At 65.3% G+C, this 57,671-nt stretch carries 48 protein-coding genes (2 of these 48 only partly in view); 26 read left to right on the forward strand and 22 right to left on the reverse strand.

The features are described 5' to 3' along the window. The 6 genes from AC1ROK_RS18705 to AC1ROK_RS18730 form a co-directional block, all read left to right on the forward strand. A protein-coding gene (locus AC1ROK_RS18705; RefSeq protein WP_492849663.1) for an outer membrane protein crosses the window boundary here: on the forward strand, positions 1–347 show its 3' portion. 325 nt of this gene lie to the left of the window's left edge; 347 of the gene's 672 nt are visible here — the last part of the coding sequence; its start codon lies off the left edge, out of view; it ends in the stop codon at positions 345–347. Between the two features lie 192 nt (positions 348–539). Beyond that, positions 540–1,151 (forward strand): outer membrane protein, encoded by a 612-nt coding sequence (locus AC1ROK_RS18710; RefSeq protein WP_492849665.1) that lies wholly within the window; start codon positions 540–542, stop codon positions 1,149–1,151. 171 nt (positions 1,152–1,322) lie between these two features. Further along, positions 1,323–2,918, forward strand: coding sequence for a peptide chain release factor 3 (locus tag AC1ROK_RS18715; RefSeq protein WP_492849667.1), 1,596 nt, complete (start codon positions 1,323–1,325; stop codon positions 2,916–2,918). 329 nt (positions 2,919–3,247) lie between these two features. Then, positions 3,248–4,948, forward strand: a complete 1,701-nt coding sequence (locus AC1ROK_RS18720; protein WP_492849669.1) for an ABC transporter ATP-binding protein — start codon at positions 3,248–3,250, stop codon at positions 4,946–4,948. 25 nt (positions 4,949–4,973) lie between these two features. Further along, entirely contained in the window at positions 4,974–5,954 is a 981-nt protein-coding gene (locus AC1ROK_RS18725; protein ID WP_492849671.1) for an aldo/keto reductase, read from the forward strand. A 240-nt stretch (positions 5,955–6,194) separates the two neighbouring features. Beyond that, the gene (locus tag AC1ROK_RS18730) at positions 6,195–9,113 is read left to right on the forward strand and encodes an insulinase family protein (protein ID WP_492849673.1); all 2,919 of its coding nucleotides are present in this window, start codon (positions 6,195–6,197) and stop codon (positions 9,111–9,113) included. 158 nt (positions 9,114–9,271) lie between these two features. Here the strand turns inward: AC1ROK_RS18730 and AC1ROK_RS18735 are convergent, their stop codons facing one another. Further along, a complete protein-coding gene (locus tag AC1ROK_RS18735; protein WP_492849675.1) occupies positions 9,272–9,781 on the reverse strand; it encodes a Crp/Fnr family transcriptional regulator in 510 nt (169 codons plus the stop codon). Positions 9,782–9,892: 111 nt separating this feature from the next. Between AC1ROK_RS18735 and AC1ROK_RS18740 the strand changes: the two genes are divergently transcribed. Genes AC1ROK_RS18740 through AC1ROK_RS18750 form a run of 3 tightly spaced genes read left to right on the forward strand, consistent with a single transcriptional unit; the run spans position 9,893 to position 12,758 of the window. Then, positions 9,893–10,918 carry a ligase-associated DNA damage response exonuclease gene (locus AC1ROK_RS18740; protein WP_492849677.1) on the forward strand — a complete coding sequence of 342 codons (1,026 nt, stop codon included), beginning with the start codon at positions 9,893–9,895 and terminating at the stop codon, positions 10,916–10,918. After that, the gene (locus tag AC1ROK_RS18745; RefSeq protein WP_492849679.1) at positions 10,915–12,492 is read left to right on the forward strand and encodes a cisplatin damage response ATP-dependent DNA ligase; all 1,578 of its coding nucleotides are present in this window, start codon (positions 10,915–10,917) and stop codon (positions 12,490–12,492) included. The genes AC1ROK_RS18740 and AC1ROK_RS18745 overlap by 4 nt, the downstream gene beginning before the upstream one ends. 8 nt (positions 12,493–12,500) lie before the next feature. Continuing rightward, entirely contained in the window at positions 12,501–12,758 is a 258-nt protein-coding gene (locus AC1ROK_RS18750; protein WP_492849681.1) for a UvrB/UvrC motif-containing protein, read from the forward strand. Here the strand turns inward: AC1ROK_RS18750 and AC1ROK_RS18755 are convergent, their stop codons facing one another. From AC1ROK_RS18755 to AC1ROK_RS18770, 4 genes are read right to left on the reverse strand one after another with little or no spacing between them, the layout of a single operon-like run. Further along, positions 12,759–13,019 (reverse strand): Txe/YoeB family addiction module toxin, encoded by a 261-nt coding sequence (locus AC1ROK_RS18755; RefSeq protein WP_492849683.1) that lies wholly within the window; start codon positions 13,017–13,019, stop codon positions 12,759–12,761. Continuing rightward, entirely contained in the window at positions 13,016–13,270 is a 255-nt protein-coding gene (locus AC1ROK_RS18760) for a type II toxin-antitoxin system Phd/YefM family antitoxin (protein ID WP_492849685.1), read from the reverse strand. Before AC1ROK_RS18760 ends, AC1ROK_RS18755 begins: the two co-directional genes overlap by 4 nt. Positions 13,271–13,306: 36 nt before the next feature. Further along, positions 13,307–13,696, reverse strand: coding sequence for a MerR family transcriptional regulator (locus AC1ROK_RS18765; RefSeq protein WP_055882993.1), 390 nt, complete (start codon positions 13,694–13,696; stop codon positions 13,307–13,309). After that, positions 13,683–15,398 carry a long-chain-fatty-acid--CoA ligase gene (locus tag AC1ROK_RS18770; RefSeq protein ID WP_492849687.1) on the reverse strand — a complete coding sequence of 572 codons (1,716 nt, stop codon included), beginning with the start codon at positions 15,396–15,398 and terminating at the stop codon, positions 13,683–13,685. Before AC1ROK_RS18770 ends, AC1ROK_RS18765 begins: the two co-directional genes overlap by 14 nt. Positions 15,399–15,705: 307 nt before the next feature. Between AC1ROK_RS18770 and AC1ROK_RS18775 the strand changes: the two genes are divergently transcribed. The 8 genes from AC1ROK_RS18775 (at position 15,706) to AC1ROK_RS18810 (ending at position 27,255) form a co-directional block, all read left to right on the forward strand. Continuing rightward, on the forward strand, positions 15,706–18,192 hold the full coding sequence (locus AC1ROK_RS18775; protein WP_492849689.1) for an acyl-CoA dehydrogenase: 2,487 nt from the start codon (positions 15,706–15,708) through the stop codon (positions 18,190–18,192). A 36-nt stretch (positions 18,193–18,228) separates the two neighbouring features. Further along, complete coding sequence (locus AC1ROK_RS18780) at positions 18,229–20,199, forward strand: 3-hydroxyacyl-CoA dehydrogenase NAD-binding domain-containing protein (RefSeq protein WP_492849691.1); 1,971 nt, start codon at positions 18,229–18,231, stop codon at positions 20,197–20,199. Between the two features lies 1 nt (position 20,200). Beyond that, a complete protein-coding gene (locus tag AC1ROK_RS18785; RefSeq protein WP_492849693.1) occupies positions 20,201–21,484 on the forward strand; it encodes an acetyl-CoA C-acetyltransferase in 1,284 nt (427 codons plus the stop codon). 207 nt (positions 21,485–21,691) lie between these two features. Next, on the forward strand, positions 21,692–23,302 hold the full coding sequence (locus AC1ROK_RS18790) for a peptide ABC transporter substrate-binding protein (RefSeq protein WP_492850018.1): 1,611 nt from the start codon (positions 21,692–21,694) through the stop codon (positions 23,300–23,302). A gap of 105 nt (positions 23,303–23,407) precedes the next feature. Next, positions 23,408–24,331 (forward strand): ABC transporter permease, encoded by a 924-nt coding sequence (locus AC1ROK_RS18795; protein ID WP_492849695.1) that lies wholly within the window; start codon positions 23,408–23,410, stop codon positions 24,329–24,331. Next, on the forward strand, positions 24,331–25,248 hold the full coding sequence (locus AC1ROK_RS18800) for an ABC transporter permease (RefSeq protein WP_492849697.1): 918 nt from the start codon (positions 24,331–24,333) through the stop codon (positions 25,246–25,248). The genes AC1ROK_RS18795 and AC1ROK_RS18800 overlap by 1 nt, the downstream gene beginning before the upstream one ends. A gap of 16 nt (positions 25,249–25,264) precedes the next feature. Then, positions 25,265–26,248, forward strand: coding sequence for an ABC transporter ATP-binding protein (locus AC1ROK_RS18805; protein WP_492849699.1), 984 nt, complete (start codon positions 25,265–25,267; stop codon positions 26,246–26,248). Continuing rightward, positions 26,248–27,255, forward strand: a complete 1,008-nt coding sequence (locus tag AC1ROK_RS18810; protein ID WP_492849701.1) for an ABC transporter ATP-binding protein — start codon at positions 26,248–26,250, stop codon at positions 27,253–27,255. Before AC1ROK_RS18805 ends, AC1ROK_RS18810 begins: the two co-directional genes overlap by 1 nt. A 12-nt stretch (positions 27,256–27,267) precedes the next feature. Here AC1ROK_RS18810 and AC1ROK_RS18815 read toward each other — a convergent pair whose 3' ends face one another. Continuing rightward, the gene (locus AC1ROK_RS18815) at positions 27,268–27,756 is read right to left on the reverse strand and encodes a response regulator (RefSeq protein WP_492849703.1); all 489 of its coding nucleotides are present in this window, start codon (positions 27,754–27,756) and stop codon (positions 27,268–27,270) included. 155 nt (positions 27,757–27,911) lie between these two features. Here AC1ROK_RS18815 and ykgO point away from each other — a divergent pair, with 155 nt between their 5' ends. Further along, on the forward strand, positions 27,912–28,037 hold the full coding sequence (gene ykgO / locus AC1ROK_RS18820) for a type B 50S ribosomal protein L36 (RefSeq protein ID WP_055046235.1): 126 nt from the start codon (positions 27,912–27,914) through the stop codon (positions 28,035–28,037). Positions 28,038–28,272: 235 nt separating this feature from the next. On the opposite strand, the gene AC1ROK_RS18825 is transcribed toward ykgO, so the two are convergent. The 3 genes from AC1ROK_RS18825 to AC1ROK_RS18835 all read right to left on the reverse strand — a co-directional run bounded on the left by AC1ROK_RS18825 (position 28,273) and on the right by AC1ROK_RS18835 (position 31,808). After that, entirely contained in the window at positions 28,273–29,661 is a 1,389-nt protein-coding gene (locus AC1ROK_RS18825; protein WP_492849706.1) for a M20/M25/M40 family metallo-hydrolase, read from the reverse strand. An 81-nt stretch (positions 29,662–29,742) separates the two neighbouring features. Next, positions 29,743–31,179, reverse strand: a complete 1,437-nt coding sequence (pyk, locus tag AC1ROK_RS18830) for a pyruvate kinase (RefSeq protein ID WP_492849708.1) — start codon at positions 31,177–31,179, stop codon at positions 29,743–29,745. Then, the gene (locus tag AC1ROK_RS18835) at positions 31,176–31,808 is read right to left on the reverse strand and encodes a DUF1036 domain-containing protein (protein WP_492849710.1); all 633 of its coding nucleotides are present in this window, start codon (positions 31,806–31,808) and stop codon (positions 31,176–31,178) included. The genes pyk and AC1ROK_RS18835 overlap by 4 nt, the downstream gene beginning before the upstream one ends. A gap of 206 nt (positions 31,809–32,014) precedes the next feature. Here AC1ROK_RS18835 and AC1ROK_RS18840 point away from each other — a divergent pair, with 206 nt between their 5' ends. Then, positions 32,015–32,287 (forward strand): DUF2312 domain-containing protein, encoded by a 273-nt coding sequence (locus AC1ROK_RS18840; protein ID WP_055883009.1) that lies wholly within the window; start codon positions 32,015–32,017, stop codon positions 32,285–32,287. 64 nt (positions 32,288–32,351) lie between these two features. On the opposite strand, the gene AC1ROK_RS18845 is transcribed toward AC1ROK_RS18840, so the two are convergent. Then, entirely contained in the window at positions 32,352–34,694 is a 2,343-nt protein-coding gene (locus AC1ROK_RS18845; protein ID WP_492849713.1) for a bifunctional diguanylate cyclase/phosphodiesterase, read from the reverse strand. A 247-nt stretch (positions 34,695–34,941) separates the two neighbouring features. Between AC1ROK_RS18845 and AC1ROK_RS18850 the strand changes: the two genes are divergently transcribed. Next, positions 34,942–35,190: a hypothetical protein gene (locus AC1ROK_RS18850; protein ID WP_492849715.1), complete on the forward strand. Its 249-nt coding sequence runs from the start codon at positions 34,942–34,944 to the stop codon at positions 35,188–35,190. A 133-nt stretch (positions 35,191–35,323) separates the two neighbouring features. Here AC1ROK_RS18850 and AC1ROK_RS18855 read toward each other — a convergent pair whose 3' ends face one another. The 12 genes from AC1ROK_RS18855 to AC1ROK_RS18910 form a co-directional block, all read right to left on the reverse strand. Then, positions 35,324–35,929: an alkylhydroperoxidase domain protein gene (locus tag AC1ROK_RS18855; RefSeq protein WP_492849717.1), complete on the reverse strand. Its 606-nt coding sequence runs from the start codon at positions 35,927–35,929 to the stop codon at positions 35,324–35,326. A gap of 8 nt (positions 35,930–35,937) precedes the next feature. After that, the gene (locus tag AC1ROK_RS18860) at positions 35,938–36,588 is read right to left on the reverse strand and encodes a CMD domain protein (protein ID WP_492849719.1); all 651 of its coding nucleotides are present in this window, start codon (positions 36,586–36,588) and stop codon (positions 35,938–35,940) included. A 22-nt stretch (positions 36,589–36,610) separates the two neighbouring features. Beyond that, positions 36,611–37,657 (reverse strand): putative FMN-dependent luciferase-like monooxygenase, encoded by a 1,047-nt coding sequence (locus AC1ROK_RS18865; RefSeq protein ID WP_492849721.1) that lies wholly within the window; start codon positions 37,655–37,657, stop codon positions 36,611–36,613. Beyond that, positions 37,650–39,347 carry a dipeptide ABC transporter ATP-binding protein gene (locus AC1ROK_RS18870; protein WP_492849723.1) on the reverse strand — a complete coding sequence of 566 codons (1,698 nt, stop codon included), beginning with the start codon at positions 39,345–39,347 and terminating at the stop codon, positions 37,650–37,652. The genes AC1ROK_RS18865 and AC1ROK_RS18870 overlap by 8 nt, the downstream gene beginning before the upstream one ends. Continuing rightward, positions 39,344–40,216: an ABC transporter permease gene (locus tag AC1ROK_RS18875; RefSeq protein WP_492849724.1), complete on the reverse strand. Its 873-nt coding sequence runs from the start codon at positions 40,214–40,216 to the stop codon at positions 39,344–39,346. The genes AC1ROK_RS18870 and AC1ROK_RS18875 overlap by 4 nt, the downstream gene beginning before the upstream one ends. Next, a complete protein-coding gene (locus AC1ROK_RS18880) occupies positions 40,213–41,157 on the reverse strand; it encodes an ABC transporter permease (RefSeq protein WP_492849726.1) in 945 nt (314 codons plus the stop codon). Before AC1ROK_RS18880 ends, AC1ROK_RS18875 begins: the two co-directional genes overlap by 4 nt. A gap of 57 nt (positions 41,158–41,214) precedes the next feature. After that, positions 41,215–42,837 carry a TIGR04028 family ABC transporter substrate-binding protein gene (locus tag AC1ROK_RS18885; protein WP_492850020.1) on the reverse strand — a complete coding sequence of 541 codons (1,623 nt, stop codon included), beginning with the start codon at positions 42,835–42,837 and terminating at the stop codon, positions 41,215–41,217. Between the two features lie 234 nt (positions 42,838–43,071). Further along, a complete protein-coding gene (locus tag AC1ROK_RS18890) occupies positions 43,072–44,565 on the reverse strand; it encodes a helicase HerA domain-containing protein (RefSeq protein WP_492849728.1) in 1,494 nt (497 codons plus the stop codon). A 253-nt stretch (positions 44,566–44,818) separates the two neighbouring features. Next, the gene (dxs, locus tag AC1ROK_RS18895; protein ID WP_492849730.1) at positions 44,819–46,741 is read right to left on the reverse strand and encodes a 1-deoxy-D-xylulose-5-phosphate synthase; all 1,923 of its coding nucleotides are present in this window, start codon (positions 46,739–46,741) and stop codon (positions 44,819–44,821) included. 91 nt (positions 46,742–46,832) lie between these two features. Further along, positions 46,833–48,419, reverse strand: a complete 1,587-nt coding sequence (locus AC1ROK_RS18900; protein WP_492849732.1) for a peptidoglycan L,D-endopeptidase MepK — start codon at positions 48,417–48,419, stop codon at positions 46,833–46,835. Between the two features lie 323 nt (positions 48,420–48,742). Continuing rightward, positions 48,743–50,431 (reverse strand): L,D-transpeptidase family protein, encoded by a 1,689-nt coding sequence (locus AC1ROK_RS18905; protein ID WP_492849734.1) that lies wholly within the window; start codon positions 50,429–50,431, stop codon positions 48,743–48,745. A 181-nt stretch (positions 50,432–50,612) separates the two neighbouring features. After that, a complete protein-coding gene (locus AC1ROK_RS18910) occupies positions 50,613–52,097 on the reverse strand; it encodes a sigma 54-interacting transcriptional regulator (protein WP_492849736.1) in 1,485 nt (494 codons plus the stop codon). A gap of 194 nt (positions 52,098–52,291) precedes the next feature. On the opposite strand from AC1ROK_RS18910, the gene AC1ROK_RS18915 reads away from it, so the two are divergent. From AC1ROK_RS18915 to AC1ROK_RS18940, 6 genes are all read left to right on the forward strand, one after another. Beyond that, a complete protein-coding gene (locus tag AC1ROK_RS18915) occupies positions 52,292–54,109 on the forward strand; it encodes a M3 family oligoendopeptidase (RefSeq protein WP_492850022.1) in 1,818 nt (605 codons plus the stop codon). A gap of 189 nt (positions 54,110–54,298) precedes the next feature. Further along, the gene (locus AC1ROK_RS18920) at positions 54,299–54,544 is read left to right on the forward strand and encodes an aa3-type cytochrome c oxidase subunit IV (protein ID WP_492849738.1); all 246 of its coding nucleotides are present in this window, start codon (positions 54,299–54,301) and stop codon (positions 54,542–54,544) included. 60 nt (positions 54,545–54,604) lie between these two features. Next, a complete protein-coding gene (locus tag AC1ROK_RS18925; protein WP_492849740.1) occupies positions 54,605–56,017 on the forward strand; it encodes a Re/Si-specific NAD(P)(+) transhydrogenase subunit alpha in 1,413 nt (470 codons plus the stop codon). Further along, the gene (locus AC1ROK_RS18930) at positions 56,018–56,407 is read left to right on the forward strand and encodes an NAD(P) transhydrogenase subunit alpha part 2 (protein ID WP_492849742.1); all 390 of its coding nucleotides are present in this window, start codon (positions 56,018–56,020) and stop codon (positions 56,405–56,407) included. Beyond that, positions 56,407–56,952, forward strand: a complete 546-nt coding sequence (locus tag AC1ROK_RS18935) for a hypothetical protein (protein ID WP_492849744.1) — start codon at positions 56,407–56,409, stop codon at positions 56,950–56,952. Before AC1ROK_RS18930 ends, AC1ROK_RS18935 begins: the two co-directional genes overlap by 1 nt. Continuing rightward, positions 56,949–57,671, forward strand: partial view of an NAD(P)(+) transhydrogenase (Re/Si-specific) subunit beta gene (locus AC1ROK_RS18940; RefSeq protein WP_492849746.1) — the 5' portion only. 684 nt of this gene lie beyond the right edge of the window; 723 of the gene's 1,407 nt are visible here — the first part of the coding sequence; it begins with the start codon at positions 56,949–56,951; its stop codon lies beyond the right edge, outside the window. Before AC1ROK_RS18935 ends, AC1ROK_RS18940 begins: the two co-directional genes overlap by 4 nt.

The raw sequence follows: 57,671 nt of genomic DNA on the forward strand, positions 1-57,671 counted from the left end.
GCATCGGCGGCTACGAGTCTGGCAACGGCGTCGATTTCGACGTCAACTGGACCGGCTCCTTCCGCGGCAAAGCGGGTTTCGATGGCGGCGCGTTCATGCCCTACCTGACCGCCGGCCTCGCTTTTGCGGGTGCCACCGGCAGCGACAACGGGGCCGATAGCACCCAGGTGCACTTCGGTTGGACCGCCGGCGCGGGTGTCGAGATTGCGGTTGCCGACCAGATCTCGCTGGACCTGCAGTACCGCTACAGCGACTACGGCACCGCCGAGTACGATCTGCCGGCTGACAATGCCGAACTCGACCTCAACACCCACGCCGTCACGGCCGGTGTGAACTTCAAGTTCTGAGCCAAAGCCGCCATACTCTGTTCGAAAGGGCCGCCTTGTGCGGCCCTTTCTCTATATCTGCCAATAGGTTCGGGTGCCGCATGTGTGGCGGCAAGGTGACACTCGCGGGTCTTCTGTGGGGCCGGACGCCTAATTCCTATCGCCTTGATCGTGATTTGGGGTTATCCGCCTCCGGACTTCTAGGAGACTCAGATGAATCGCTTTGTAATTGCTCTGCTTTCCGGCGTTGCCGGTCTCGCTCTCGTGTCGGGCGCCCAGGCGGCTGACCTGATCATCGACGAGCCCGCAGCGGGTGTGGTCGAAGTTGCCGGCGGCAACTGGGACGGCCTGTTCGTCGGCGCTTTCGTCGGCGGCCTCGGCGGCACCTTCGACATCGACGGCGCCCCGGTTGATTGGGATGTCAGCGGCTGGCTGGCCGGCGTGAACCTCGGCGCCAACTTCACCGTGGCCGATGGCATCGTGCTCGGCGTGGTGGGCGACGTTGCCTGGTCGAACGCTGAGAATGGCGATGATCCGTTCTCCATCGACTGGACCGGCTCGCTGCGCGGCCGTCTCGGCTTCGACGGCGGCTCGTTCCTGCCCTACCTGACCGCTGGTCTGGCGGTTGCTGGTGGCGAGATCGGCGACTTTAACGAGACCCATGTCGGATGGACCGTCGGTGCGGGCGTCGAGTTCGCCGTGGCCGATAACATCTCGGTCGACCTGCTGTACCGCTACTCGGACTACGGCACTGCCGATTACAACGGCGACGAGTTCGGCCTCACCGCTCACGCCGTCACCGTCGGCCTGAACTTCAAGTTCTAAGGCATTTGGGCTGGTCGCGCTTTTCGAACCGGAAAAGTCTGCAACTTTTCCTGAAAGCGCTCTAGGTCAATCAGCACAATCACGAACGGCCGTCCTTCGGGCGGCCGTTCTGTTTTTGCATTCGGGGCGCAACACGACTATGTAGCGGCCTTCCGCACCTTCGAGCCTCAAATGAACGCCCTGACCGCCACGGCGCCTGCCGCAAAACTGTTGCCCTACCAGTCGCGCCGGACTTTTGCGATCATCTCGCACCCGGACGCCGGTAAGACCACGCTCACCGAGAAGCTCCTGGCCTCGTCGGGCGCCATCCAGCAGGCGGGGCAGGTGCGGCACCGCGCCAACCAGCGCGCCACCCGCTCGGACTGGATGGACATCGAGCGGCAGCGCGGCATCTCGATCACCTCGTCGGTGATGACCTTCGAGCACCTGGGGCTGACCTTCAACCTGCTCGATACGCCCGGCCACTCGGATTTCTCCGAGGATACCTACCGCACGCTCACCGCGGTCGACGCAGCCATCATGGTGATCGACGTCGCCAAGGGCATCGAGGCGCAGACGCTGAAGCTGTTCGAGGTGTGCCGGCTGCGCGACATCCCGATCATCACCTTTGCCAACAAGGTGGATCGCGAGGGCAAGGACCCAGTCGAGATTCTCGATGAGATCGCCTCGACCCTGGCGCTCGATGTCTCGCCGGTGGTTTGGCCGCTCGGCGGCGGCGTCGACTTCAAGGGTATCGTCGATCTCACGGCGGGCGTGGTGAAGCGTCCGAACGGCGAGGTGTGGAAGACCTTTGCCGATGTCGAGGAGTTGAGCCGCGACAACGAGTTCGCCATGGATCCGGTGATCATGGCCAGCCTCGAGAATCTCGAGCTGGCGCGCGCCGGCTTCCCCGCCTTCGATCACGAGATCTATCTCGCCGGCCACCTGACGCCGGTGATCTTCGGTTCGGCGCTGAAGTCGGTCTCGGTGCCCGAGATGCTGGCGGCGCTCGGCGCCTGGGCGCCCGAGCCGCGGCCGCAGCCGGCCGAGCCCAAGCCGATCGAGCCGAATGATCCCAAGGTTTCGGGCTTCGTGTTCAAGGTGCAGGCCAACATGGACGCCAATCACCGCGACCGCATCGCCTTCGTGCGGCTGAGCTCGGGCACCTTCAAGCGCGGCATGCGGCTGAAGAATGTCCGCACCGGCAAGGACATGGCGGTATCGAACCCGATGTTCTTCTTCGGCCATGATCGTGAGCTGGCGGAAGAGGCGGTCGCCGGCGATATCGTCGGCATCCCCAACCACGGCGCGCTCAGCGTCGGCGACACCCTCACCGAGGGCGCCAACATCAAGGTGACGGGGATCCCGAACTTCGCGCCGGAAATCATCCGCCGCGTCCGCCTCACCGATCCGATGAAGGCCAAGCAACTGGCCAAGGCGTTGAGCGACCTGGCTGAAGAGGGCGTGGCGCAGATCTTCCGCCGCATGGTGGGCGCCGACTACATCGTCGGCGTGGTCGGCCAGCTGCAGCTCGAAGTGCTGCAGAGCCGCATCAATTCCGAATACAACGTGCCGATCAGCTTCGAGTCGATCAATTTCGAACTCGCCCGCTGGATCGTCTCCGAAGACAAGGCGGAGCTTGCCCGCTTCATCTCCACCAACAAGCTGGAGATGGCCGAGGACAAGTACGGCGACCCGGTCTACCTGGCACAATCCACCTGGTGGCTCGGCCGCGCCGAACGGGATTATCCGAAGGTGCAGTTCCTGACGACGAAGGAACGGCATTAGGGGCTTGGTCCGTCCCGTGCGGCGCCTCCGGGAAGCGAGAAGCACCGTGCCTCCGCGCACCCCCTCCGAGCTGCGCCAGGTCGCGTCGCTCCCAAGCTTCGCTTGCCTCCCCCGTCAAGGGGAAGGTGGCATCCAGTTCATGGCTGGATGGGATCACAAGCACCGGCGGGCACCCTCCCCTTGACGGGGAGGGATGGCGAGGGGTGTGCAGCGCGCGATGTCCGCGAGGGCCAACTATCTCGCCCACAGTCGCCACCGCCAAACCCTTCTGCCGCCTTGTGATCTCCATGATCGGACCCTATCTCCGCCGGGCGAGCGGGGAGGGGCTGATGAGGGGCGAGTGGGCATTGGTGGCGGCGCCGGTCCGCGCCATCTACGGCCGCTTCTGGCGGGAATCCCGGCTGGCGCTGGGCGGCATCGCGTTGATGGTGCTGCTCGCAGCGCTCGGCCAGGTGGCGACGCCGTACCTGTTTTCCCGGCTGATCGATTCGCTCAATACGAACCTGGTGCCGGCGGGCATCGTCATGGCGTTCGTCGTTTACGCGATCCTGCGCGGCGCTTCGAGCGCGGTGTCGCAGGCGACGCAGTACATGGCCTGGGGCGTGGCGCAGGGGCTCAACTTCATCGTCGGCACCAGCTTCTTCGAGCGCATTCTCAACAAGCGGGTGTCGTTCTTCATCGAGCACAATCCGGTGGAGATCCAGAAGGCGCGTTCCGAAGGCGAGCGTTCGTTGTTCATCTTCGTGCAACTGGGGATCATCGTCTTCCTGCCGGCGCTGCTCGGCATCGTCTTGGGCGTCGGCGTGCTCGGGGCAGCGATCAATCTCGAGATCGTCGTTATTGTTCTCGTTTATGGCGCGGCCTTCATCACCTTCACCTATTTCGCCAACCGCTGGACGCGGCCGTTCCTCGACAGGGCCATCGAGGCCGACCAGGAGAACGCGGCCTTTGTCGGCAACGCCATCAACGCCATGGAAACGCTGCGCTACTTCAACGGCGATAAGTGGATCGGCGATAATTTTGCGCGCAAAGCCGGCGAAGTGCGTGGCGCCTGGCGGCAATGGACCGTGCGCCACCTGAGCTATGCCTTCGGCTTCGGCGCGGCGCTCGCGGTGCAACTGGCGGTCACCTTCCTGCTGCTCATTCCGCGCTACGAGGCGGGCCAGCTCAGCGTCGGCGACATTGTCCTGATCAACACCCTGATGATCCAGCTGAACCAGCCATTCGAGATGATCGGCTCGGCCATCGACGACATCGTACGCGCCTATTCCGGATTTCTGCCCTTCGCCCGGATGTGGGCCGAACCCGAGGACCAGGACGCCACCGGCCGTCTGCCGGTCGGGCCGGGGCGGCTGGAGTTCGCTCATGTCGGCCATCGCTACGGCGAGACGCCGGTGGTCGAGGATGTGAGCTTCGTCGCCGAGCGCGGGCGGCTGACCTTCATCACCGGTCCGACCGGGGCCGGCAAGTCGACGCTGTTCAAGCTGGCGCTCAAAGCGCTGGAGCCGGAGCAGGGGAGCATCACGGTCGACGGCACTGATCTCTGCACCGTCGGCCGCGCCAGCTGGTATGCGGCGATCGGCGTGGTGCCGCAGGAGGTGATGCTGCTCAATGACACGCTGAGCGCCAACATCGTGCTCGGCCGCGAGCGCGATGCCGACAAGCTCGAACGCGCTACCCGGCTGGCCTCGATCCACAAGTTCATCACCGGCTTGCCCGAGGGGTTCGAGACTACGGTCGGCGAGCGCGGCCTTAAGCTTTCGGGGGGCGAGCGGCAGCGCATAGCCATTGCCCGAGCGCTCTACGACAACCCGGAGTTCCTGTTTCTCGACGAGGCCAGTTCCGCCCTCGACGAAGCGACCGAGGCGGCGATCATGGCGGAGCTGCGCGGCCTCAGCGGGGAGGCGACCATCATCGCCATCACCCACCGCAAGTCGGTCATCGCGGAGACCGACACCGTCATTCGCCTGAAAGCGAGGAAGCCGAGAGGCGAAAGAGCTTTGCAGGGCACACCCGGCCCGGCTATCTGAGGCACGTGAACAGGGGAGTGGACTCATGAACAGGCGCAAACTCGGCAAGACCGGCTACGAGGTTTCGGAGATCGGGCTCGGCACCTGGCAACTGGGCGAGAGCTTCGGTTCGCTCAACGACGAGACGGCGGCTGAAATCCTGAAGACGGCCCGCAGCGCCGAGGTGAATTTCTGGGACACCGCCGACGTCTATGGCGGTGGGCAGTCCGAGCGGCGGATCGGTGAGTTCAAGGACAAGAAGGGCGTGTTCCTCGCCACCAAGCTCGGGCGTAACGGCGAGATCTTCCCCAACAAGACCGGCTACACCAAGAAGAACATCAAGGAGAGCCTCGCCGGCTCCCTGAAGCGGCTCGACGTCGAGACGCTCGACCTGGCGCAGCTCCACACCATCCCCACCGAGGTGCTGCGTGACGGCGAAGTCTTCACCATCATGGATGATCTGCGCGATGCGGGGATGATGCGGCACTGGGGCGCCAGCGTCGAGAATGTCGAGGAAGCGCTGCTTGCGATGAAGTCGGATGGCTGCACGACGCTGCAGATCATCTTCAACCTGTTCCGGCAGGACTACATCACCGAGGTGTTCCCGACCGCTACAAAGCGCAATGTCGGTATCATCGTCCGTCTGCCGCTCGCCTCGGGCCTGCTCTCGGGCAAGTGGAACAGGGACACCAAGTTCGCCGCAACCGACCATCGCAACTTCAACGCCAATGGCGAGAAGTTCAACGTCGGGGAGACCTTCTCGGGCCTGCCCTTCGACAAGGGCGTCGGCTTCGCTGAGCAGTTGAAGCAGATGGTGCCCTCGGGCATCCCGCTCAGCCAGTTCGCGCTACGCTGGATTCTCGATCAACCCGCAGTGTCGACGATCATCGCCGGGGTGACGCGACCGGACCAGTTGCGCGCCAATGTCGATGCGACCAAGCGCGAGCCGGTGGAACCGGCTTTGGCCGAGGAACTGGCAGGCTGGTACCAGGAGAAGGTGCGGCCGGAGATCCGTGGGCGGATCTAGTAGCAAGGGCCGGAGCAGACGGCCCCCTCCCATCCTCCCCCATGAAGGGGGGGGGCCGCGCCGGCGTATCTGGCACGATCGAGCCACAAACTCGACTCTTCACCTCCCCCTTCATGGGGGAGGATGGGAGGGGGCCGTCTCTATCAGCCAACCAAGACCTCCCCATCCGCCTAGCCCCCCTTCCATCCACCGCCGCCGCTGCCTAAGTTAGCCGCACCCTCCCACCACCTGAGTACCCACATGTCCGAGCATCCCGCCTTCGAACTCGTCCGCGAGCAGCAGATCGGGGAGATCAGTTCGCTGGCCAGGCTCTATCGGCACAAGCAAACCGGGGCGGAGGTGCTGAGCCTCATCAACGACGATGAGAACAAGGTGTTCGGCGTGACGCTGAAGACCCCGCCGGAGGATTCGACCGGTGTGGCGCATATCCTCGAGCATTCGGTGCTGTGCGGTTCCCGCAAATATCCGGTGAAGAAGCCGTTCGTGGAACTGCTGAAGGGCTCGCTCCATACCTTCCTCAACGCCATGACCTTCTCCGACAAGACCGCCTATCCGGTGGCGTCGCAGAACCTCAAGGACTTCTACAACCTGGTCGATGTCTACCTCGACGCAGTGTACTTCCCGCTGATCAGCGAGGACACGTTCCGGCAGGAAGGCTGGCACTACGAGCTCGATTCCACCCAAGGGCCGATGGTCTACAAGGGCGTGGTGTTCAACGAGATGAAGGGCGCCTATTCCTCGGCCGCCGCGGTGCTGGGCAAGGTCAGCCAGCTGTCGCTCTATCCCGACACCACCTATGGGGTGAATTCGGGCGGCGACCCCAAGGCGATCCCCGACCTCACCTACGAATATTTCAAGAACTTCCATTCGAAGTACTATCACCCGTCCAACTCGCGCGTGGTGTTCTACGGCGATGACGATCCGGCGCAGCGCCTCGCCATCCTCGAGGGGTATTTCAGCCAGTTCGAGCGCATCGATCCCAAGGCCGAGATCGCTATCCAGCCACGCTGGAGCGCGCCGCGCTCGCTGCACGAGACTTACGCCGCCAGCGAAGCCGAGGCCGGCAAGAAGACCGCCATGGTGTCGGTCAACTGGATGCTCGACGAGATCACCGACCCCGAGCTGGCGCTGTCGCTCAACGTGCTCGAGTCCGTGCTGGTCGGCACGTCCGCAGCGCCGCTGCGGAAGGCGATGATCGATTCCGGGCTGGGCGAAGGGCTCACCGGTTCGGGCCTCGCCGATGGCATCCGCCAACCCTATTTTACCTTCGGGCTCAAGGGCATTGCGGATGATGCCGGCGACAAGGTCGAGCAGCTGATCATCTCGACGCTCGAGCAGCTCAGCGCTGAGGGGATCGACCCCAAGACCATCGAAGCAGCTGTCAACACCACCGAGTTCGGGCTCAGGGAAAACAACACCGGCTCGTTCCCGCGCGGCATCGCGCTGATGTTCCGCGCCATGGGCACCTGGCTCTATGGGGGCGACCCGCTGGAGCCGCTGAGCTTCGAAGCGCCGCTGGCGGCGCTCAAGGCCAAGTTGGCCGCCGGCGAGCCGGTGTTCGAAAGGCTGATCAAGACCCATATCCTCGACAACAAGCATCGTTCCACCGTGCTGCTCACCGCCGACCCGAACAAGGCGGCCGAGGAAGCCGCCGAGGAGCGGGCGCGGCTCGATGCGGCGCAGCAGGGGCTCGATGCGGCCGGCATCGCCGAGGTGGCCGAACAGACCCGCCACCTCAAGGCGTTGCAGAACGAGGTCGATCCACCCGAAGCGCTGGCCAGGATCCCCACGCTGACGCTCGAGGACCTGCCGCGCGCCAACAAGGCGATCCCCATCGCTAAGGAAGAGCTTGAAGGCGTCACACTGTTCAGCCACGACCTGCCCACCAGCGGCGTGGTCTATCTCGATCTCGGTTTCAACCTCACGGCGCTGCCGGGCCGGTTGTTGCCCTACCTGCCGCTGTTTACCCGCGCCCTGACCCAGACCGGCACCGGCAGCGAGGATTTCGTCTCGCTGACCCAGCGCATCGGCCGCACCACCGGCGGCGTCGGTGCCAGTCGCTGGACCTCGACCCGCCGCGATGGTTCGGGCACTGCCGCCTGGCTGTTCGTCCGCGGCAAGGCGACGCCCGATCATGTCGGCGACATGCTGTCGATCATGCACGACGTACTGACCGATGCGCGGCTCGATAACCGCGAGCGCATCCGCCAGATGGTGCTGGAATCGAAGGCCGGCTTCGAAAGCTCGCTGGCCGGCATGGGCAATGGCATCGTCTCGATGCGGGTACGCGCCGGGTTCAGCGAGGCCGACTGGCTCAACGAGAAGCTCGGCGGGGTCAGCCATTACTTCTTCCTCAAGGACCTCGCCGCTCAGATCGACGGCAACTGGCCGGCGGTGCAGGCGGCGCTCGAGGAAATCCGCACGCTGTTGATCGGCCGCACCGGGATGATCGTCAACGTCACCGCCGACAGCTTTGCCATTGCGGCGCTGAAGCCGGAGCTGGCGACGTTCATCGCGGCGCTGCCGACGGGCGCCGGTCCCTCAGCCGAAGGCTGGGGGTACGAGCCCGGTCCGCAGTCGGAGGGCCTCACCTTTCCGGGCCAGGTCAACTACGTGGCCAAGGGCGCCAACCTCAAGGCGCTCGGGTTCGAACCGACCGGCGGCACCGCCGTCGCCATCAAGCACCTCAACACCACGTATCTGTGGGACAAGGTGCGGGTGCAGGGCGGCGCCTATGGCGGCTCGTCGGGGCTCGATCCGTTCGCCGGTACCTTCGCCTTCACCTCGTATCGCGACCCCAACCTCGTCGACACCATCGATGTCTACGACAAGGCCTCGGCCTTCCTCAAAGACGGGGTAGGGGAGCAGGACCTGGTGCGCTCGGTGATCGGCGTCATCGGTTCGGTCGATACCTACCGGCTGCCCGACGCCAAGGGCTTCACCGCGCTGGTCTGGGAACTCACCGGCGACAGCGAGGATGCGCGGCAGAAGCGCCGCGACGAGATTCTCGGCGCCAGCAACCGCGACTTCAAGGCGCTGGCCGAGGCGCTGGATCAGGTCGCGCGCAGCGGCCAGGTGGTCGTGCTCGGCTCTGAGAAGGCGATCAAGGCCGCCAACGACGAGCGCGGGAATTTCCTCAAGGTGACGAAGGTTCTGTAGTCGTTCGGGGGAGTCAGTTTCTGACCCCAACTCCGATGTCATCCCAGCGAAAGCTGGGACCCAACTCGCCTCAGCGCAAGTGGATGCTTGGGTCCCTGCTTTCGCAGGGATGACATTCGGTGGTGGTGGCAAGCGGGTGCCTACGCAGGAGCAGCCGACTAGTCCTTGTACGCCCCACCCGGGTCGTCGGTCCCGAACATGTCGGTGCGGGCGACGGCAGCGTAATGATCGTCGTCGGTCTGCAGGTGCAGGGCGGAGAGGATCTTGCCGAGCATGTTCTGCTCGGCCTTGCCGGTATGCTGCTTGCTCAGTTCCACCAGGTAGGCGGAGGTCGCATCGAGCCGGCTCGCCATCAGCCAGGCGAGGCGAAACGTCATCGCCTGGTCCTGCTCGAGATACTTGCGCGCGTCCATGATGACACGGACAGTGGCATTGCCGTCGGCCCGCACCGTCGCACTGTTGCGTGTGCCGAGCACGACCGACATCTCGCCGACCACCGAGTTCGGCGACGAGATGCTGGCAATCGCTACCCCGTCGCGTTCAACCAGCAATTGCCCGCTTTCGAGCACAAATAGATCCCCGCCCTCACGGCCCTGCGCGATCAGTATTTCGCCGGGCGCCAGTACGCGCGTCGGCTGGGCTGCGGCCAGTTCGAGCAGGCTCTCCATTATCGGCTCCGTTGATTGTCAGCGCAGCCTATTCGGTCAAATGCAACCGGGATAGGGTTTCGCCGTTGATTTTCATACGTCGTTCCGGATTGGAGGAAGTACTTTAGTCCAATGGCTTCCCCGTTCCTCGATCGCGACCTCTACGTCCGACCCATCGGCGCCTATATCGATCCCCCGGTGCCCCGGGCCCGGGCGATCATCACCCATGGCCATGCCGATCACGCGCGCGCGGGTCACGGCGCCGTGCTGGCGACCCCCGACACCATCGCCATCATGAAGGCCCGCTACGGCGAGGACTCGGCGGGCCGGTTCCAGCCGCTCGAGTTCGATACGCCGCTGCTGGTGGATGACGTGACCATCACGCTGAAGCCGGCCGGCCACATCCTCGGCTCGGCACAGGTTCTGATGGAGCACCAGGGCCAGCGCATCGTCGTTACCGGCGACTACAAGCGATTGCCGGACCGGACGGCGCAGCCGTTCGAGCTCGCTGAGTGCGACCTGCTGGTGACCGAAGCGACGTTCGGCTTGCCAGTGTTCCAGCACCCCGATCCGCTCGACGAGATCGGCCGGCTGCTGCGCTCTGCTGCTGCCTTTCCAGATCGCGCCCATGTCATCGGCTGCTACGCGCTGGGCAAGGCGCAGCGGGTGATCGCGCTGTTGCGCGACGCCGGCTACGACGCGCCGATCTACCTGCACGGGGCGATGATCCGGCTCTGTGAACTCTACATCACCCGCGGCATCCCGCTCGGGGAACTGAAGCCGACGCTCGGCACCAGCAAGGCCGAGCTCGCCGGGCAGATCGTCATCGCGCCGCCCTCTGCCATCAAGGATCGCTGGAGCCGCCGGCTGCCCGATCCGGTGCTGGCCGTCGCCTCGGGCTGGATGAGCGTCAAGCAGCGGGCCCGGCAATCCGGCGTCGAGCTGCCGCTGGTGATCTCCGACCATGCCGACTGGAACGAGTTGCGCCAGACCATCGCCGAAACCCAGGCCGGCAAGGTCTGGGTGACGCATGGGCGCGAGGATGCGCTGGTCTATCACTGCCGGCAGCAGGGGCTCGAAGCCGAGCCGCTCAACATCCAGGCGTTCGAGGAGGGCGAAGAGGGCGAGCCCGATGCGCAGGGGGAGCTCGAAGAGTGAGGCGCTTCGCCCAACTGATGGAGCTCCTGGCGCTCACTCCGTCGCGCAACCGCAAGCTCGAGGCGCTGACGCAGTATTTTGCCGAGACGCCGGACCCGGATCGCGGCTTTGCGCTCGCCATCCTCACCGGCGCGCTCACCTTCAAGAACGTTAAGCCGGCGATCCTGCGCGATGTCGTGCTGGCCGAGGTCGATCCGCATCTGTTCGCGCTCAGCTACGATTATGTCGGCGATCTGGGAGAGACCATCGCGTTGATCTGGCCGCATCATGGCGGGATAGAGCCGCTGCCCTCGCTCTCGGACCTGGTCGAATTGTTCAACATGACCAGCAAGTCCGAGCTGCCGCGTCTTATCGGTTCGCTGCTGACGCGAGCCTCGATCAACGAGCGCTGGGCGCTGGTGAAGTTCGCCACCGGTGCGCTGCGCATCGGCGTCAATGCGCGATTGGCCAAGACCGCTTTGGCCGAAATGAGCGGCAAGGCGCTGCAGGAGATCGAGGAGGTGTGGAACGGCCTCACCGTGCCCTACACCGATCTGTTCGATTGGCTCAGCGGCAAGGCGGAGCGGCCGGATATCGATCACACCGCGCGCTTCCACCCGCTGATGCTCAGTAACCCGATCGATGAGGGCAAGGACCTCGAGAAGCTCGACCCCGCCGACTTCGTCGCCGAGTGGAAATGGGACGGCATCAGGGTGCAACTGATCGCGTCGAAGGGCAGGGTGTCGCTGTTCTCGCGCACCGGCGACGATATCGCCGCCGCCTTCCCTGACGTGACCGAAAGCGTCTTCGGCGATGCAGTGCTCGACGGCGAGCTGCTGGTCGGGGCGAAGTTCGAACCGCTGCCGTTCAACGACTTGCAGCAGCGGCTCAATCGCAAGGTCGCGACGGCCAGGCATCTTGCCGACTACCCCGGCTTCGTCCGCGTCTACGACATGCTGTTCGACGGCAACGAGGACATCCGGGCGCTCCCGTGGAGCGAGCGGCGGCAGCATCTCGAGAGGTGGTTCGAGGAGAACCCGCAGACCCGCCTCGACCTCTCCCCGGTGCTGAGCTATCGCGACTGGGACGATCTGGCCGAGATCCGCCGCCGCGGCGCTGCCGAGCAGGGGCACGAGGGGGTGATGGTGAAGCTGCGCAATGCGCCCTACGTGCCGGGACGTCCCAAGGGCCTGTGGTACAAGTGGAAGCGCGACCCGAACGTGGTGGACGCCATCCTGATGTACGCGCAGCGCGGCCACGGCAAGCGCTCGTCGTTCTATTCGGACTACACGTTCGGCGTCTGGAAGGGCAACGAGATCGTGCCGATCGGCAAAGCCTATTTCGGCTTTACCGACGAGGAACTGAAGCAGCTCGACAAATGGGTGCGCAACAATACCGTCGCCAGCTTCGGCCCGGTGCGGGAGGTCTCGAAGGAGCTGGTGTTCGAGGTGGCGTTCGACAGCGCGCAGCAATCGGGCCGGCACAAATCCGGCATCGCCCTTCGCTTCCCCCGCATCAACCGGATAAGGTGGGACAAGCCGGCCAGCGAGGCCGCAACGCTTGACGAAATGCAGGTCTTCTTGACCGCCACCTGAGGCTGGATATGTCGCTCGCCGCCATCGAGAGAAAGATCATCGCGCTCGAAGGCGAAATGCTCGCTGCGGTTACCCGCGAGGATTTCGAGACGGCGGCGCGGTTGCGCGATGAGATCGCGGCGATGAAGGGCGGCGCGGTCGTCCGCCAGCCGCCGCCAGGCGAGATGGGACTGGGCACGCAGGTCCCGGTGGTCGAGCCGCCGAAGGGCTGGAAGCGGCCGAAGAAGCCGGACTTGATGACCAATGTGAAGCCGCGGAAGCGGTAGCTACTTGTGGTAGTGGAAGCGGCACTGGGCGATCACGAGGTCGCCGTCGGTGACACGATAGACAAGTCGATGCTCCTCATCGATGCGGCGTGACCACCATCCCGAAAAGTCCTCGCGCAAGGCTTCCGGCTTGCCGATTCCGCTGTACGGCGAGCGAATGCAGTCCTCGATCAGGCGGTTGAGGCGTTTCAGAATGGCCCGGTCGTTCTGTGCCCAGTGCTGATAGTCCTCCCAGGCATCCTGGTCGAAGACGATCCTCACTCAATGAGCTTCCGGGCGGTACCGCCACCTGCGTCCAGCCGAGCGATCGCCTCTCGCAGCCGGCGCGCATTCTCGGGGCTCTTGAGCAAGTGCTGTGTCGCTTCCCAAGAGCCGAACTCCTCGAGCGACATCACGATCACTGCGGCCTTGCCGCCCGAGCGTGTGACGATCAGCGGTTCGCGATCGTTCTCGACGCGGTCGAGTTCGTTGGCGAGGTTTTTGCGGAAGTCGGTGGCATTGGTGGCACGCATGCGAATACTATACGCAATCACGTACAGAAATTCAACCTAAGCCCCGACCCGCTCGCCCGCCAGCTTCCGGATCTCCCTGAGCTCGCCGATCGTCGTTTCAAGATCGGCCTTCTGCCGCTCGAGCAGGTGCAGACGTTCATCCACCTTGGCGACCAGGAGCTTGGTCTGGGCGGTCTGCGATTGCGCGTCGTAGAGGCTCAGATAGTCCGAGATATCGCGCAGCGAGAAGCCCAGGCGCTTGCCGCGCAGGATCAGGATCAGCCGGGCGCGGTCGCGTCGGCGGAACACGCGGGTGCCGCCGACGCGCTCGGGGTTGAGCAGGCCCTTGGCCTCGTAGAAGCGGATGGCGCGGGTCGAGATGCCGAACTCCTGGCTGAGGTCGGCAATGGCGAACAGGTCGCGGTTTTCGGATTCAGGCCGGTTCATGCTTGTTCTTGCGCTGAGCGTATTCCTCGCGCAGCTCCTTCTTGCTCAGCTTGCCGATCAGGGTCTTGGGCAACTGGTCCTTGAAGATGATTTCCTTGGGCATCTCGATCTTGTTGAGCGTTTCGGCAAGGAATTTCTTGAGTTCAGCTTCGGTCGTCTGCTGCTCCGGTTTCAGTTTGACGAAGGCCACCGGCGCCTCGCCGCGATACTCGTCTGGCACGCCGATGACGTTGACCTCGTCTACCGCAGGGTGGTGCAGCATCGCTTCCTCGATGGTGCGCGGATAGACGTTGAAGCCGGAGCAGATGATCAGGTCCTTGATGCGATCGACGAGGAAGACGTAGCCATCGCTGTCGACATAACCGACGTCGCCGGTGCGCAGCCACCCGTCCATGAACGCATCTCTGGTCGCCTCGGGGTTGTTGTAATAGCCCAGCATCACCTGCGGGCCCTTCACCTGCAGCTCGCCGCGCTCGCCCAGCGGCACCGTTTCGCCGGTCTCGATATTGACGAAACGGATGTCGGTGCCGGGCAACGGCTGGCCGATCGACAACGGTTTGCTCGGCACACGCAGCGCCGCGCAGCACACCACCGGCGAGGCTTCAGTCAGCCCGTAGCCTTCGGCGAGCAGGGAGTTCGACACCTTGCTCCAGTTGTGGCGCACTTCGTCCGATAGCGGTGCGCCGCCCGAAACCGTCACCTCGACCGACACCAAGTGCGGTCTGGCCTTGTCGCCGGCCTTGGAGAGCGCCTGCACCAGGGTCGGCACTGCCGGCAGGATGTTGGCGCCGGTACGGCTCATCAGATCGAGGAAGGCCTTGAGCTCGAAGCGCGGCAGCATCACCACCTGGCCGCCCGCCGCCAGCGGCGTATTGAGGCAGGCCGTCATCGAGAAGATGTGGAAGAACGGCAGCACCGCGACGGTACGCGATGGCGACCTGAACAAGCCCAGCGCCCAGTGGTCGATCTGGCTGAGATTGGCCGCGATGTTGGCATGGCTCAGCATGGCGCCCTTGGGCAACCCGGTGGTGCCGCCGGTATATTGCTGCACGGCCACGTCCTTGGCGGCGTCGATCGGGACCGGAGCCGGGGTCAGCTTGCGGTCGATGAGCTTGTCGAAATGCACCACCTTGGCGGCGATGCGGCTTTTGTCCGGCTTGCTCAGGTCCTTGCCCTTGGCGACGCTGTAGAGCAGCTTCTTGAGGCCGGGCAGCGCATCGGGGAAATGGCAGACGATGAGCTTCTTGACGTGACCGGCGTCGACCAGTTCTTCGGCCTTCTCGAACAGGAGTTTCAGGTCGAGCGTCACCATCAGTTCGGCGCCGGAATTGCCGACGATGTGGCTCAGTTCCTTGACCGTGTAGAGCGGGTTGCAGTTGACCACGATGCCGCCGACCTTCAGCACGGCGTAATAAGCGATGACGTAGAACGGCGTATTGGGCAGCAGCAGCGCGACGCGCGTGCCTTTCCTGACCCCCAGTTCGCCCTGCAGCGCGCCGGCAAAGGCGTTGATCAGGCGGGCCAGTTCGCCGAAGCGGGTCTTCTTGCCTAGGAAATCCAGCGCATCGGCATCCGGGGTGCGCGCGCAGGTGGCGAGGACCGTCTCATGCACCGGTGTGGTGTCGATCGGCACATCCCAGGAAATGCCCGGGGGATAATGCTCGGTCCACGGGCGCGTGGCGCCCGCCGCGGTATTGGCCATCTTCTTCCTCCTCAGGCTTTTGGCGCCCGTTACCGTGAAATATCCCACCAATTGACGTTAGCGTCAAACCGGCGACGTAACCTTGTGAGCTATCCGGTTGCGGCGGGCAGGGAAGCGCGGTGGCCATTGCGACATGCAGTTAAGGTCCATTGGTTGACGTATACGTCAACCGTTGCTATTTTATGGTGATGGCGCCTGCCCGGGCAGTACAATCGGCAACAAGAATCGGACCGGGCGCGTTGTTGAGCGGGGGGCTCATCTCGCTTGTCGACGATGCGCCACGACCCTTGGTCGAGGAGAGATGTGCATGGTCTGGGCTCTGCTGATCCTGTCGATTGCCCTTTTCGCGGTGCTGGCGATGCGCCGTGCGCCGCTCTGGCAATGGGCGGTGGCGGCGCTGCTGATCGGGGTACTCACCCGCATCTCGACAGATAATGGTCTCTGGTTGATGACGGACCTGGTGGGCTGGGTCTTCGCCCTGCTGCCGGCAGTGATCCTCGGTCTGTTGTCCCTTGTGCCCGTCCGCAAGCTGGTCCTCTCCGGCCCGGCCTACGGCCTCGTCAAATCCATCCTGCCGCGCGTCAGCCGCACCGAGCAGGAGGCACTCGATGCCGGCACCGTCGGCTGGGACGCCGAGCTGTTCTCCGGGCGTCCGGACTGGAGCAAGCTGCTCGGGGTACGGAAGCCGACGCTTTCGACCGAAGAGCAGGCCTTCCTCGATGGGCCGTGCGAAAAAGTCTGCGCCATGATCGATGACTGGGACACGCGCAACAACCGCGCCGACATGCCTCCGGCGGTCTGGACCTATCTCAAGGAGCAGGGCTTTCTCGGCATGCTGATCGGCCGCGAGCACGGTGGCCTCGGCTTTTCGGCGCAGGCGCAGAGCCAGGTGGTTTCGAAAATCGCCTCGCGCTCGATCGCCGCCGGCATCACTGTGATGGTGCCCAACTCGCTCGGGCCGGGCGAGCTGCTCGAGAAATACGGCACCGAGGAACAGAAGAAGAAATATCTCAGCCGCCTCGCGAGGGGGCAGGAAGTCCCGTGCTTTGCGCTCACCGGCCCGCATGCGGGCTCCGATGCGGCGGGCATGCGCGATGTCGGCGTGGTCTGCTACGACATGTATGAGGGCAAGAAAACGCTGGGCGTGAAACTCAGCTGGGACAAGCGCTACATCACGCTGGCGCCGGTTGCGACGCTGCTCGGCCTCGCCTTCCACCTGCACGATCCCGAGCACCTGATCGGCGAGGTCGACAATATCGGCATTACGCTGGCGCTGGTCCCGGCCAAGCACAAGGGCGTCAAGATCGGCCGCCGCCATTATCCGGCGCGCTCGGCCTTCATGAACGGCCCGACGCAAGGCCGCAACGTCTTCATCCCGATGGATTTTCTGATCGGCGGCACCGAATATGCCGGGCAGGGCTGGCGCATGCTGATGGAGTGCCTCGCCACCGGCCGGGCCATCTCGCTGCCGGCCATCGGCACCGTCTCGATCAAGCACGCGCTGCGCGTCACCTCGGCCTATGCCCGCATCCGCCGGCAGTTCGGCATCCCGGTCGGCCTGATGGAGGGCGTGGCCGAGCCGCTGAGCCGTATGGTGCGCTTCGCCTACACTTACGAAGCGTCGCGCGGTCTCACCGCCTCAATGGTCGACGAGGGCCAGCGCCCTTCGGTGCTGTCGGCGCTGCTCAAGTACCGTACCACCGAGGCGATGCGGCTCGCCTTCAATGACGCCATGGACATCCATGGCGGCCGTGCCGTGCAGGATGGGCCCACCAACTACCTGTTCTCGGGTTACATGACGACGCCGGTGGCGATCACCGTCGAAGGCGCCAATATCCTGACCCGCACGCTGATCACCTTCGCGCAGGGGGCACTCCGGGCGCACCCGTATCTCTATGCCGAGATCTCGGCGGCGCAGAACAAGGACCGGAAGGCCGGCATCGCCGCTTTCGACAGCGCGTTCGCGGGCCATGCCAGCTTCATGCTGCGCAACATGGTCGGCAGTTTCCTCCACGCCATCAGCTTCGGGGCTTTCGCCTCGACCCCGGTCGATCACGAGATGGCGCGTTGGTACAAGCTGCTCAGCCGCTACAGCCAGAGCTTCGCGCTCTGCGGCGACTGGACGGTTGCCTTCCTCGGCGGCGACCTGAAGCGCAAGCAGCGGCTTTCGGGCCGCATGGCCGATATCCTCTCCGACCTTTACCTCTTCTCCTCGGTGCTGCGGCGCTATGAGGATGATGGGCGGCTCGCCGAGGATCGCCCGGTGGTCGAGGCGATCGCCCGCGACCTCTGCTATTCGCTCGAGCAGAGCTTTGCCGCGGTGTTCGCCAACTTCCCGAGCTTTGCGCTGAGGAACCTGATGCGGGTTCTGGTGTTCCCTCTCGGCCGCCACGCCAAGCCGGCTTCGGACCGCGAGACCTACCGGCTGGCCCGTTCGGTGATGCAGCCCGGCGCCTTCCGCGATCGGCTCACCAAGGGAACTTATGTCTCGATGGACCCCAAGGATCCGACCGGCGTACTGGAAGATGCACTGCTCAAGGTGACCGGTGCGGCCGAGATCGAAACCAAGTTCGTGCGCGCCATCAAGAAGGGCGTCGTCGAGCGCCGGCTCGATCGCGATGCGATCAGCGACGCGGTGGAGGCGGGCGTCCTGACCGAAGCCGAGGCCGCAACGCTCAGGCTCGCCGACCAGGCGACCGACCGGGTGATCAAGGTCGACGATTTCGATTTCGATGAACTCGGTTCCAAGCAATTGCGCCGCGAGCCGGCCGCCATCGACGCCGCAGCCGAGTAGAGACCCCGAAACGCTCTAGAGAACGAGGAGCCGGAAATGGCCCACCCGCAAATGCCGTCAAGCCGCGCCTGGAGCTTCGATCTCGATTTCGAGGGCATCGGCTGGCTCACCATCGATGTTCCCGATGCCCCGGTGAACACGCTGAGCCGCGAGACGCTGTCGGAGCTGGCGGGCATCGTCACGGCGCTCGAGCAACTGGCGGCATCGGGCGAACTCAAGGGCGTGGTGCTGCTGTCGGGCAAGGACTCCGGCTTCATCGCCGGCGCCGACGTCACCGAGTTCGACGACATGTCGGATCCCGGCGTGCTCAAGGCGGCGCTCGACCGGGCGCATGCGCTGTTCGACCGGATCGAAGCGCTGAAGGTGCCGGTGGTGGCTGGCATCCACGGCTTCTGCCTCGGTGGTGGGCTCGAGCTGGCGCTCAGCTGCCAATACCGGATCGCCGTCAATGACGACAAGACGCGCATCGGCTTCCCCGAGGTCGGTCTCGGCATCTTCCCGGGCTTCGGCGGTTCGGGCCGCTCGATCCGGCAGGCCGGACCGGTCGATGCGATGCAGATCATGCTGACCGGCAAGCTCCTGCGCGCCGGGCAGGCGCGGCGCATGGGGCTGGTCGACAAGCTTGTGCGCCACCGCGACACGCTGCGCTGGGAAGCGCGGAAGGCGGTGCTGCAGAACAAGAAGAGCAGCGAGGCGCCCTTCGCCAAGCGGGCCGCCGCTTTCGGTCCGGTGCGCGGCTATATCGCCAACAAGATGCGCGAAGAGGCCAGGAAGAAAGCCAACCCGGCGCACTTCCCGGCGCCCTATGCGCTGATCGACCTGTTCGAGGAACACGGCAACGACTGGCGCGCCATGATTGAGGGCGAGGCCGAGCGCTTCATCCCGCTGATGGAATCGCCGACCTCGAAGAACCTCCGCCGGGTGTTCTTCCTCTCCGAGGGCCTCAAGAAGCAGGGCGTGCGCGGCAACGACAAGCCGGTGTTCCGGCGCGTCCACGTGGTCGGCGCCGGCGTCATGGGTGGCGACATCGCCGCCTGGTGTGCGCTGCGCGGCATGGGCGTGACGCTGCAGGATCTCGACATGGAGCGCATCAAGCCGGCGCTCGAGCGGGCAAAGAAGCTGTTCAGCAAGCGCCTCCGTACCAAGACCGAGATCGACAACGCCGTCGCCCGGCTCGAGGCAGACGTCACCGGCAAGGGCATCGCCCGGGCCGACGTGATCATCGAGGCGGTGGTCGAAAAGCTCGAGATCAAACACAAGGTGTTCATCGACGCAGAGCTCAAAGCGAAGCCCGGAGCGATCCTCGCCACCAATACGTCCTCGATCGAGCTCGAGCGCATTGCCGAAGGGTTGACCAACCCGAGCCGGCTGGTCGGGCTGCACTTCTTCAACCCGGTGGCGCAGCTGCCGCTGGTCGAGGTGATCCGCTCGAGCTTCAACTCCGATGACGACATCGCCCGCGGCGCCAGCTTCGCGCTCGCCATCGGCAAATCACCGGTGGTGGTGAAATCGGCCCGCGGTTTCCTCGTCAACCGGGTGCTGATGCCCTACATGCTCGCCGCGGTGCAGCGGGTCGAGGGCGGGGCGAACAAGGAACAGATCGACGCTGCGGCCGTCGCCTTCGGCATGCCGATGGGTCCGATCGAGCTGATGGACACCGTCGGGCTCGATGTCGGCAAGTTCGTTGCCGAGGAGTTGGGCAGCCCGGTGTCGCCCGCCAGCGATTTCGCCCGGCTGATCGCCGAGAACAAGCTGGGCCGCAAGACCGGGCAGGGGTTCTACACCTGGACCAACGGCAAGGCAGTGAAGGGCGAGGTACCGCCGCATCCGGATCTGGCTGCGCTGGGCCGCGAGCTGGTGCAGCCGCTGGTCGATGCCACCGAAATCGCCGTGGCCGAGGGCGTCGTCGCCTCGGCCGACCTCGCCGATATCGGCGTCATCTATGGGACCGGTTTCGCGCCGTTCCTCGGAGGGCCGATGCAGGCCCGCAAGGACGGGAGAGCCTGAGATGGCCGAACTGCGCAAAGTCGCCATCGTGGGCTCGGCCCGCATTCCCTTCGCTCGTGCCTATACCGGCTATGCCGAGGAGGGAAACCTCTCGATGCTCGGGGCGGCGCTGGGTGGCCTCGTCGACAAGTACAACCTGAGGGGTGAGGCGATCGGCGAAGTCATGGCCGGCGCCGTGCTCAGCCACAGCCGCGATTTCAACCTTGCTCGCGAGGCGAGCCTCGATGCGGGCCTCTCACCCCGCACCCCCGGCACCAATGTGCAGATCGCCTGCGGCACCTCGCTGCAGGCGGCGCTGTCGCTGGGCGCCAAGATCGCTACCGGCGAGATCGACAGCGCCATCGCCGCCGGTTCCGACACGGTGTCTGACAGCCCGGTGGTGTTCGGGGACAAGTTCCAGCATCGCATGATCGAGCTCAGCCGGGCCCGCACCACCGGCGAGAAGTTCAAGGTGTTCAAAGGCTTCAACCTCGGCGAGCTGACCCCGATCGCGCCCTCGACGCAGGAGCCGCGTACCGGGTTGTCGATGGGCCAGCATTGCGAGCTGATGGCCCGGCAGTGGGAGATTTCGCGCGAGGAGCAGGATGCGCTGGCGCTGAAAAGCCACCAGAACGCTGCCCGCGCCTATGACGAAGGCTTCCACGACGACCTGATCGTGCCGTTCGCCGGGGTGCTGAAGGACAATAATGTCCGCGCCGACACCAGCCTCGAAAAGATGGCGACGATGAAGCCTGCCTTCGACAAGAGCTCCGGCAAGGGGACGCTCACTGCCGCCAATTCCACTCCGCTCACCGACGGCGCGGCTTCCGTGCTGCTGGCCAGCGAAGAGTGGGCTCGAGCCCGTGGGCTGCCGGTGCTCGCCTACCTCACCCTCGGCCAGGTGGCGGCCAACGACTTCGCCCATGGTGAGGGCCTGCTGATGGCGCCGACCATTGCCGCCTCGGAAATGCTGCGCCGCTCCAACCTCAGCTTTGCCGATATCGATCTGTTCGAAATCCACGAGGCCTTTGCCGCCCAGGTCCTGGCGACGCTCAAGGCGTGGCGCGACCCCGACTACAACCGCAATGTGCTCGGTCGCGAGATCCCGCTGGGCGAGATCGACCCCGACAAGATCAATACCAAGGGCTCGAGCCTCGCCTATGGCCACCCCTTCGCCGCCACCGGCGCCCGCATCCTCGGCCTTACCGCCAAGTTGCTCAACAGCTCCGAAAAGCAGCGCGCCCTGATCTCGGTCTGCACCGCCGGCGGCATGGGCGTCACCGCGCTGGTCGAGCGCGCGGCGTGAGAACTATCCACAGCCAAGTATAGTTTCGCACGCCTCGTGTAACACTTGACGCTTACGTCAATGTCCCGCTTGTCAGCGAAAACCTGATGCCATAGGGTCCGTACCCAATCCGGCGGTTCCGACCAGTCCGGCCAAAATGAGGCATGGCATGCTAATCGCCGGCCCACGTCAGGAAATGTCTTTCAAGGAGATGGGACAACAATGAAAATAACACAGGTCCTCAAAGCGGTGACGGCCGCCGGCGCGTTAGCGCTGATGATGTCGAGCGCGGCTCTCGCCGTGACGCTCAACCTGGGCAATGGCGGCGAGCCCGGCTCGCTCGACCCGCACAAGGTTTCGGGCGACTGGGAGAACCGCATCGTTTCCGAATATCTCGAAGGCCTCGTGACCGAGGATGCCCAGGCCAAGGCAGTCGCCGGCCAGGCGGAATCGTGGACCATCTCCGACGACGGCCTCGTCTATACCTTCAAGATCCGCGGCGATGCCGTGTGGTCGGACAACGTGCCGGTGACGGCGCAGAACTGGGTCGACGCCTTCCAGCGCCTGTTCGACCCCAAGACCGCGTCCGAGTACGCGTACCTGCAGTACCCGATCAAGAACTCGTCCAAGATCGCGGCCGGCGAGATCACCGATTTCAGCCAGCTCGGTGTGAAGGCCGTCGACGACAAGACGCTCGAGATCACGCTTGAAGCAGCAACGCCGTTCTTCCTCGATGCGCTCGCGCACTACACCGCCTTCCCGATCCGCAAGGACATCATCGAGAAGTTCGGCGACCAGTGGACGCAGCCCGAGAACATCGTCGGCAACGGCCCCTACAAGATCGTCGAGTGGGTTCCGGGCTCGTATCTGCGTGGCGTCAAGTCCGATACCTACTATGGCAAGGACAGCCTGAAGATCGATGAGATCCGCTGGGACAACACCGAGGACCTGACCGCGGCGCTGAACCGCTATCGCGCCGGTGAGCTCGATATCCTCACCGACTTCCCCGCCGACCAGTACAAGTTCCTGCAGGACAACTACCCGGGCCAGGCCCATGTGGCGCCGTTCCTGGGCATCTACTACTACGTGCTGAACCAGGAAAAGCCGCCGCTGGACAACATCAACATCCGCAAGGCCCTGTCGATCTCGGTGCTGCGTGATGTGATCGGTCCGGACGTGCTGGGCACCGGCGAACTGCCGGCCTATGGCTGGGTCCCGCCGGGTACCGGCAACTACGAAGGCACTCCCTATGCGCCGGATTGGGCCGAGATGCCCTATGACCAGCGCGTCGAGGAAGCCAAGAAGCTGATGGCCGAAGCCGGCTACGGCCCGGACAAGCCGCTGAAGCTGCAGCTGCGCTACAACACCAACGAGAACCACCAGCGCATCGCCGTGGCCATCTCCGACATGTGGAAGCAGATCGGCGTCGAAGTCGAACTGTTCAACGCCGAAACCGCCGTGCACTACGATGCGCTGCGTGCCGGTGACTACAATGTCGGCCGCGCCGGCTGGCTGCTCGACTATGATGATCCGTCCAACACCCTTGACCTGCTGAAGACCGGCACCAAGGGCAGCGACGGCACCATCAACTGGGGCAACAACTACGGCCGCTACTCGGATCCCAAGTTCGACGAGCTGATGACCGCAGCCTCGAGCGAGCTCGACCTGGTCAAGCGCGCCGGCCAGATGCACGAAGCCGAGCAGATCGCCATGGACGCCTTTGCGGCCATCCCGATCTACTGGTACGTGTCCAAGAACGTCGTCTCGCCCAAGATCACGGGCTTCGAAGACAACGCCAAGGACATTCACCGTGTCCGCTGGATGACTAAGTCGGAATAACCGGCTCAACAGGGACCGCGGGGCTTAACCCCGCGGTCCCAGATTGCATTTTGCCGCCGGCTTACGGCGTTGCCCCGCGGGCTGGCGGGAAAGGTCACACACAACATGTTCGGTTATGCGCTGAGGCGCGTGCTTACGGCTATTCCGATCGTGCTCATCACGATTACGGTTTGCTTCTTCATTTTGCGGCTGGCGCCCGGCGGTCCCTTCGACGGTGAACGCGCGCTGCCCCCCGACCAGCTGAAGAACCTGCGCGCCTACTACCATCTCGACGAACCGCTGATCATGCAGTTTTTCGGCTATATCGGCGGCGTGCTGCGCGGCGATTTCGGTCCTTCGATGGTGATGAAGGATTTCAACGTCTCGCGCCTCATCGGCATCGGGCTGCCTTTCACCCTGATGCTCGGCTTCTCAGCCTTCGTAGTGGGCACCATCGGCGGCATGGTCGCCGGCGCGGTTGCCGCGGTGAACCAGAACAAGTGGCCGGATTACCTGCTGGTCGCCATCGTTCTGGTCGGCATCATTATCCCGAACTTCCTGATGGCCAACCTGGTGCAGCTGTTCTTTGGCGTGTACCTCAAATGGCTGCCGGTCGGCGGCTACCAGCCCGGCTCGCTGATCCACCTGGTGCTGCCGATCTTCATCCTGGCGTTGCCGCATGGCGGGCGTGTCGCCCGGCTGGTGCGCGGCTCCATGATCGAGGTGTTGGGCACCAACTATGTGCGGACCGCCCGCTCCAAGGGCCTCGGCACGAGGCTGATCCTCGCCCGGCATGCGCTGAAGCCGGCGCTCCTGCCGGTGGTCTCCTATCTTGGCCCCGGCCTTTCCTACCTCCTCACCGGCTCGCTGGTGGTGGAGCAGGTGTTCTCGCTGCCGGGTATCGGCAAGTACTTCATTACCGCCGCGCTCAACCGTGATTACGGTCTCGTGCTCGGCACGACCATTCTCTACGTTTTCATCATCCTGGCGCTGAATCTGCTCGTCGATATCCTCTACGCCTGGCTCGATCCCAAGGTGAGGTACCGCTGATGGCCGGGATTACTGGCAAGGACGCGGCGCTGACCGCCTACGCCGACGCACTGGCGGCCGAAGCGCCCAAGGGGCGCTCGCTGACCCAGGATGCGCTCAGGCGCCTGTTCAACAACAAGGCCGCGCTGGTCTCGATCTTCGTCCTGATCGCCATCGTGCTGTTCGCACTGATCGGGCCGTATTTCCTGCCCTGGGCGTACGACAAGATCGACTGGGCCGGCATCCGCAAGCCACCCGACTGGGCCAAGGGCCACTATTTCGGCACCGACCAGAACGGCCGCGACATGCTGGCCCGCACGCTGCAGGGCACGCAGATGTCGCTGCTGGTGGCGGCCGTCGCCACCTTCGTTTCGGTGGTGATCGGCATCCTCTATGGCGCCATCGCCGGCTATTTCGGCGGCAAGGTCGACGCCATCATGATGCGCTTCGTCGATATCATGTACGCGCTGCCCTACATCCTGTTCGTGATTATCCTGGTGGTGATCTTCGGGCGCTCGCCGGTGCTGCTGTTCGTGGGCATCGGGTGCCTCGAATGGCTGACCATGGCGCGTATCGTCCGCGGGCAGACGCTGTCGATCAAGCAGCGCGAGTTCATCGAGGCGGCGAAGGCCGGTGGGGCAGGGCCCTTCACCATCATCTTCCGCCATATCGTACCCAACCTCACCGGTCCGGTGGTGATCTATGCGACGCTCACCATTCCCGAGATCATCATCACGGAGAGCTTCCTCTCCTATCTCGGCCTCGGTGTGCAGGAACCGCAGACCTCGCTCGGCACGCTGATCTCGTTCGGCGCTCCGGTTGCCGAGGCGCTGCCGTGGATGCTGTTCACCCCGGCCGCCATCCTCGTCACCATGCTGCTCTGCCTGTCGTATCTGGGCGACGGCCTGCGTGACGCGCTCGACCCCAAGGACCGATAGGCAAGGACCGATAGATATGGCCAATGTGCTTGTCGTCGACAATCTCGACGTAACCTTCGCGCTGCACCAATCCGAGGTGAAGGCGGTTTCCGACCTCGATTTCACCCTCGCCGAGGGTGAGACGCTCGCCGTGGTGGGCGAGAGCGGCTCCGGCAAGAGCCAAGCCTTCCTCTCCATCATGGGGCTGCTCGCCCGCAACGGCAAAGCCTCGGGCCGGGCCATGCTCGGCGATGTGAACCTCATCGGCATGGCGCCCGACCGGCTGGACAATTATCGCGGCAAGGATATCGCGATGATCTTCCAGGATCCGATGACCTCGCTGAACCCGACGCTCAGGGTCAAGACGCAACTCGCCGAAGTGCTGGTGCGCCACCAGGGCTATTCGGCCGAGAAAGCCCACCGCGCCGTCATCGAGATGCTCGAGCGGGTCGGCATTCCCGAACCGGTGAAGCGCGCCAATGCCTATCCGCACGAGCTCTCGGGCGGCATGCGGCAGCGCGTGATGATCGCCATGGCGCTGCTCTGCAAGCCCAAGGTGCTGATCGCGGACGAACCGACCACGGCGCTCGACGTGACCGTGCAGGCGCAGATGCTCGACCTGTTCAAGAACCTCACCAATGATTTCGGCACCGCGCTGGTGCTGATCACCCACGACCTGGGCGTGGTGGCCGGCGTCGCCGACCGGATGATGGTGATGTATGGCGGCCGCTGCATCGAGAAGGGGCCGACCGACACGCTGTTCTACGATCCGCGCCATCCCTACACGCTGGGGCTGCTGCATTCGACGCCGCATGTCGCCAAGCGCGCCAAGCGCCTCGATCCGATCCAGGGCTTGCCGCCCAGCCTCGAGCACCTGCCCAAGGGCTGCGCTTTCCACCCGCGCTGCGCTTTCCGCTTCGAGCGCTGCTTCGAAGAACGGCCGCCACTGCTGCCGGTCGAGGACGTGCGCGAAAAGGCCTGCTGGTACCAGGGCGAACTCAAGTATGAGGCGGTCGCATAATGCTCGATCGTACCGAAGACCTGTTGAAGATCGAGAACCTCTCGAAGAACTTCTCCATCTCCGCCGGACTGTTCGCCAAGCCCTTCCAGCTGCGCGCGCTGCAGGACATCAACTTCACCGTCAAGCGCGGCGAAACGCTCGGCATCGTGGGGGAGAGTGGTTGCGGCAAGTCGACCCTCGGCCGCTGCATCCTGCAGCTCCTTACCCCCGACGAGGGCCGCGTCCTGTGGCTGGGGCAAGACATCACCAAGCTGCCGGCCGAGGAAATGCGGAAGAAGCGCCGCGACCTGCAGATCATTTTCCAGGATCCGCTGGCCTCGCTCAACCCGCGTATGACGGTGGGCGAGATCATCGCCGATCCGCTCAGGACACTGATGCCCGAGATCGACGCCAAGGGCCGGCGCGAGCGGGTGCTGAGGACCATGGAGGCGGTGGGCCTCCTGCCGGAGATGATCAACCGCTATCCGCACGAATTCTCGGGCGGGCAGGCGCAGCGTATCGGCATCGCCCGGGCACTGATCAGCGAGCCCAAGCTGATCGTCTGCGACGAGCCGGTGTCGGCGCTCGATGTCTCGATTCAGGCGCAGATCCTCAACCTGCTCAGCGATCTCAAGGATGAGTTCGGGCTGACGCTGATCTTCATTTCGCACAACCTGAGCGTGGTGCGGCACGTTTCCGACCGCATTCTCGTGCTCTATCTCGGCCGGATCGTCGAACTCGCCGACGGCGACGACCTCTATGAGGATCCCAAGCACCCCTACACGCGGGCGCTGCTGACGGCGGTGCCGATCCCCGATCCGAAACGGGCGCGACAACGCACCATCGAGGGGCTGGTGGGGGAAATCCCCTCGCCGATCAACCAGCCCTCAGGCTGTACCTTCCGGACGCGGTGTCGCTATGCGGAAGAGCGTTGTGCCCAGGTCAGGCCGCCGCTCGAGACACTCGCCAACGGCCGGCGCGTCGCCTGCATCCGCTGGCAGGAGCTCGACCTCAAGCCGGGCGCTTGAACCGAAAGCGCCCTAGCCTCTCGAGCGGCGCTCGCCGCCCTTGTAGTCGGCGCGTTTGCGCCGGCGATCCGGCCCGACAAAGGCCTCGGCCTCGATGAAGGCGCGAGGGGCGGTCAGGATGGCGACGAGCCGGCTCTCGACGTGCTGGGTGGCGAAGGGCTTGCGCAGGAACTCGGTGACGCCGGCATCGCGCGCCGCGGCGATCTCGGTGGCATCGGGAGCGGCCGACATCATGATGACCGGGGTGTCGCGGTTCAGCCCTTCGGATGCGGCGCGCAGCGCCTTCACCATGGTGACGCCGTTCATCGGCGCCAGCACGTCGTTCATCATGATGGCGCCGAAGCGGTGGGTCTGCAGCAGCACGGCTGCGCCGTCGGAGCTCTGCACCTCATCGATGCGGCGTACCTTGAGGTGGCGCAGCATCTGGCCGATCAGCGCTCCCATGTGCGGCGAGGGATCGACCACGAGCACATCGAGCTTGGAAAAGCTGGGTTTCTGCATTCGGTGAGTGTCGCATTGGCGCCTTGCCGGCCGGTTAACCGCCATAGCCCGTAAAACCGGCGGAAGGGCGTTGACAGCAAGGGTTTTTGCCCTTAATCACGGCCCCAATTCGAGGGCGCGCGGCGCCTGTTTTTATTTCAGTTCCGAGGTTCGGCATGAAAGTCACCAATTCGCTCAAGGCTCTGATGGGTCGCCATCGCGCCAACAAGCTCGTGCGCCGCCGCGGCCGCGTGTACATCATCAACAAGGTGGACAAGCGCTACAAGGCCCGCCAGGGCTGAGCTGCTGCTCACGACTGATAGTTTGAAGGCCCGCGCAAGCGGGCCTTTTTGCTTTGGCCGTCCCTCCCTTTGGAGGGCACGTAACTCGCCTAACCACCAGCTGTCATCCCTGCGAAAGCAGGGACCCAACTCTCCACTGGCACGGGCTGAGAAATGGGTCCCTGCTTTCGCAGGGATGACACCGGGGAGGGGAGGTCTGCACCCCCCCGCCGATGTCTCTCTCGGTCGGCCCTGCCTACGCCGCAAACCCGGCGATGATCCTGAGCCACGAGCGGATGCCCTTGTGGAAGCTCGTGAGGTTGTACTTCTCGTTGGGCGAGTGGATGCGGTCGTCGTCGAGCGCGAAGCCGATCAGCAGCGTATCGAGCCCGAGAGTCTTCTTGAATTCGCCGGCTACCGGGATCGAGCCGCCCGAACCGATCAGCGCGGCCTCGTTGCCCCACTCGTCCTTCAGCGCGGCCGCGGCCTTGGCGACGAACGGACCGTCGGTCGGCACCGACACCGCCGGCGCGCCGCCGTGCTCGTGAAAGCTCGCCGTGGCGTCGGGCGGCAGCCGGTCGGTGACGTGCTTGCGGAACGCGGCCCGAATCTTCCTGGGGTCCATGCCGGAAACCAGCCGGAACGAAATCTTGGCGCTGGCCTTGGCCGGGATCACCGTCTTGAAGCCATCGCCGGTATAGCCGCCGGTGATGCCGTTGATCTCGCAGGTCGGGCGTGCGCGGGTCTGCTCGAGCACCGAGCGCCCCTGTTCGCCGGCCGGCGTGGTCAGCCCGGCCCCGCGCATGAAGGCCGCCTCGTCATAGGGCAGGCGCTTCCACTGCGCCGCGATCTCGGGCGGCAGCTCGGCGACATCGTCGTAAAAGCCTTCCAGCGCCACGCTGCCATCGGGGTTGCGCAGCGAGGCGATGATGTCGGCCAGCACCTGGATCGGATTGCGGGCAGCATTGCCGTACATGCCGGAATGGAGGTCATGGCTGGCACAGGTGATCACCACCTCTTCGCCGACCAGGCCGCGCAGCGAGGTGACGATGGCCGGCGTGTCGCGGTTCCACAGGTCGGTGTCGCAGACCAGTGCGATGTCGGCGCTGCCGAGCTCGGCCTTATTGGCCTCGAGGAAGCCTGGCAGGCTCTTGCCGCCCGACTCTTCCTCGCCCTCGAAGAACAGGGTCACCTTGATCGGCAGCGGCCCGTTCACCGCCTTCCAGGCGCGGCAGGCCTCGACGAAGGTCAGGAGTTGCCCCTTGTCGTCTGAGGTGCCGCGCCCGACGATGCGGGTCTCACCGTCCTCGCCCTTGACCAGCGTCGCGGTGAACGGGTCAGTGTGCCACAGATTGAGTGGGTCGACCGGCTGCACGTCGTAATGGGCGTAGAACAGCACATGCGGTCCATCAGCTGCCTGATCATGCGCCACCACCATCGGGTGTCCCGGCGTCGGGCGCACCGAAGCATCAAAGCCCAGCGCATTGAGGTCGGCCGCCAGCCAGTCCGCCGCCTTGTGCACCTCATCGGTATAGGCCGGGTCGGTGGAAATCGACTTGATGGCCACCAGCGTCTTCAGCCGCGCGACGCTGTCGTCGAGATGGGCGTCGGCATGGGCGAGGGCAGCGTCGAGGGCGGTGGACATCAGGGCAATCCGTTACTGAAAGCGAAAATCCCTCCCCCGGTCGGGGGAGGGATCGAGAAGGTACAGCCTAGGCAGTCAGGATCAAGAGGATCCAGCGCCGTCCTGGCGGACGAAGGCGATGCGCAGCATGTTGGTGGCGCCAGGCGTACCCAGCGGGATGCCGGCGGTGATGGCGATGCGGTCGCCCGGGCGCGCAAGGCCCTCGTTGTAGGCGATGACGCAGGCGCGATCGACCATGTCCTCAAGGTTCACCGCATCGGGCGATTCCACGCAGTGAATGCCCCAGACCACCGACAGGCGGCGGACTGTACGAAGGTTCGGCGACAGCGCGAGGATCGGCTTGCTGGGCCGCTCACGGGCCGCGCGGATAGCGGTCGAGCCGGACGAGGTGTAGGTGACGATGGCTGCCAGATCGAGCGTCTCGGCGACCTGGCGGGTCGCTGCGGAGATGGCGTCGGCGGCAGTCGCCTCGGGCTCGGCGGCCTGGGCACGGATGATGCCGCGATAGTTCGGATCGCCTTCGACCGCCACGGCGACCTTGTTCATCATGGCCACGGCTTCGACCGGGTACTGGCCCGAGGCGCTTTCGGCCGAGAGCATGACCGCGTCAGCACCTTCGAACACGGCGATCGACACGTCCGACACTTCGGCGCGGGTCGGCACCGGCGAGGTGATCATCGATTCCAGCATCTGGGTGGCGACCACCACGGGCTTGCCGTAGCGGCGGGCGATACGGATCATGCGCTTCTGCAGGCCAGGGACCTGCTCGAGCGGCATTTCCACCCCTAGGTCGCCGCGCGCCACCATGAAGGCATCGCAGAGCTTGATGATCTCTTCGAGCCGTTCCACCGCCTGCGGCTTCTCGATCTTGGCCATGACGCCGGCGCGGCCCTGGACGATCTTGCGGATGTCGATGATGTCTTCGGGGCGCTGCACGAAGCTGACGGCGATCCAGTCGGCTTCCGCCTCGAGCCCCTTCAGCAGATCGGCGTGGTCCTTCTCGGTCAGCGCGCCCATCGGCAGGAGCGTGTCGGGCAGGCTCACGCCCTTCTTGTCGCTTAGCTTGCCGCCGTAGATCACCTCGGTCTCGACCTGCCCGCCGCCGACCTTGGTGGCCCTCAGCTGGAGCTTGCCGTCATCGAGCAGCAGGCGATCGCCCACCGAGACGGACTCGAGGATTTCGGGGTGCGGCAGGAACACGCGCTCGGCAGTGCCCGGAGCTTCGGAACTGTCGAGGGTGAACCTGGCGCCTGCCACCAGTTGCACCGCGCCTTCGGCGAAGCGGCCGACGCGGAGCTTCGGCCCCTGCAGGTCGACCAGGATGCCGATCGGGTGGTGCAGCCGCGCCTCGACATTGCGGATATAGCCGACGGTCTGCTTCAGCAGCTCGTGGCTGGCGTGGCTCATGTTGATGCGGAAAACGTCCGCGCCGGCCCGCGCCAGCTTCTCGATCGTGGCTTCATCGTTGGACGCGGGGCCCAGGGTGGCGACGATCTTCACGCGTCTCAAGCGTCTCATTCGGAATCTGCACCTTCATCAGTAGGAGTGTCGCCGGCCGGCTGGTCGCCGCCGTCGCTAGGCAGGTCGCCCTCGAGTGGCACGGTTTCGCCGGTGGCGTCGGTGTCGCCGCCTACGACCTCGCCATCAGTCAGCTGCAACGTCCAGTCGCTGCGATTGTTGGTATCGACTTCGAAGAAGCCGGTGCGTTCGTAGCCGCGCGCCAGGCAATCCTCAACACCGAAGATGGTGAAGGTCTCGTCGCGGGTGCACATGAAGACGCTGCCGTCCCAGGCACCGCCGCTGACATCGTCGGCGGCGTACACATAGTAGTAGCGGCGGGCTTCGAGGTTGCCGCGGTAGATGGTGACGCAGTTATCGGGCTCGGCCACCCACCAGCCTTCGGATTGCCAGCCCTTCTCGGCGCGATAGCCGAAGGCCACGGATACCTTGTTGGCCGTCTCGTTGCAGACCCGGAAGCTGCCTTCGCCGGGTGCGGCGCTCTGGTCGGCCGGGGTTTGAGACTGCGCCTGCTGGGCCTGAGCTGAGGCAGCACTGAGCGGCGCGTCGGCACGCGGCAGGAAGATCCAGATGGTGATGGCTACGAACGCGGCGGCGAGCACACCAGCGATGGCCAGGATGTAGCGCAATGGACCGTCCGGGTTGGATTGCCTGAAATCGTTTGCAGCGCGCGAGGTGTTTGTGCTCAGCGCTCCGCCCGCTGTCAACCGGTAAACGCGGCTTTTGTCGGAATTACGAAACTGGCGGGCAAGCGATGTGGATTGATGTCCGAATAGGCTTGAACGGGCGTCGACGAACGGGTTGAACGGGGGCCGAAAGCAAAAGGAATTCGACTATGGCAACCGTCTCCCCCGATAGCGTCGCCCAGGACCAGATCAAGGCCTTCATCGAGCGCATCGAGCGGCTCGAGGAAGAGAAGGCCGCGATTGCCGGCGACATCAAGGAAGTCTACGCCGAGGCCAAGGGCAACGGCTTCGACACCAAGGTGCTGCGCAAGATCGTCTCGATCCGCAAACAGGACCATGCCGAGCGCATGGAGCAGGAAGCGCTGCTCGAGCTCTACCTCACCGCGCTGGGCATGGCGGCTGCACCGAGCGACGACGAGTAAGCGCCCGCGCCAGACGCAACGAGGGCCGCCCACCGGGCGGCCTTTGCTTTTTCCGGAGGCCGCCCTAGCTGGCCCTGCGGGTCTGTAACCCGACAAAGGTGGCGATCGGCGCCGGGTGGCCAAACAGGAAACCTTGGGCGGTCTCGCAGCCTTCGGAGCGGAGGAAGGTCAACTCCTCCTGCCGCTCGACCCCCTCGGCGACCACTGGGGTGCCGAGATAACGCCCGAGCTCGATGACTGCGTGGACGATCGCCGCCGATTGCGGGTTGCGATCGAAGGTCCGGACGAACGATTGGTCCAGCTTGATGCGCGAGAACGGGAACGCGCTGAGGTGGGTCAGCGACGAGTGGCCGGTGCCGAAGTCGTCGATCGCGACACCCACCCCCAGCGCGCGGACCTGCCGCAGCGTCGTCACCGCCCGCACCAGGTCTCGCACCAGCGCCGTCTCGGTCACCTCGATCTCCAGCCGAGCCGGCGACAGGCCCGTTTCGAGCAGCACCTCATGAATCTGCCGGGCGAAGGCCGGGTTGTGGATCTGCGCCGCCGAGACATTCACCGAAATGCCCAACGGCACTCGCCAGCCGGCGGCCTCCTCGCAGGCGGTCCGCAACACCCACTCGCCAATCCCGAGGATCAGCCCGTTCTCCTCGGCAATGGGGACGAAGACACCGGGCGGCACGTCGCCGCGCTCCGGATGGCGCCAGCGGATCAGCGCCTCGAACCCGGTGACGTCGCCCGAGGCGAGGTCGACCTGCGGCTGGTACGCCAGCTCTAATTGTCCCGCATCGGCCGCAGCCGCCAGGTCATTGGCGACCAGCCGCCGGTCGTGCAACTCATCGTTCATCGTCGCCTCGAACAGCCGGTAGGCGCCGCGCCCGTCCTGCTTGGCCCGGTAGAGCGCCATGTCGGCGGCCGACATCAGCTGCTCGGCGCTCTCGGCGTCACCGGGAAAGGAGGCAATGCCGATCGAAGCGGAGATCATGGCGTCCTCGGGGCTCTCGGCCACATCCAGCGCGAACGCCTGCAGCAGCCGCTGCGCCACACGATTGGCGGCTTCGAGGCTTTCGGTGGCGTTGAGGACCACGGCGAACTCGTCGCCGCTCAGCCGAGCGGGATAACCGATCTCTGCTACCTCCCGCTGCAGGATCAACCCGACCCGGCGCAGCAGCGCATCGCCCGCCGCATGGCCATAGAGGTCGTTCACCTCCTTGAACTTGTCGAGGTCGAGACACAGCACACTGCAGCTCCGCCCGTCGCCGCGGGCCCGCTCGATGGTCTCATTGAGCCGCTTGCCGAAGCTCACCCGGTTGGGCAGCCCGGTCAGCGCATCATGGTGGGCGAGGAAGCGGATGTGCTCCTCGGCCTGCTTGCGGACCGACACATCGCGGATGGCGATGGCGCGCTGCCGCACCCCCTGGAACTCGATCTCGTGGGCCACCGCCTCGACCGGGATGCTGCCGCCGGCAACCTTGAGCTCGGCGTCGATGGTGGCGTTGGGCGAGCGCTGGAGCGCCTCGCAAGCAGCGGCGTCGAGGAAGTCGAGCAGCGGCCGGCCGTTTGCGTCAGCATCCGAGCCCACGAGGTTCCTGAAGCTACGATTGGTCGCGGTGATAGCTCCTTGCCGCACGATGACGATGCCTTCGACGGCTGCGTCGGCCAGCTCGCGCATCCGTGCGCCTTCGGCACTGCGGCGCCGATCCCTGAGGTCGAGCAGGGTGCCGCCCATGGCGAGGCCGAGGATGATGGTCGAGGCGAGCGACAGCACCAGCCACAGCCAGGTCGGCGTGCCCTCGGCGACGATCGAATAACAATCGGCGAAGCCTGCGGCGCCCATGGCGGTGAAATGCATGGCGCAGATGGCGAGGGTGAGCAGAACCGGCGCACCCAGCCGGCCGCGCAGGGTCGAGGCTCGCGCCAGCCAGAGCGCCGCCGCGCCCAGCGCCATGCCGGTCAGGATCGACAGCGCGACGAGGTTGCCGTCCCAGACGATGGCGCCGCCGACAATCACTGCCGCCATGCCGGTGTAGTGCATGGCGGAAATACCGAGACCAACCACCGCGCCAGCGAGGATCGAGTCGCCGGCGGAGGTGCCGATGGCGGCAAACCAGAGCCCGCCGCCGACAATGGCGATGGCCAGCGATAGCGATGCCAGCGTCGTCGGCAGGTCGTAGCCGACGGCAACGCCGGGGTGAAACGCCAGCATGGCGACGAAGTGGGTGGCCCAGATGCCGAAGCCGACGGAAACCGCCGCGACGCCCAGCCACGCCAACTGCATCCCGCCGGCCGTCCGCCGGGCATGGTGCAGCAGCGATATTCCGGCGAATGACGACAGCGCGCACAGCAACGCCGCCACGACAACCAGTGCCATGTCGTGGTTGTTCAGCAATGTATTGACGACAGCCTGCAACAGGCGCCCCCGGAGACTTTAACGGCGGCGATAGTTCGCGCCGCCGATGAACAGACGATTACCCGCTACTGCGAACCAACATCGGGTTGTCGCATGGGTGAATCAGCCGTCTGGCGTGCTGCAGGTAGAACTGCGTAGGCGTGGCGGCCGTCCCCGTGCAGGGCTGGGCGGAACGGCCTGCTACCATAGACGTATGGAACGCCGGGGCGGCTCCGCTAGTTCTGCTGCGGGGCTTCTAGGAGCAGTTATGACGCAGCGCACGTTTGGGCCGGAGAAGCGCGACGGCCGATGGTATTTCTACGCCTATCTCGACGGACAGCAGGTCGAGTGGGGTCCGTATTCGAGTGAGGAATTTGCCAAGGGGGCCAAGGACGCGATCGAGCGTCGGCTCTCGGCGGAAGATCAGGCGCGTTCACCGCAACCGGCGGTGGCCCCAGCCAATGATGAGCCGAAAGAGCAGGGTGCTCCGGCCGAAGGTACCACTGCCGGTGGTTGACCGACCCCCACCCCTGTCCCTCCCCCTAGGAATGGGGAGGGAGACCAAGACACCAGCCTCGCAGTGAGCGTCTCCCTCCCCTTGTTTAGGGGGAGGGGACAGGGGGGCAGTCAACCACCGGCGTTGATGTTGCTTACGCCGCCGCCGGGGTCGGCTCGCCCAACGACAGCATCAGCCGGTTGGCCCAGTTGAAGAACGCCGCGCTCTGGATCAGGTCGGCGATCGCCAGGTCGTCGAGCCCGGCCTCCTTGAGGTCGGCGATCTGTTCGCCGCCGAAGGCCGAGGGCGTCTCCGTCAGGGCGACCGAGGCGGCGACCAGGGTGTTCCAGCGGTCGCCGAGATCGACTTCCACGCCGTCATCGAGCAGCCGCTGCACATCCTCGCCGCGCTTCGAATAGGTCGAGGCGAAACGGGCATGCACCGAAGCGCAGAAGATGCAGCCGTTGGAGCGCGAGGTCGCCGCGGCCGCGAGCTCGCGCTCGGCGCGGGGCAGGCCGGCGTCGGGGTTGTAGAAGATATCCTTGTCGGTGCGGGTGCGGGCGCCGAGGATGTCCGGATCGCGGGCAAGCAGCATGAAATAGGGCGACTTGGCGCGCGACGCCTCGGTCAGCCCTTCCCAGTGCCGGTCTGTCAACTCGGATTCGTCGAGCGGCTGCAGCCAGGGGGCCCAGCCGATCTGCTCCTGGGTGAAGACCACCGGGCGGTCGGCGAGGTCGTAGGTGATGGCTTTATCGGTCATTTCAGGCCTCAGGCTGCAGCGACGGGGCTGATCGGGGTGGTGGCGTAGGCGATGCTCGCGGCCTGCTGCGCTGCGGCGAGGGCCCTGAGCCCGATCACCACGCGGATCTGGAAGGCAAGGAACGCCACCAGTTGGCTCAGCGTCACGATATCGGTCGTCGACCAGCCGGCATTGAGCAGCTTCTGCAGCTTGTCGGGGCTCGCGTCGCGCGGGTGGAAGACGAGGAAGTGGGCGTGAGACAGCGCCGCGCCGAGCCGGCCGAGTACCTCGCGGTTTGCGGCGTCAGGCTGATATTCCAGGCCCGGCTTGTCTTCGGCGCTGAGGGGACCGGCGGGATAATGGCCATAGGGGCCGGCCGTCTCGCCGCGACGGATCTCAGCGCTGATGGCGCCGATCAGGCCGTTGCGGTCGTGGTGCCCCAATTGCTCCTTGTAGAATGCGGCGATCGCTTCGTCCCTGTGCAGCGCGGCGACGAAGTAGGCGATGGCGAACCGCTCTTCGAGCAGCACCGTGCCTGCATCAACGGGCGCAAACAGCGCCTCAAAACTCTTCTGCGCATTGTCGCGGGCGGTCGGCCGCCCATTGCGCACGGCATCCAGCGCGCTGCCGGGGAGCACGCCCACCAACTGGTCGATGACGTCCTTGCTCTTGTCACTCATGGTAATGTTCCTTTCGGGAGCTTCAGCGGACCACGCTCAGGCGCGGCGAATGCGGCTTGTCGGCCTTGGACCAGCCGAGGGAAGGCGCGACTTTTTCGGCGATCAGTTCGATCGAGCGCAGCACCAGCTCGTGCGGCGGATCGACCGAATGCACCTGGAAGACGATGTCGGTGACCCGCGGCAGCGTGGTGTCGCGGTGGAGGCTCTCCAGCACGTCGTCGACGGTGCCGACATGCGTGTCGGTGGTGGCGATCAGATCATTGAGATCGTCGCTTTCGAAGCGGTGGCCGCCCTTGGCGAGGCCGATGGCGGCTTTCTTCAGGCCAGCTGCGGCGTAGCGGCGCGCTTCCTCGCGGTTGTCGGCGACGAACAGGGTGCGCGAGGCGACGATGCGCGGCGCGATCTCGCGCGGCAGGTGCGCGAAATAGCCGTCGATGATCGGGTGCTGCAGGTCGGGTAGGCTCGCCTTAGGGTTGTCGGCCGGACGCGGCTGGGTGCGCGACAGCATCAGCCCGTCGCCGGCCTTGCCGGCTCGAATGCCGCCAGCCACCGAGAAGGTGGCCTGCCAGAAGCGCTCGAGCAGGTGCGGCGCCGCCGGGTAGAGCTTGACGTCGCCGGCGATGGGCGAACCGGAAAGCGCGGTGCGGAAGGTTGCGAGGTGCCGCTCATAGATGGCGGCCTTGTCCTTCACGTCATAGCCGAAGGCAGTGAACGAATCCGGGGTGCCGCCCGAGCCGGTGCCGAGCTCCAGCCGGCCACCCGACAACAGGTCGAGCACCGCCGCGTCTTCGGCGGCGCGGATGGCGTTCTCGAGCGGCAGAGTGATGATGCCGGTGCCGAGCCGGATGCGCGTGGTGCGCGACGCCACATAGGAAAGGAACACCAGCGGCGAGGGCAGGCCGCCCTCATCGCGGTGGAAATGGTGCTGGGCCACCCAGGCGCTGTCGAAGCCGTTGGCCTCCGCGTGGACGATCTGCGTCGCGGCATTGTGGTAACGCTCGCCGGCGCTGGTGTCGTCGAGCAAGCGGGTGAAGAAGCCGAGGCGCTTGGGGAGTGAAGTGTCAGACATTGGCGTGGCTCCGTTGGCCGGGAATGGCGTCGATCAGTTCGCGCGTGTAGGGGCTTTGCGGGTTGCGGAAGACCTCGGCGACCGGCCCCGTTTCCACCTGCCTGCCGTTCTGCAGCACCGACACGGTGTCGGAGATCTGCCGCACCACGGCGAGGTCATGCGAGACGAACAGGTAGGTGAGGCCGCGCTCGCGCTGCAGCTCGTCGAGGAGCTTGAGGATCTGTGCCTGGACCGTCACGTCGAGGGCGGACACCGCCTCGTCGAGCACCACCACCTCGGGGTCGAGCACCAGGGCCCGGGCGATGGCGACGCGCTGCCGTTGCCCGCCGGAGAGGGCGCGGGGCCGGCGTTGGCGCAGAGCTTCGGGCAATCCGACCCGTTCCAGCAGGACGTTGACCTTGTCGGCACGCGCCGTCGCGTCGAGGCGGCCGAAATTGCGCAGGGGTTCCTCGACGATCGAGAACACCGTCTGGCGCGGGTCGAGCGAGGAGAACGGGTTTTGGTAGACCAGTTGGATCTTCTGGCGGAACTGGCGCAGCGCATCGCCCTTCAGCGAGGCGATATCGGTGCCGGCAACGCTGATCCGCCCCGAGGTCGGTCGGCCGAAGCCGACGATGTCGCGCACGGTGGTGGTCTTGCCCGAGCCGGACTCGCCGACAATGGCGTGGGTGGTGCCACGGCGCACCGCGAACGAGATGTCGTCGACGGCGCGGAAATTCCTCCGTCCATTGATCTGGAAGTCGTGGACGAGGTTTTCGACCAGGATCGCATCCTCACTCGGTGTCATCTCGGCCGAAGAGCCGGGACCCAACTCTCCGCTGGCGCCTGTGGAGGCTTGGGTCCCTGCTTTCGCAGGGATGACAGCCGGTGGGTAAGGAGGCCTCGCAGCCCTGGTACCAGCCGACAGCGACGGAGCATCGGCGAGCAGCTGCCGGGCATAGGCGCTTTGCGGCGCCGCCAGCAGTTGGCGCGCCGCGCCGGCTTCCTGGATGCGGCCGCCCTGCAGCACGAAGATGCGGTCGGCCCGGTCGGCGGCGACGCCGAGATCGTGGGTGACCAGCAGCACCGCGGTGCCGGTGTCGCGGCGCAGCTCGTCGATCAGGTCGAGGATGCGGCGCTGCACGGTGACGTCGAGCGCGCTGGTCGGCTCGTCGGCAATGATCAGCTGCGGCTTCAGCGCAATGGCGATGGCGATCAGCACACGCTGCTTCATGCCGCCCGAGAGCTCGTGCGGGTACTGCCGGGCTCGGAGCTCGGGGTCGGACAGCCCGACGCGGGCCAAGAGTTCAATCACCCGCGCCGCGATCGCCTTGCTGTCGCGCTCGCCATGGATGCGGAGGATTTCGCCGACCTGTGCGCCAACCGTCTTCACTGGGTTCAGCGAACTGGTGGGGTCCTGCGGGATCAGGCTGATCTGGCGGCCGCGGATGGCGTCGAAGCGTTTGCCGGTCCAGTGGGCGATATCCTCGCCGTTGAGCCGGATGGCGCCATGCTCGATGCGGCCGTTCTCGGGCAACAGCCCGATCACCGCCTGGGCGGTGGTGGTCTTGCCCGAGCCGGATTCGCCGACCAGCGCCACGACCTCGCCCGGCTCGACCGTGAAGCTCACGTCGTGCGTCACGCGGGCATAGCGGTCGGCTTCCTTGTAGGCGACCGAGAGGTTCTCGACCGAGAGGAGGGGAGTGCTCATCGTCCGACCTTCCCCAGCGCCTGGCTGATGCGGTTGGCCGACAGCACCACCAGCACAACGACGAGGCCGGGGGCGGTGGTCAGCCACCAGGCGGTCGAGATGTAGTTGCGTCCCTCGGCGATCAGGAGGCCCCATTCCGGCGTCGGCGGCGGCGCGCCATAACCGAGAAAGCCGAGGGTGGAGATGGCGAGGATGGCGCCGCCGAACTGCAATGCAGCGAGGGCCAGTACCGAGGTCAGCGAGTTGGGCAGCACATGCCGCCACAGCACCGAGAGAAAGGTGCCGCCGCTGCCGAACGCCGCCTCGACATATTCCGAGCGCCGCACCCGCACCACTTCGGAGCGGGACAGGCGGGCGAAGCCGGCGACCGAGGTGATGCCTACGGCGATCGCGGCATTCACCGTGCCGAAGCCGAGGAGGATGATGATCGAGAGCATCAGCAACAGGCCCGGGATCGACAGCAGCACGTCGACGACGCGCATCACTGCCTCTTCGACCAACCCGCCGGTGGCACCGGCGAACAGCCCGAGCGTAGTGCCGACGACGAGGCCGACCAGCACGGCGACGAAGGCGCCGCTCAGCGAGTGCACCGCGCCGTAGACGATCCGGGCGAAGAGATCGCGGCCCAGCGCGTCGGTGCCGAGGATATGCAGCAGGGTCGGCGCCTTGAGCTTTTCGGCCGGCACGCCCTGCACCGGGTTGAAGCTGGTGAACAGCGACGGCGCGAGGGCGAACAGCACCACCAGCGCAACGATGCCCCAGGCCAGCACCAGGCTCGGCGAGACGCCACGCAGGCGCTGCAGCAGCGGGTTGCCCGAGGCGCGGCGCGGATTGGCGACGAGAATGTCTGTGGATCCGATGCTGGTCATGCTGGGGCACCCTTCAGGCGGCGGAGGCGAGGATCGAAAACCGGGTAGAGCAGGTCGACAGCGAGGTTCACCGCGACGAAGCAGAGGGCGGAGAACACCACGATCGCCTGGATCACCGAGGTGTCCTGGAAGCGCACCGAGCGTTCGGTCAGCCCGCCAATGCCGTTGAGGCCGAACACCGTCTCGGTGATCACCGCGCCGGCCAGCAGCTCGCCGAACAGGATGCCGGCAATGGTGAGGGTCGGCAGCAGCGCGTTCTTCACCACATGGCGCCACAGCACCCAGCTGGGCGAAGCACCCTTGGCGCGGGCGACGGCGACGAAGGGCTGGGTCGAGACCTCGTCGATATTGCGGATGAGGATTTGCGCCAGCGGCGCCGAGATCGGGATGGCGAGGGTGATCACCGGCAGGATCAGTCCTTCGAATTCGCCGGGGTTGATCACCGAGATCCACTTGAGCCGAAACGAGAAGATCTGGATCAGCATGATGCCGAGCCAGAACACCGGCAGCGACACGAACAGCGAGGGGATCGACTGGATGGCGGTGCGTAGCCAGGCAAAGGGCACCAGCGTTGCAAGGAAGGCGAGACCCAGCGCGATGATCACCGCGAGGGTGAAGCCGAGGCTGGCGAGCCGGGCCGTCGCCGGCAGGTTGGTCAGGAGCTCATGGGCCACCGGCACGCTGCCGACAACCGAGTAGCCGAAATTGCCGGTGAGGAAATTGCCCAAAGCCTGCAGGTATTGCTGCCAGAGCGGGCTATCGACGCCATAGGCGTCGCGGAGCGCGGCGATCTGTTCCGGGCCGAGGCCCAGTTCCGGGTTCTGGAACTTGATCAGGATCGCATCACCGGGCAGCGCCTGCAGTAAGAGGAACGAGGCGGTGAAGGCGATCCACAGGACGAGCAGCGCCTGCCCGATCCGGCCGATGATGTAGCGCGACATGGCGGCGCTCCAGAATGAGGGAAAGTCCCGGGCGTTGCCGCCCGGGAGCCAAATCGGTCAGCGGGTGAGCCAGACGTTGTAGAAGCTCGGGCGGCCCACCGCCTCGAAGCCTAGCCCGTGCACGTAGGGCGCAGTGGCGAAGGCCTGCGGCTCCTCGAAGAACGGGATGATGTAGGCTTGGTCGAGTACGTAGCCCTGGATCTCACCGGCAATGGCGAGGCGCTTGGCGCGGTCGGTCTCGGAGGCAAGACCCTCGAGCAGGCCGTTCAGCTTCTCGTCGACGAAGTTCTGGACCTTGTCGCTGGAGCCACCCTTCTGCAGCAGCCAGTCGCGGTTCTTGGGATAGAAGCCGGACTTGATCACATCAGGATCGGCGCGGCCGACCATCGCCACGGTGACCGGGGTCTTCAGCGGATCGAGCTGGTCGAGGGTGCGGCTGCCGGCGTCGCCGGCGAGCACGTTGAGCTTCACTCCGACCTGCGCCCATTGCTGGGCCACCAACTGCAGCACGCCTTCGTTCTGCGGCTGCGGCAGCGACACGTAGACGGTCAGGTCGAGCTTCTTGCCATCCTTTTCGAGGATGCCGTCGGCGCCGGGCGTCCAGCCGGCTTCGGCAAACAGCGCCTTGGCCTTCTCCTGGTCGAACACCAGCTTCGAGGATTCATCGACATAGCCGGCGGCATGCTGCGAGATCACCGAGGTCGCAACCGGATAGTTGGCCGAGAACAGCGTATCGACGATTTCCTGGCGATTGGTCGCCAGCGTCAGCGCCTGGCGGACCTTGAGGTCGGCGACCAACGGGTTGTCCGGACGGAAGGCGATCGAGTTGTTCACGCCGCGGGTATTGGGCGCAAAGATCTCGAAGCCGGCGTCATTCACCTGTGGCTCGTCATAGGCCTGGATCTGCCGGATGATGTCGGCCTGGCCGGAGAGCAGACCGCCGATGCGGACACTGTCTTCTGGAGTGATGAGGTACTTGATGCCGTCGAGCCAGGCGCGGCCCTGGTGCTCGAACTTCGCCGGACCCCAGTTGTAATCTTGGCGAACCTTGAGGTTCAGTTCCTTGCCGAGCGTTTCGCTCTCGACCACGAACGGGCCGGAGCCGACGATCTTGGTGGCGTCGCCGAGCTCGTCATAGGGCAAGGCCAGCGTCGCCGGCGAAACGATGCCGGAGCCGATCACCGAAGTGCCCTGCAGGAACCCCGGCGAGGGGGCCTTGAAGTGGAACTTGATGGTCAGGTCGTCGACGACCTCGGCGTGGTCGTAGTTGTTGATCACTTCCGACACCGGGTATTTCAGCTCTTTGTTGCCGAGCCCGAAGGTGTCGTAGTTCACCGCGACGGCTTTGGCGTCGAGCGGCGTGCCGTCCGAGAAGGTGATGCCGGGGCGGAGCTTGAAAGTGTACTCGGTGGCGGTGTCGTTGACCTCCCACGACTCGGCCAGCCACGGCTCGATCTCGAGCGTCTGGGGGTTCTGGTAGGTCAGCTTGTCGGTGATCTGGTTGAGCACGCCGCCGTTCGGATAAAACCCGCCGGCCGGGGGATAGAGGTTCGTATGGGCCTGTTGCTCGAGGTAGATCAGGGTGCCACCCTGAACCGGGGCATCCTGGGCAAAGCTGGGGGCGACGATGGTGCCGGCGAGCAGCAGGGCGGCGAGCGCTCCGAGCGTGCGGCGTCTGATTGATGTCACGGGTCCGATCCTTTCGGGTGCGAAACTGGGGTTCCGAGGCGTGCCCGGAAGGTGCCCAGATCGTAGCCCGATCGGCGGCTCACTCAATAATCCCTATGGGAATGATAGACTAAATAGGCGAAAGCCGGTGAGATTTGAATCACACGGTTTCGCCGGCGCGGAGAAAAGGCCCGCTAGCCCGCACTGAAACTGCCGTTCAACACACCAGTGAAGCAATCCAGCCGACTACTCGGCCGCAGCCCGATCGTCGTAGTCGGGCGCATCCGGATTGCCGGGGGCAGTCTCGGTGCCGAGATCGGGGAAGGCGACGATGCGCTGGTTGCGCAGGTCCATGCGCACCACCAGCAACCCACGTTCCTCGAAATAGGCGAGCAGGCGCCGGGCGCGGCCGGTGGAATGGGTGCCGTAGGCGCGGGCCAGCGCGGCATCGGAGGGGCAGGGCAGGGCTTCGAGCGCGGCCCGCGCCAGCACCAGGAAGACGCCCTGCACGTCATCGGCGAGCTGGGTCGAGAGCGACAGCGCCGTTTGCCAGGTCTCGGACTGCGCCGTCTCCTCGGCGACGCCGGCCCGCACCACGGCGAGCTTCCTCCGGAAGCCCGGCAGCGCCAGCGCTTCGCCGGGGACGCGCCGGATGCGGCAGCGGACAAGGAAATCCTGGTAGAGCACGGCGACCGAGCGATAGGCCGCATCGCGATCTTCGAGCAGTTCGCGGACCACGTCGTCGATGGCGCGGTCGCGCTCGGCGATGTCGACCGGCGGCTCGTCGGCACGTGGCTGCTGCGGCACCTGGGTGCGTACCAACTGGGCGAGGAGATCGTTGGTCGAGGGCGGTGGCGGCGGTGGGGGCCGGCGGACCGGGCGCACAGCTTCGGGAACCGGTGCAAAGATCAGGTCCCGAGCGTCGACGGAGGCTTCCGGCAGCGGCATCAGCTTGGGGCTCGAGGAGCGCGCCGAGGTTTCCACCGGTCCGATCACCATCGGCAGCGGGCGGCGTGACATGGCGGGGCCGAGCGCTACGAAATGGCCGCGGTTCAGGTCGCGGAACATCTCGGCCTGACGCCGCTCCATGCCGAGCAGGTCGGCGGCGCGGGCCATGTCGATATCGAGGAAGGTGCGGCCCATCAGGAAATTCGAGGCTTCGGCGGCGACGTTCTTGGCGAGCTTGGCCAGCCGCTGCGTGGCGATCACCCCGGCAAGGCCGCGTTTGCGGCCGCGGCACATCAGGTTGGTCATCGCACCGAGCGACAGCTTGCGCGCTTCGTCGGAGACTTCACCGGCAATGGCGGGGGCGAAGAGCTGCGCTTCATCGACCACCACCAGCATCGGGTACCAGTAATCGCGGTCGGCATCGAACAGGCCACCGAGGAAAGCGGCGGCGCAACGCATCTGCTGCTCGACATCCAGCCCCTCGAGGCTCAGCACCACCGAGACGCGGTGCTGGCGGACGCGGGCAGCTATGGTGGTGAGTTCGCTCTCGGACCGTGAGGCATCGACCACCAGGTGCCCGTACTTGTCGGCCAGGGTAACGAAATCGCCCTCGGGGTCGACGATGCATTGCTGCACCCAGGGGGCGCTCTGCTCGAGCAGGCGACGGAGCAGGTGAGACTTTCCGGAACCGGAATTGCCCTGCACCAGCAGGCGCGTGGCCAACAGTTCCTCGAGATCGAGCTTAGCCTCGGCGCCACCCTGCGCCACACCCATGTCGATCGCGACCTGCATGGGATGTGGTTAGCTGATTCTTGCGGGTAGGGTTGGTCCGCAACGAAGCTTAATCACCGGGCGTCATACCGGTGGCGCCGGTTTTGAGATGACCACGGTGCCCCCCTCACACACCGGATGTCATCCCTGCGAAAGCAGGGACCCAACTCTCAGCTGGCGCGGGCAGTGAAATGGGTCCCTGCTTTCGCAGGGATGACATCCGGTGGTTTGGCGATTCCGTGCCTTGGGCCAACGGCCAGCGGGTTCGAAAAGACTAAGCCTTCGTGGTCCGCGGCAAGGCGGCCGTGTCGATCCCCAGCGTGGTCAGCGCCGTCGCCACGATGCCGGCGCGGTCGAGCCCGGCTGCGGCATACATGTCGTTGACCCCGGCCTGTTCGGTGAACACGTCGGGGATCATCAGCGGGCGGAATTTCAACTTGCCGTCGAGCATGCCATGGTTGGCGAGGAAGGTTGCAACATGGCTGCCGAAGCCGCCAATGCCGCCTTCCTCGATGGTGATCAGCACCTCATGTTCCTTGGCCAGCCGGGCGAGCAGCGTCTCGTCCAAGGGCTTCAGGAACCGCATGTCGGCGATCGTCGGGTTCAGCCCATAGGCCATGAGCTTCTCACCGGCGGCGATCACTTCGCCGAGCCGGGTGCCGAAATTGACCAGCGCCACCGACTTGCCTTCGCGCAGGATCCGGCCCTTGCCGATTTCGAGCACCGTGCCGCGTGGCGGCAGCTCGACGCCGAGCCCATCGCCGCGCGGGTAGCGGAAGGCGATCGGGCCCTCGTCATAGGCGGCGGCGGTCGCCACCATGTGGCGCAGCTCGGCTTCGTCGCCGGCGGCCATCACCACCATGCCGGGGATGGCGCCGAGATAGGCGGCATCGTAGTTGCCGGCATGGGTCGGGCCGTCGGCGCCGACATAGCCGGCGCGATCGATGGCGAAACGGACCGGCAGGCCCTGCACCGCCACGTCATGGATCACCTGGTCGTAGGCGCGCTGCAGGAAGGTCGAGTAGATGGCGCAGAACGGCTTCAGCCCCTCGGTCGCCATGCCTGCGGCGAAGGTCACCGCGTGCTGCTCGGCAATGCCGACATCGAAGATACGGGTGGGGAACAGCTCGGCGAATTTATCGAGCCCGGTGCCGTTGGGCATCGCGGCAGTGATGGCGACGACGCGGTCGTCGGCCTTGGCCTCCTCGATCAGGCTCTGCGCGAACACCGAGGTATAGGACGGAGCGTTCGATTGCGGTTTGGTCTGCGCGCCGGTGATGACGTTGAACTTGTTGACGCCGTGGTACTTGTCGGCGGAACTCTCGGCCGGGCCGTAGCCCTTGCCCTTCTTGGTCACCACGTGAATGAGGATCGGACCGGACTCGGCGTCGCGCACGTTCTGCAGCACGTCGAGCAGGTCGTTGAGGTTATGGCCGTCGATCGGGCCGACATAAAAGAAGCCGAGTTCCTCGAACAGCGTGCCGCCGGTGAAGAACGAGCGGGCGAACTCCTCGGTCTTGCGCGCCGTCTCGTGGATGAGTTTGGGCATCTTCTCGGTGATCGACTTGGCGGTGTCGCGGAAGCCGCGATAGAACGGGCCGGAGACGAGCTTGGCGAGGTAGGAGCGCATCGCGCCGGTCGGCGGAGCGATCGACATGTCGTTATCGTTGAGGATGACGATCAGTCGGGCGTCCATGGCGCCGGCATTGTTCATCGCCTCATAGGCCATGCCGGCCGACATGGCGCCATCGCCGATCACCGCGATGACGTTGCGCTTCTCGCCCTTCAGCTCGGAGGCCACGGCCATGCCGAGGCCGGCGGAAATCGAGGTGGAGGAATGGCCGGCGCCGAACGGGTCGTATTTGCTCTCGGCGCGGCGGGTGAAGCCACTGAGCCCATCCTTCTGGCGCAGCGTGCGGATGCGGTCGCGGCGGCCGGTCAGCACCTTGTGCGGATAGGCCTGGTGGCCGACATCCCAGATCAGGCGGTCGTTGGGGGTATCGAAGGTGGCGTGGATGGCGACGGTCAGCTCGACCACGCCGAGCCCGGCGCCCAGGTGCCCACCGGTCACCGAGACGGCGTCGATCACTTCGGCGCGGAGTTCGTCGGCGACTTGGCGCAGCTCATCACGTGACAGGGATTTCAGGTCGGCTGGCGCCGATACGCGATCGAGCAGCGGTGTCTGCGGCTTGTCCAAAATACCGATCCTTCGCCGGAACGGGCCGGTCTCACACTGAGAGACTTAGAGGCTCGGGTTCGGCATTGCAACGCCTTGTGGGCGCGGCCTTTTAGCGTTCTGCGACGAGTTGCAAACCATCCGTCACGAAACGGTCATAGGCGGGAATTGCGGCGTTGTCGGGAAGGAAGCTGACGCGGCCGGTGAGCGGGCCGAGTTCGGTGCCCTTTTCGAGGTAACCCTCGGCTTCGGTCATCTCGGCCCAGAAGGCGGTGGTCATCGGCACCGGCTGCACCAGGGTGTCGTTGACGTGGTCAATCTCCGGCGCCACCAGGTCCATCGGCCTGAGCTCGATCGACTGGTTCGGCTGGCGGCTCAGCGCCAGATCGGCGAGGGCCTGCTGCATCGGTTCGGGAGCCGAGGTGTCGGTCAGCGAGTTGAAGGTCATGTCGAACATGCCCTTCAGCGTCGAGAAGGTCTCGGGGCCGCCGAGCGAGGCGGTCTGGACATTGCCCGAGCTCAGCAGCTGATCCCTGGTCGGCAGTTCCGGCACCACGGCGTTCTCGCGCTCGATGATCATCTTCAGCGCCTGTTCGGCGCCCGGATCGGGGCTGGTCGCGACATAGGCGGTGACCATCTCGTCGGCCTTGGGCGACATCAGCACGCGCGGTTTGGGCAGCGGCTGGTCGATGGCGGCGAGCGCCGCCACGGCGGTCTGGCCGTTCTCGCCGCCAAGCGGCGAACGGGTGGCGAGCTGGATGCGGGCGGATTTTGTGGCCGGGATCGGCGCGCCCACCGCTTCGAAGGCCTTGGTGTCGATACCAGGCGGCAGGGCGGCGACATTGATGCCGCCTTCGGATTTGGTGCGGAACACCGGCACCGGCGCCGCCACCTCGAAGGTCGGTACGACGCGCTGCGCCGGCTCTTCGGCGGAGGCCAGCATGATGGCGGCGCCGTCGCCGAGGGTGCGTGGGCGGAGCGCCGGGATCGGGGCAGCCTCGCCTGCATTGTCGGCCAGCATGATCGCCGGAGCGCTCTCGAAGATGGCGTCGCCATCGCAAGGCACGGTGCGGCATTTGGACCACTGGGCCTGAGCGTAGGCGCGGCCTTCGTTGGAAAGCGGCTTGCCGTCGGTGGGCAGATGCAGAGTCTTGCCGTCGGGGAAGACCTTCTTGAGCTGGGCGCGGGTCATGCGCGGCCAGGCGCGCACGTTGCCGGTATCCATGTGGACGAACGGGCTGCCCGAAGTGGGATAGAAGCCGACGCCGCCGACCTGGTGCTTCATCGCGGTTTCGCGCAGCTTGGACAGGTTCACCCCGGGGATGAACACGTCCATCGCCTTGCCACGCATGTGCTGGCTATTGTCGGCAACACCCGACGATTTCGCTGCCAGCATCTTGTTGGTCTTGGGCGACCGGTAGGACGAAACGATGTTGTAGGGCTGGCGGCCGCCGACTTCCTGGTACACTTCCCAAAGCAGATCGAAGAGGGCAGGGTCCATCTTCGTGGGTTCTTTGGTCCGCCAGTCGGCGAGGAAAATGTTGAGCTCGCGCAAGACCTTCTGGTCATACTGGCCGTTGCGCTTGAAGGTGAAGCTGCCGGTCTGGCCGGTATGGGTGTGGTGCAGGTAAAGCGTACGGTCGCCGCCGCCATTGGCAGCGCTCACCGGCGCGACGCTCGGCGGCAAAACGACGGTCAACGCCATCGTCGCGGCAAAAAACAGCCGCGGTAGAGTCCGCCATATCCCCAACAGTTTTCCCGACACGCCCCGAACGACCCGTTGCAACCCAATAGACGACAGAGCCTAGCGCCAGTTCGATGAGAATACATTAACGCTAACGCCCGGTAACCCAAGTGAGGCGGCTACCGTGCCGGTTTCTAGGCAGAAAATCCGGCTGAACCAAGGCCGAATTCCTAAGCACTCGTAAACGCTTGGCCTGTCACATTGCGGCGACGACATAACAGAAGGGCCGGCGCCTGGTGGCGCCGGCCCTCGTTTCTAGTCCCGAAACGCACCGATTGCTATTCGGCCAGCAGTTCTTTCAACCGCTGGTTCATGCCGTACACGTCGCCGTAGGAGCGGATGGTGCCGTCGGCATCGACGCGCAGGGTGAAGTAGGAGATGTGCACCGGGATCTTGGTGGTGAGGTTGAACCAGCGCTCGGTGTCGCCGAACGACGCGGTCAGCGTCTCGGCGCTGAGGCTCGGCTCGAGCTTCAAAAGCGCGTCAGCGAAATCCATCGGGTTCTCGACGCGCACGCAGCCGTGGCTATAGGCGCGGAACGAGCGCGAGAACAGCGACTTGGACGGCGTATCGTGCAGGTAGATGTCGTGCTGGTTGGGGAACAGGAACTTCACCCGCCCCAGCGCATTGCCGGCACCCGGGCGCTGCCGGATGTGGAACCTGTTGATGTTGGTCTGGGTCCAGTCGATGGCCGAGGCGTTGATCACCTTGCCGCCCGACAGCATTTCCATGTTCTGGCTGGCGAGGTAGCCCGGGTTGGCGATCAAATGCGGCTTGATCTCGTTGGTGGCGATCGAGGACGGCACGTTCCAGTACGGGTTGACGACGATATGCTCGATCTCGTCGTTGAACACCGCGGTCTGGTTCTTGGGCGTGCCCACCACGACGCGGGTGGTGTAGTGGACCTCGTCCTTGTTCATGATCCACAGGCGGAACTCGGGGATGTTCACCGTCACCTGGAAGTCGCCGTAGTCGTTCGGCTCCCAGCGCCAGCGCTCCATGTTGGCGACGATGTCTTCCTTGGTGGTGGCCGAGCCGCCATTCAGCGCCGCGATGGTCGCCGGCCCGATGACGCCGTCGCCATTGAGGCCGAGGCTTTCCTGGAAGGCCTGCACCGCCGCGACCAGCGGCTCGTCATAGTTGATGTCGACGGTCACCGCGGCGCCGGCGGTCTCCGGAATATCGGGCTCCGGCACATCGAGGCGCTGGCGCAGCAGCGTGACGCGCTCGTCCTGCATGCCGGGCTTCAGCAGCTTGCCCTCGGGAATGGTGATCGCGGCGTCCATCACGGCGCCGTCGTAGAACTTGGCGAGTGCCGCCTTCAGCCCGAGGAACTCCGGCTGGGTCGGCGACAGCGCCAGCAGCAGCTTGTCCGGCTCGCTGCTGTCGGCGAGCTTCACCAGCATCTCGGCTTCGTTGATGCGCTTGGGCGCGATGGTCCAGGTCTTGTTGACGTCGAGCGGCGAAATGCGGCCGCCGAAGGCATCCTGCGCGTAGCGGATCGCCGCTGTGGAGAAGGCAGTTTCGAGCGCGGCGAGCTTCATCGGATCAGTGCCGGCGGCGGCCACGTCGAGGTCGGCGGTCAGGTAGTCGGACGGGCGGAAGCCCTCGAGCTCGGAGTCCTTGAAAACCTGGATGATCTTTTCGGCATTGGGCGAGAAGGCGATGGAGCCATCATCCGCCTTGCTCAGCCACAGCGGCTCGAAATGGCGCGCGCCGTAGAAGAAATAGAGCTTCTGCGTCTGCTGGTAACTCCGGGTGCCCTTCTCTGCTGCCGCATAGGCGGAGGAGAGGCCGGCCTTGATGATCCGCGCCAGCTCGGTCTTGGGCGGCGCAATCACGATGCGGGTGGTTTCGATGCCGGCGACCGTGACGGTTTCCTGGGCAGAGGCTGCTTGCGTGAAGATCGCAAATGGCGATGCAAGCGCTACGGTGCCCGCCAACAACAAGGCCTTCAGCATAGTCATTAAGTACTCCGTGCCCGGCTCGGGGGCTGGCAAGGGGCGGCGCGACGGGGAGGATTCGGCACTCTTGCCCCAGATATGCATTTTGCTTAGCCCACAAATCTTAACGCTGACAATTCCTCGCGATTTTGTGAGTTCGGTCTGTGGACTTGGTGCAACTAACGCCTGCTCGCCCAAGGCAAATCTAGGCGGCGTCGCTCTCCAGGCCCTCGTCCAGACCGTACTCGCGGAGCTTGCGATAGAGCGTCGACCTGCCGATGCCGAGCGCCCGCGCCACCCGCGACATGCGGTAGCCGTAGTGGCGCAGCGCGAACACGATCAGTTCGCGCTCGACATCGGCGAGGGCGGCGACTTCGCCACTCTGGGCCATGAAGCGGTCGCTGACCGCTGTCCTGTCCACAACCTCGCGTAGAGAGGCGATAGCCTCATCGATGTGAACCGGGGCTGAAGGGCCAGGCGCCACCGAGGTCAGCCGCAGCGCCTCGGCGCGGCCGGTGCTCAAGGCGACGATCTGCGGGAAGTCGGCGCTTTCGAGGTAGGCCGCGTCGCTGAGCACCACGGCGCGGTACACCGCATTCTCCAACTGCCGGATGTTGCCCGGCCAATCGTAGTCGCGCAGCAGCTTGAGCGCCGGCTCGGAGATGCCGACGATGCGCTTGCCGGCTTCGGCGGCAAGGCGGGCGATGAAGTGGTTCACGAGGGTGGGCAGGTCTTCCATCCGGTCGCGCAGCGGCGGCACATAGAGCGGGAAGACATTGAGCCGGTAATAGAGATCTTCGCGGAAGGCGCCGGCCTTGGTCAGGTTGAGCAGCCGCCGGTTGGTCGCCGAGATGAGCCGCACATTGACCCGCACCGGCTTGTCGGCGCCCATGGGCTCGAACTCGCCGTCCTGGATCACCCGCAGCAGCTTGACCTGCGTTTCCATCGGCAACTCGCCGACCTCATCGAGGAAGATGGTGCCGCCATGCGCCTCGAGGAACTTGCCGGGGTGGTCGGCGACAGCGCCGCTGAAGGCGCCCTTCCGATGCCCGAACAGTGTCGACTCGATCAGGTTGGCGGGGATTGCCCCACAGTTGACGATGACGAAGGGCTTGCCGGCTCGATCACCCGAACCCTGGATCACCCGGGCGACGAGTTCCTTGCCGACGCCGGTCTCGCCTTCGATCAGCACCGGGATGGTGGATTTCGCCGCCTTGGCCGAGAGCGACAACACGCGATCCATGCTGGGCGCGCGGGTGACGATGTCGGTGAGGCTCATGCTGCCGCTCAGCCGGCTGCGATCGGTGCGCACCATGCTCTCGAGTTCGCCGAGCTTCAGGGCGTTCCTGAGCGACATGATGAGCCGCTCCGGGGCGACCGGCTTGACGAAGAAGTCAGCGGCGCCCTGGCGCATCGCGGTGACGACAGTATCGAGCGAGGAGTGGCCGGTCTGGACGATCACCGGGGTGGCAAGGCCATCGCGGCGCATTGCTTCCATCACCGCCATGCCATCGAGATCGGGCATTACCAGATCGAGGACCATGGCTCCGATGCCGGGATCGGCGTGGAGCAGTTCGAGGGCCTGTCTACCGCTGGTGGCCGTAACGGCAGAGAACCCGGCCCGGTTGGCGACCTCGGAAGTGAGCCTGAGCTGCACCAGGTCGTCATCGACTATCAGAACGCGCGTCATGGTCCTCCAAGGACTTTGTAGTTGCACGCTTCGCCCGCATGCGAATCGCGCTGTGCCGTTTTGGAGCAGCATGTGAGGGGTGGGTTAAGAGGCGATTAAGCCCGAGCAAACCGCCTTCGGCTTCCCATCCGCAGGCCCTCTGGATAAGGTCGCGCCCGCTTTGAGACTGAGGTGATGAATTGCTAAAGATCGAAATGACGCGCGCGCCGGAAGCCACAGCCCAGCGGGGGCACAACCAGCTCGGCAACATGCCGACCTGGAACCTCGACGATCTCTATGCCGGCAACGACTCGCCCGCGCTGAAGGCGGATCTCGCCGCGGCGCAGGCCGATGCCAAGAGTTTTGAGGCCGACTACAAGGGCAAGCTCGAGGGGCTGGCGAAGGCCGGTAAGCTCATCGATGCGATCAAGCGCTACGAAGCGCTTGGCGATCTCAGCGGCAAGCTCGGCTCCTACGCGTTCCTGCAATATGTGCGGAACACCCAGGACCCGGACAAGGTGAAGTTCCTCGGCGATCTCAGCCAGGCGCTCACCGATCTCTCCACCGGGCTCATCTTCTTCGGGCTCGAGCTCAACCGCATCGATGAAGCCGTGCTCGAGGCAGCGCTCGAGGGCAACCCCGAGCTCGGCCGCTACCGCCCCTGGTTCACTGAGTTGAGGAAAGCCAAGCCCTACCAGCTCGAGGACAAGATCGAAGAGCTGTTCCACGAGAAATCGGTGACCGGCGCCAGCGCCTGGAACCGGCTGTTCGACGAGACCATGGCCGCCCTCAAGTTCAATGTCGACGGCGAGGAGCTGAACCTCGAATCGACGCTCAACTACCTCTCCGACAAGGACGAGCTGAAGCGCGAAGCGGCGTTCAATGGCCTGTCGAAGACGCTGCACGGCAACGAGAAGCTGTTCACCCACATCACCAACGTGCTCGCCAAGGACAAGGAAATCGCCGACCGCTGGCACGGCTTCAAGGATATCGCCGACAGCCGCCACCTCGAGAACTCGGTGGAACGCGAAGTGGTCGACGCGCTGCAGACCGCGGTGCGCGCCGCCTATCCGCGGCTCAGCCACCGCTACTACGCCATGAAGGCGAAGTGGTTCGGCAAGACACAGCTCAATGCCTGGGACCGCAACGCGCCGCTGCCGACCAGCGACGACCGCATCTACGACTGGCCGACCGCGAGGGACACGGTGATGGAGGCCTACAGCGCCTTCTCGCCGAAGCTGGCCGAGATCGCCGAGCCGTTTTTCGAGAAGGGCTGGATCGATGCGCCGACCAAGGACGGCAAATCACCGGGCGCCTTCGCGCACCCGACCGTGCCCTCGGCGCATCCCTACCTGATGCTCAACTACCTCGGTAAATCACGCGACGTGATGACGCTGGCGCATGAGCTGGGTCATGGCGTGCACCAGGTGCTGGCCGGCCCGCAGGGGGCGCTGATGGCGCCGACGCCGCTGACGCTGGCCGAAACCGCCTCGGTGTTCGGCGAGATGCTGACCTTCCGCTCGATGCTGAAGAAAACCACCGACCCGACGCAGCGCTTTGCGATGCTGTCGAGCAAGGTCGAGGACATGCTCAACACCGTGGTCCGGCAGATCGCCTTCTACACCTTCGAGCGCGAGGTCCACACCCGGCGCAAACAGGGTGAGCTGACTACGGCCGATCTCAATCAGATCTGGCTCGATGTCGGCGCCGAGAGCCTCGGGCCGGCGATCAAGCTCAACGAAGGCTACGACATCTTCTGGGCCTATATCCCGCACTTCATCCATTCGCCGTTCTATGTCTACGCCTATGCCTTCGGCGATTGCCTGGTGAACTCGCTCTACGCGCAGTACGAGAAATCCAGCGACGGGTTTGCCGAGCGCTATTTCGAGTTGCTGAAAGCCGGTGGCTCCAAGCATCACTCCGAACTGCTGGCGCCGTTCGGCCTCGACGCCCGCGACCCGGGCTTCTGGTCGCTGGGGTTGGGGATGATCGAACGGCTGATCAACGAGCTGGAAGCGACGCAGCCAGCCTGAGGCTGCTACGGCGGGCGGCTTGGCAATTGGTCCAGCGTGGCGAACCGCCGCGCTGTGCTTGTGCGGCACTGCCGCGCGAAGTATGAGAGGCTGAGTGGGGCGGTCTGATCTTCGGCGTTCGCGGTGCTGTCGCGGCGTGATGGTCCGGGGGTCGGTGTCCCGAGAGACGATCAATGGACTGAGGACCTGATGGCCAAGAAACCCGCCGCCGCTGCTACGCACGAACTGCCGCCCGCCATGGACTACGCCCAGCATGAGGCGACCTATGCCGGCTTCATCACTTTTGTGAAGTGGGGCATCGTGGCGATGGTGTTCGTCGTCCTGTCGCTCTACGCCTTCATCGAGGCGCACCAGCCGATCATCGGGGCGTTGCTGCTGCTGGCCATTCCAGTGCTCATCATCGGTGTGATGGTGATGGGATCCCGCCGCAGCTGACGGCGGGATTTTTCTATGCGGTGACCGACACGGTCGGCGACTGACGCTCTGGAGACTTCCATGAAGATTGCAGTGTTGCGGGAACGCGCCGAAGGGGAGACGCGTGTCGCGGCGACGCCCGAGACGGTCACCAAGCTGATCGGGCTGGGCGCCGATGTCGCCATCGAGGCGGGGGCAGGTGAACTGGCCCGCTTCCCCGACAAGGACTATGCCGCCGCGGGCGCCAGCGTCGGCTCGGCCGCTGCGGCGATCAAGGGCGCCGACATCGTCCTTACCGTGCGCCGTCCGGCCGCCGCCAGCCTTGCCGGCGCAGCCGTCGGCGCGCTGGTGATCGGCGCGATGGATCCATACGGCAACGAGGCCGAGATTGCCGGGCTGGCCAAGGCCGGCGTCACTGCTGTCGCCATGGAGTTCATGCCGCGCATCACCCGCGCCCAGGTGATGGATATCCTCTCGAGCCAGGCCAACCTTGCCGGCTACCAGGCGGTGATCGATGCCGCCGGCGCGTTCGACCGCGCCATGCCGATGATGATGACCGCCGCCGGCACGGTTCGCCCGGCCAAGGTGTTCGTCATGGGCGCCGGCGTTGCCGGGCTGCAGGCCATCGCTACCGCCAAGCGCCTCGGTGCAGTGGTCACCGCCACCGACGTGCGCGCCGCTGCCGGCGAGCAGGTGGAATCGCTCGGCGCCAAGTTCATCATGACCGATGCGCTGAAGGATGCCTCGGGCACCGGCGGCTATGCGCGCGAGCTGACCAAGGACGAGCAGGCGGCCCAGGCCGAGCTGGTCGCCGGCCACATCGCCAAGCAGGATATCGTCATCACCACGGCGCTGATCCCCGGCCGCCCGGCACCCAAGCTGGTGACCAAGGCGATGGTCGAATCGATGGCGCCGGGTTCGGTGCTGGTCGATCTCGCGGCCGAGCGCGGCGGCAATATCGAACTGACGCAGCCCGGCAAGACCATCACCACGGCTAACGGCGCGACCATCATCGGCTTCACCAATGTCGCCGGCCGGCTCGCCACCTCGGCCAGCCAGCTCTACTCCCGCAACCTCGTCTCGTTCCTCGAAACGCTGGTCGACAAGAAAGAGAAGGTGCTGGCGGTGAACTGGGACGACGAGCTGGTGAAAGCCACCGTGCTCACCCGCGACGGCGCCATTGTGCATCCCAACATCAAGGTCGACGCCGCCCCGGTCGCGGCAACGCCCGCGGCTGCAAAGGCAGCCGAGCCCAAGAAGGCTGCGGCTCCGAAGGCCGAGGCCGCACCCGCAAAGGCCGCTGCTGTGGCCAAACCGGTCGGCGGCAAGGTGAAGAAGGCTGCACCGATCGTCGCTCCGGTCGCCAAGGCTGCCGCGCCCGAGAAGGCAGCTGCACCCAAGAAGGCTGCGGCCAAGCCCGTGGCCACCAAGCCTGCGACCGCCAAGGCGGCCAAGCCTGCCGCAAAGCCCTCGACCGCCAAGGGGAAGAAGTAAATGGAACAGACCGCTGCCCATACCGCGGATGCCATCACCGCGGCGGTCAGCGCCGCCACCGGTGGCGCCATCGACCCGTTCGTCTTCCGCCTGTCGATCTTCGTTCTCGCCATCGCGGTGGGGTACTACGTGGTGTGGAGCGTCACCCCGGCGCTGCATACGCCGCTGATGAGCGTCACCAACGCCATTTCCTCGGTGATCGTGGTGGGGGCGCTGCTCGCAGTTGGCGTACCGCTCGCCGCCGACAGCAACTGGGTGTCGAAACTCTTCGGCTTCCTCGCGCTGGTGCTCGCCAGCGTCAACATCTTCGGCGGCTTCCTTGTCACCCAGCGCATGCTGGCAATGTACAAGAAGAAGGAAGCGCCGGCCGGCAAGGCGGGTAAACACTGATGTTCAAGCGTCTCTTCGCCGCCATAGCGGTCTTCGCCGTTCTTGCCACGCCGATCTTTGCCGCCGAGTTCACCGACGAGCAGCTCGAAGGCCTCGCGGCCCGCATCGAGAGCTTCGACGCGGCAATGAAGGCCAGCGACATGTCCCAGGTGATGGACGTCGTGCCGCCCAAGGTGCTCGACAAGATCGCCGCCAATTTCAACGTCACCACCGAGCAGCTGATCGAAGCGACGCAGCAGCAGATGGACCAGGTGATGAAGGACGTAGAGATCGTTTCCTTCGGCATGGACCTCGACGCGGCCGAGTTTCTCGAAACCGCCGACGGCACCCCCTATGCGCTGATCCCGACCGAGACCGTGATGGATCTGGGCGAGGCCGGCGGCAAGGTGAAGGCGAGCTCGTCGACGCTCGGCCTGTTCGACGAAGAGGCCTGGTACCTGGTGCGCGTCGAAGATGCGCAGCAGGTCGCGATCCTCAAGGAAGTCTACCCCGCCTTTGCCGATGTGGAGTTCCCCGCCGGCAGCATGGAGCCCGTCACGGAATGATCGACGCCAGTTTCGCCGCCGTTCTCTATCTCGTCTCGGGCGTCCTCTTCATCCTGGCGCTGCGCGGGCTCTCGAGCCCGGCCACGTCACGGCAGGGCAATACCTTCGGCATGGTCGGCATGGCCATCGCCATCGTCACCACGCTGCTGGTGGCCGGTGTTTCCGACTGGCTGAGCTGGGTGCTGATCATCGGCGGCCTTGCCATCGGTGGCGGTATCGGCGCCGTGCTGGCGCGCAAGGTCAAGATGACCGACATGCCGCAACTGGTCGCCGCCTTCCACTCGCTGGTCGGTCTCGCCGCGGTGTTCGCCGCGGCTGCGGCGCTCTATGCGCCCGAGGCCTTCGGCATCGGCACCGTGGGCTACATCCACGCCCAGGCGCTGATCGAGATGAGCCTCGGCGTTGCCATCGGCGCCTTCACCTTCACCGGCTCGGTCATCGCCTTCGCCAAGCTCAACGGCAACATGAGCGGCAAGCCGATCATCCTGCCGTTCCGCCACATCATCCACATCGCGCTCGGCCTGTTGCTGCTGGTGCTGATCTGGGCCTTCGCGGTCACCGTCGACCCGCTGTGGTTCTGGGCCATCACCGTCGTGGCGCTGGTGCTGGGCGGGCTGATGATCATCCCGATTGGCGGCGCCGACATGCCGGTGGTCGTCTCGATGCTCAACTCCTATTCGGGCTGGGCGGCGGCAGGCATCGGCTTCACGCTGGGCAAT

The organism is Devosia sp. GW821-FHT12F11, assembly GCF_058806655.1.

What these genes read in the sequence shown, in the direction of transcription:
- AC1ROK_RS18710 (WP_492849665.1), top strand. Translation starts at nt 540, where the DNA reads ATGAATCGCTTTGTAATTGCTCTGCTTTCCGGCGTTGCCGGTCTCGCT.
- AC1ROK_RS18715 (WP_492849667.1), top strand. Translation starts at nt 1,323, where the DNA reads ATGAACGCCCTGACCGCCACGGCGCCTGCCGCAAAACTGTTGCCCTAC.
- AC1ROK_RS18720 (WP_492849669.1), top strand. Translation starts at nt 3,248, where the DNA reads ATGAGGGGCGAGTGGGCATTGGTGGCGGCGCCGGTCCGCGCCATCTAC.
- AC1ROK_RS18725 (WP_492849671.1), top strand. Translation starts at nt 4,974, where the DNA reads ATGAACAGGCGCAAACTCGGCAAGACCGGCTACGAGGTTTCGGAGATC.
- AC1ROK_RS18730 (WP_492849673.1), top strand. Translation starts at nt 6,195, where the DNA reads ATGTCCGAGCATCCCGCCTTCGAACTCGTCCGCGAGCAGCAGATCGGG.
- AC1ROK_RS18735 (WP_492849675.1), bottom strand. Translation starts at nt 9,781, where the DNA reads ATGGAGAGCCTGCTCGAACTGGCCGCAGCCCAGCCGACGCGCGTACTG.
- AC1ROK_RS18740 (WP_492849677.1), top strand. Translation starts at nt 9,893, where the DNA reads ATGGCTTCCCCGTTCCTCGATCGCGACCTCTACGTCCGACCCATCGGC.
- AC1ROK_RS18750 (WP_492849681.1), top strand. Translation starts at nt 12,501, where the DNA reads ATGTCGCTCGCCGCCATCGAGAGAAAGATCATCGCGCTCGAAGGCGAA.
- AC1ROK_RS18760 (WP_492849685.1), bottom strand. Translation starts at nt 13,270, where the DNA reads ATGCGTGCCACCAATGCCACCGACTTCCGCAAAAACCTCGCCAACGAA.
- AC1ROK_RS18765 (WP_055882993.1), bottom strand. Translation starts at nt 13,696, where the DNA reads ATGAACCGGCCTGAATCCGAAAACCGCGACCTGTTCGCCATTGCCGAC.
- AC1ROK_RS18770 (WP_492849687.1), bottom strand. Translation starts at nt 15,398, where the DNA reads ATGGCCAATACCGCGGCGGGCGCCACGCGCCCGTGGACCGAGCATTAT.
- AC1ROK_RS18775 (WP_492849689.1), top strand. Translation starts at nt 15,706, where the DNA reads ATGGTCTGGGCTCTGCTGATCCTGTCGATTGCCCTTTTCGCGGTGCTG.
- AC1ROK_RS18780 (WP_492849691.1), top strand. Translation starts at nt 18,229, where the DNA reads ATGGCCCACCCGCAAATGCCGTCAAGCCGCGCCTGGAGCTTCGATCTC.
- AC1ROK_RS18785 (WP_492849693.1), top strand. Translation starts at nt 20,201, where the DNA reads ATGGCCGAACTGCGCAAAGTCGCCATCGTGGGCTCGGCCCGCATTCCC.
- AC1ROK_RS18795 (WP_492849695.1), top strand. Translation starts at nt 23,408, where the DNA reads ATGTTCGGTTATGCGCTGAGGCGCGTGCTTACGGCTATTCCGATCGTG.
- AC1ROK_RS18800 (WP_492849697.1), top strand. Translation starts at nt 24,331, where the DNA reads ATGGCCGGGATTACTGGCAAGGACGCGGCGCTGACCGCCTACGCCGAC.
- AC1ROK_RS18805 (WP_492849699.1), top strand. Translation starts at nt 25,265, where the DNA reads ATGGCCAATGTGCTTGTCGTCGACAATCTCGACGTAACCTTCGCGCTG.
- AC1ROK_RS18810 (WP_492849701.1), top strand. Translation starts at nt 26,248, where the DNA reads ATGCTCGATCGTACCGAAGACCTGTTGAAGATCGAGAACCTCTCGAAG.
- AC1ROK_RS18815 (WP_492849703.1), bottom strand. Translation starts at nt 27,756, where the DNA reads ATGCAGAAACCCAGCTTTTCCAAGCTCGATGTGCTCGTGGTCGATCCC.
- ykgO (WP_055046235.1), top strand. Translation starts at nt 27,912, where the DNA reads ATGAAAGTCACCAATTCGCTCAAGGCTCTGATGGGTCGCCATCGCGCC.
- AC1ROK_RS18825 (WP_492849706.1), bottom strand. Translation starts at nt 29,661, where the DNA reads ATGTCCACCGCCCTCGACGCTGCCCTCGCCCATGCCGACGCCCATCTC.
- pyk (WP_492849708.1), bottom strand. Translation starts at nt 31,179, where the DNA reads ATGAGACGCTTGAGACGCGTGAAGATCGTCGCCACCCTGGGCCCCGCG.
- AC1ROK_RS18840 (WP_055883009.1), top strand. Translation starts at nt 32,015, where the DNA reads ATGGCAACCGTCTCCCCCGATAGCGTCGCCCAGGACCAGATCAAGGCC.
- AC1ROK_RS18850 (WP_492849715.1), top strand. Translation starts at nt 34,942, where the DNA reads ATGACGCAGCGCACGTTTGGGCCGGAGAAGCGCGACGGCCGATGGTAT.
- AC1ROK_RS18855 (WP_492849717.1), bottom strand. Translation starts at nt 35,929, where the DNA reads ATGACCGATAAAGCCATCACCTACGACCTCGCCGACCGCCCGGTGGTC.
- AC1ROK_RS18860 (WP_492849719.1), bottom strand. Translation starts at nt 36,588, where the DNA reads ATGAGTGACAAGAGCAAGGACGTCATCGACCAGTTGGTGGGCGTGCTC.
- AC1ROK_RS18865 (WP_492849721.1), bottom strand. Translation starts at nt 37,657, where the DNA reads ATGTCTGACACTTCACTCCCCAAGCGCCTCGGCTTCTTCACCCGCTTG.
- AC1ROK_RS18870 (WP_492849723.1), bottom strand. Translation starts at nt 39,347, where the DNA reads ATGAGCACTCCCCTCCTCTCGGTCGAGAACCTCTCGGTCGCCTACAAG.
- AC1ROK_RS18875 (WP_492849724.1), bottom strand. Translation starts at nt 40,216, where the DNA reads ATGACCAGCATCGGATCCACAGACATTCTCGTCGCCAATCCGCGCCGC.
- AC1ROK_RS18880 (WP_492849726.1), bottom strand. Translation starts at nt 41,157, where the DNA reads ATGTCGCGCTACATCATCGGCCGGATCGGGCAGGCGCTGCTCGTCCTG.
- AC1ROK_RS18890 (WP_492849728.1), bottom strand. Translation starts at nt 44,565, where the DNA reads ATGCAGGTCGCGATCGACATGGGTGTGGCGCAGGGTGGCGCCGAGGCT.
- AC1ROK_RS18905 (WP_492849734.1), bottom strand. Translation starts at nt 50,431, where the DNA reads ATGACTATGCTGAAGGCCTTGTTGTTGGCGGGCACCGTAGCGCTTGCA.
- AC1ROK_RS18910 (WP_492849736.1), bottom strand. Translation starts at nt 52,097, where the DNA reads ATGACGCGCGTTCTGATAGTCGATGACGACCTGGTGCAGCTCAGGCTC.
- AC1ROK_RS18915 (WP_492850022.1), top strand. Translation starts at nt 52,292, where the DNA reads ATGACGCGCGCGCCGGAAGCCACAGCCCAGCGGGGGCACAACCAGCTC.
- AC1ROK_RS18920 (WP_492849738.1), top strand. Translation starts at nt 54,299, where the DNA reads ATGGCCAAGAAACCCGCCGCCGCTGCTACGCACGAACTGCCGCCCGCC.
- AC1ROK_RS18925 (WP_492849740.1), top strand. Translation starts at nt 54,605, where the DNA reads ATGAAGATTGCAGTGTTGCGGGAACGCGCCGAAGGGGAGACGCGTGTC.
- AC1ROK_RS18930 (WP_492849742.1), top strand. Translation starts at nt 56,018, where the DNA reads ATGGAACAGACCGCTGCCCATACCGCGGATGCCATCACCGCGGCGGTC.
- AC1ROK_RS18935 (WP_492849744.1), top strand. Translation starts at nt 56,407, where the DNA reads ATGTTCAAGCGTCTCTTCGCCGCCATAGCGGTCTTCGCCGTTCTTGCC.